This is a genomic window from Prevotella sp. HUN102, from assembly GCF_000688375.1.
Classification (GTDB): domain Bacteria; phylum Bacteroidota; class Bacteroidia; order Bacteroidales; family Bacteroidaceae; genus Prevotella.
In genome coordinates this window covers 115,343-173,013 of the sequence record NZ_JIAF01000003.1, presented here as the reverse complement: position 1 = coordinate 173,013, position 57,671 = coordinate 115,343, and the positions used below count along the sequence as shown (strand labels likewise).

Here is a 57,671-nt window from a genome sequence, read left to right as displayed (position 1 = left end):
AAGAGCCTGAAGGGCTGGAAGGAAATAGAGTACGAGGTGGTGCGCGACCGTTATGACAACTGCATCACCGTCTGCAATATGGAAAACTTCGACCCTCTCGGCATCCACACCGGCGAGTCTATCGTCATTGCGCCGTCGCAGACTCTCTCCAACAGCGAGTACCACAAGCTCCGCGATCTGGCCATCCGTATCGTGCGCCACATCGGCATCGTGGGCGAATGCAACGTGCAGTATGCCTTCGACCCTCAGAGCGAGGACTACCGCGTAATCGAAGTAAACGCACGCCTTTCCCGTTCCTCAGCCCTCGCAAGCAAGGCCACGGGCTATCCTCTGGCTTTCGTTGCCGCCAAACTGGGTATGGGCTACGGCCTCTTCGAGCTGAACAACTCCGTAACCAAGACCACATCGGCTTTCTTCGAGCCGGCTCTGGACTACGTTGTCTGCAAGATTCCACGCTGGGACTTGAGCAAGTTCCGAGGTGTAGACAAGGAATTGGGCTCAAGTATGAAGTCCGTCGGCGAGGTAATGGCCATCGGACGCAACTTCGAGGAAGCCATTCAGAAGGGACTCCGTATGATCGGGCAGGGAATGCACGGCTACGTTGAGAACAAGGAACTCGAGATTGCCGACATCGACGCTGCCCTCAGAGAACCCACCGACAAGCGCATCTTCGTCATTTCAAAGGCGATGCACAGGGGCTACACCGTGGACCAGATTCACGAACTGACGAAAATAGACAAGTGGTTCCTCAACAAGCTGAAGCACATCATCGACATCGACGAGGAACTGAAGCAGAAAAACATCAACACGCTCGACAGGGAACTGCTCCGTTCGGCAAAGGTCTACGGATTCACCGACTTCCAGATTGCGCGCGCCGTAGGGCTTGAGGGCGAGAAGAGCAATATGCACAAGGCGATGCTCGTGGTGCGCAAGCTGCGCAAGAACTACGGCATTCTCCCTGTTGTGAAGCAGATTGACACGCTCGCTGCCGAATATCCCGCACAGACCAACTATCTCTACGTAACCTATGCGGGCGTAAAGTCGGACGTGAGTTTCGCAAACGACCGCAACAGCGTCATCGTTCTCGGCTCGGGAGCCTACCGTATCGGCAGTTCCGTAGAGTTCGACTGGTGCGGCGTTCAGGCTCTGAACACGATTCGCAAGCAGGGCTACCGTTCCATTATGATCAACTACAACCCCGAAACCGTGTCCACCGACTACGATATGTGCGACCGTCTCTACTTCGACGAACTCACCTTCGAGCGCGTTATGGACATCATCGACCTCGAGTGTCCTCACGGCGTGGTTGTTTCCACCGGCGGGCAGATTCCGAACAACCTCGCAATGCACCTCGATGCTGAGAACGTGCCCATCCTCGGCACGCAGGCAAAGGACATCGACAATGCCGAAGACCGCGCCAAATTCTCGTCGATGCTCACCGAAAACAACATCAATCAGCCCGAATGGCAGGCTCTGACGAGTATGGACGACATTGAGGAATTTGTAGGACGTGTGGGATTCCCCGTCCTCGTCCGCCCGTCCTATGTACTCTCCGGTGCTGCAATGAACGTATGTTCAAACAAGGACGAGCTTACACGCTTCCTCCAACTGGCAGCCAACGTCAGCGTGGACCATCCGGTTGTAGTGAGCAAGTTCATCGAGAATGCCAAGGAAATAGAGATGGACGCCGTGGCGCGCGACGGCGAAATACTCGCCTATGCCATTTCAGAGCACATAGAGTTTGCCGGAGTACACTCGGGCGACGCCACCATACAGTTCCCTCCGCAGAAACTCTACGTGGAGACGGTTCGCCGCGTGAAGCGCATCAGCCGTCAGATAGCAAAGGAACTCCACATCAACGGGCCGTTCAACATCCAGTTTATGGCGCGCGACAACGACATCCTCGTCATAGAGTGCAACCTCCGTGCGAGCCGTTCGTTCCCCTTCGTGAGCAAGGTGCTGAAGCTCAACCTCATCGACCTCGCCACAAAGGTAATGCTCGGAATCCCTGTTGAGAAGCCGAATAAGAACCTCTTCGACCTCGACTATGTAGGCATCAAGGCGAGCCAGTTCTCCTTCAACCGATTGCAGAAGGCCGATCCGGTGCTCGGCGTGGATATGAGTTCCACAGGCGAGGTGGGCTGCCTCGGCGATGACTCCTCAACAGCCCTGCTCAAGAGTATGCTTTCCGTGGGACACCGCATCCCGAAGAAGAACATTCTCCTTTCAACCGGCGGAGCAAAGCAGAAAGCCGAGATGCTCGATGCTGCCAAAACGCTCAAGGCGCACGGCTACGACATCTTTGCAACGGGCGGCACTTCAAGGTTTCTCACAGACAACGGCATTGAGAACACGCTGGTGTACTGGCCGTCCGACGAGGGCAAGCAGCCGCAGGCACTCGACCTTCTTCACGAAAAGAAGATTGATATGGTGGTGAACATTCCGAAAGACCTCAGTCCGCGCGAGCTGACCAACGGCTACAAGATTCGCCGTGCGACCATCGACCTCAATGTTCCGCTGATTACCAACAGCCGTCTGGCCAGTGCCTTCATCACAGCTTTCTGCAACGTGAAGCTCGAAGACATCGACATCAAGGCTTGGGGCGAATACTAACCGGCAAAGCCCATCGGCTGAAAAGAATCCATAAACACGCAAAACGGAAACAGCATACGCCCTGCCGGCTCTCCTTGGACTGCTCTTCAGGGCTGTGCTGCGCTCCCGATGCTATACATCTGTAAGTGGCTGAAAGTCAGCCGACAATCTTCTATCTTTCAATCTTGCGAAGAATGCAGCCCATTCTTCGCAGGAATACATTGCAAACGTGCGAAGATTGTTTTCCATTCTTCGGTCAGTTGCAAATCCGCAAATAATCCCTCCAATTAAATACATTTGAGAAATCAAAACAGATTTCAGCAAAAAACAGCAAAAAATTGGAAATATTGAAATAATATACTATCTTTGCTGCCAACAGCAAGAAGAATCTATCAAAGTCAGAAGATAATTATGAAACATTCACTTTATATGTTATTTGCTCTCTTGCTTTTTGCCTCGTGCAGTAAAGAACCAAGACTCATAGAAAAAGAAAAAGATGAAAATTCTCAGGAAACTTTCCGTTTGAGGGAAATGTATAATGAGAAAATCAAGGGTGTATGGGAAACTGAACAGACAAAAGGAAAATTCATAATCAGGCATTGGTATCATTTTGAGGAAAATCAGAAGATAAATGGAAAATTTATGATCTTATTCAAATCAAATAATTTCAGTCAGCCAGATACGGTGGTAAATACAAAGATATCGGGAAACTGGTCGCTGGTATACAATTCGGCAGAATCTTTTCCAACTTTGTGGCTTGACCTGATGAAAAATGAATTTCTCCCTTCCTGCCGCCCCAAAATCTATGGCGTAAGCGATTCCATACTGGAAATAGAATCTCCTACGCAATATATTCAGGGAATTATCAAAATGCGCAGAAGCAACAAACAGGCAGATGCCTGCAACTGACAAACATAACGCGGCACCTTCTGTCTGTTTATTTATAGCCTTGACAAGATAGGTTATCTGAATAAAAAATACTGAAAAGACCCGCGAGACTATTCTCACGGGTCTTTCCCATAAACAACTGCAAAATGAAATCATTACCTTATATATTTATGGCTCTCTTCCTCGGCGTGCTTATTTCGTGCACCTCCAATTCAAACCGGGGAGACTCACACTACGACACATCACAGGTAGACACGATGCTCGCCATCAACCTCGACAGCGGCGAGACGGAAAGCGACGACGTGGTGTCCGTCTGGAGCTACAATTCCGACAGCACGGAGGCCACCATCGTGAGTGCGCCGAACGGAAAATCGCAGTTGAGCAAGAACAACCGTATGACCATCAAAATTTTCGGGCTCGGCACTTCCAAGGCAAAAGCCTGTCTGGTGTTGGGCAACGGCGAACGGTTCGCCGGCAACAGTTTCGACACCACCAACATCGTGAGAGTCTATGCCCAAAACAAGGAACTGGCTTCCTACCAGTATTTCCCCGGCATAACCAAACAGCTAGATTCTGCCTACATCTCCTCCTCCCGCTCGCTGATTTCCAATCTCCAGACACAGAAATCCTTCAAAATCGAAACCTCCACCTTCACGAGTGGCTCCCTCGTCTACGACTTCGATGCCATCGGAACGCTGATAAAGTGAGCAGAGGATGAGGAACAAGGGGACGAGTTTACAGGGAAAAGAAATAGAATCGGCGTGAGCTATTCTCTCGCAGATTACGCAAATCTCGCAAATCAACGAGAATAGAATCGGCGAAATCTGCGCAATCTGCGAGAGACTCCCCCCATCAGAGTATATCAAATTCCGCAAAGGCTTTCGTGGCTATCTGCTCGTATTCGTCGCCGAGGTCGCAGAACTTCATTATGCAACTGTAAACGGCGTGCTTCACGGCAATCTCATCGCTCTGGAAACTCGTCTTCGCCTGATCCACAAACTCGTTGATGCCGCGCTCGTTCGGGGCTTTTCCGTCGGAGAAGAGACAGGCCAAGAGCTGATAGCCGCACACCTGTTTCATCGTGTTGTCGGAGGCTATGAACTGATAGGCCAGTATCGGGGCAAAGTCCACGTGGCGGAGCAGGTTGAAAGCCAGCACTTCGGCAATTTCCTGATTACTCACCTGCTCCATCCAGATGTCCACAAGGTCGGCTTCCATCTCTTCGGCAGGCATAATCAGCGTGGCGAGCACCTTGCATTCACGGATGTTCTCCTTCCACAGTTCGATTGCGAGGGAATAGTCCTTGCCGTATTCCGAGGCCATTTCCTTCAGCCGCGGCAGGGGAATCCCCCAGTTTATCTTGTAGTCCACACCCTTCTTGCGCATAGAAGTGGAAGTGATTCCGTCCATAAACAAACGGAACGACTGCTTTATTTTCTTCAGTTTCTCGTGCGTTTCTTCTGTCATAGCGTACCGTATTCTTTTGAATAGCGCAGCATCTGTTCGGCATACCCTTCGGTATAGTCCACTTCGATGTCTGCGATTTCGTTTTCTTCATTATATACTGGTTTCAGCACCGGGTTCAGGAATCCCTTGTAAGGGGCGATATTCAGGTGCGCATAGCGGTCGAGTATCTCATTGTGCAGACTTTCGTCAATCTTTATTGCATACTTTTCTACAAGACTGCGTGCCGCCTCGTAGTCGCCCTCACTTTTTATTCGTTGGATTTCAGCCAGTTGAATGGCAAAGATGTTGCGCAATGCTGCATAATCGTTGATGAGCACAAACGACTTTTCCGCCTTGCCGTCAGCCGTCTTCCGCCTGACGACTTCTATCACGTTGCTTTCCGTGCCCAGTTCCACAGCCCATCGGGCAATCAATGCACGGTTCTGCATGTGCGATTCCTCAATCTGTTTTCCGGGATTGATGCGCACCAACTGCGTCATCAGCCCGTTCATCATATAGGTGTAGTATTGAGCTTTGTAGGCTTCGTTGGACTCTAAAAGCCCGAGTTCCAAGAGCTTTTCGTCGGCCATATAGTACAGACCGAAGAGATCGGCGCGCGCTTCCTCAACCGTATTACCGTAGTTCTTCAGAGCATCGGAGTCCGTTCCCGGCAGAAGTTTGCCGCTTCCGTGCCCGAGACATTCGTGAAGGTCGGTGTGCAGGTTGTCGGTCTGGTCGCCGTACTGCTCTATCATTGCCAGCGTGGCGGCGTCAATGACAAATTCCGACAGGAATCCGTTGCCCTTCGCCGCCATATTGTAAGCGTGGGTGAGATTGGAAATCGTAACGCTCTTCGAGCCGTATTCGGCTCTAATCCAGTCGGCATTGGGCAGATTGATGCCGATAGCCGTAGAGGGGTATTCGTCGCCGCCGAGCATTGCCGCACAGACAACGTTCGCCGTTACGCCCTTTACCTTCTCTTTCTTGAACTGCTGTGCCACCGGCGAATGGTCTTCAAACCACTGTGCATTCTGCGATATGGTCTGCGTGCGCTTCGTTGCCTCCATATCCTTGAAGTGTACGATGCCTTCCCACGACGCTTTCAGTCCGAGAGGGTCGCCGTAGACCTCGATGAAGCCGTTGATGAAGTCGATACGGCCTTCGTGTTCGCCCACCCAAGCAATGGAATATTCATCGAAAACGGACAGGTCGCCGGTCTTGTAGTATTCCGTCAGCAGACCGATGATGCGCTTCTGCTCGCCGTTCTCGCAATATTGAGTGGCCTTCTCCAACCAATATACGATTTTCTCTATCGCCCTGCCATATTTCCCACCGAGTCTCCATACCACTTCCTTCAGCTCTCCACCGTCTTTCACGAGTGTGGAATTGAGTCCGTGGGATATGGGGTGCACCGTGTCGGCAGCATTCTTCGCCTTCTGATAGAACTGCTCCACTTCTTCTTGCGACACGCCCTCGTAGTAATTGCACGCCGAGGTCTCGATGATGTCCACTCCGTCAGCCTTGTTTACCTTCTTCGGCAACACCTCCGGATCGAAGATTACGGGAAAGATGGAATTGATGAAGGTTGAAACGGATTCATTTTCATCCATTCCCAGCAGCCCGCTGTCCACGTTCAGGAGTGCATCGCGGAAGTAAGACTGCGAGAATCCGGGGACAAACTTCTCCGAACCGTAGTGGTGGTAGATGCCGTTAGAGAACCATACCCTCTTCAGATAGAGTTCCAAAGCCTTGAAATTCTCGCTCTCGCGGTCGGTTTCCGACACGTACACGGCCTCGAGCGCACGACGGATTCGAAGATTGTACTTTCCGAACTGGTCGAATGTGATGTCTCTTCCGTAGAGCGTGGCCTCTGAAAGGTAGTATATGTATTGTTTCTGTCGCAACGACAATGCTTCGAAACCATCTAAATGATACCGAAGCATTTGCAGGTCTCCGAAGCGTTCGTCCGAAAACCTGAATGTTTCTTCTCTCATATTCTTATATAAATAATGTATAGGTAGGTGTTCAACATAAAAACCTACATCGCATTGCTGCCTATGCTCGTCTTTCCTCTCTCAGCAATCCGTCTTGGGCACTTGGCTACTTGCCCTTCCTTCCGGCCTTCTTTTCCTCTTTCTGGTCGGCAGGCAGCTCCTTGTAGTGAGCCAGTTTATACTCTCTCGGCGTCATTCCGTTCACTTTATAGAACGACGCGTAGAACGACTGCCTGTTGGCGAAGCCCACCATATCGCTGATATCCTCCATATTCAGTTCCTGATAGCGTTTGTCCGTGAGCAGAGCCATCGCCTCCTCGATTCTGAATTTGTTTACGAAGGAAGTATAGTTCGTATGGAAACGAACGTTCACCACAGCCGAAATGTATCTCGTATTCGTGCCAAGGTCTTCCGCCAGTTTCTTGGCAGAATAGTTCTTGTCCTTATATTTCTGCTGAATAAGTACAATGTTGAGGATTTTCTCTTTGAGTTCATCCATCAATTCAGGACTGACGAGATTTCTGTAAACAGCCGCCTTTTCCTTTTTCGGGGTAATGTTATACTTAGTCATAAGGATAGTAAGATTTAAACGATAAAAATGCTACATATTGCAAATGTAAACTTTTTATTTTACATTATCAAGTTTTGTAAGCATTTTTTTGAATAAAGATGGATTCCCGAAGCCAAAACACCGGTTACGGTTGATGGCTCCCACAGATGGCAGGCTCCCGCAAATGGCTTGAATACCGCAGATTTAGTTCTGCGATTCTTTCTGTCTTTGAGTATTCGGCTCTCGCAGATTTATATTTCCGAGAGTCGTACCATTCGCAAAAAGTGTTCTGTTTTTGCTCACAGATTTTTACAGACACACAGATATTGCCTTCTCTGTGGGCACACATTATTAAAATGAAATCTGTGCGTCTGTGCCATCTGTGAGAGATTCCTGATTTGCGAGATCTGCGCTATCTGCGAGAAAAAAAGTTCTTGCAGATGGCGCAGATTTTTTGAATTGGAGAATAAATCGTACAAAGCGAACAAGCTAATTTGAGACCTTTGCAAAACTCCGTGTGCTCAAAAATATCAATCTTGATTATCAACAGGTTATATATTTCAAGGTTTTCTGCAAGAGGATTTTTGCAGAGATCTCAATTTGATTTTCAGGAAATCCTTTTATCCGTTTTCCTTTCTGGCGTCTATATTCCGCTTCAGCCCTTCAAATTTTGCGCGCTTCACGGCTGAACCCTTGAAAAGTTGGCGGTACTCTTCTACGGTAAGGTTGTGCCAATCCTCCTTTTTCATCTGAAGGAGTTCGGGCTTGGGCTGGAATGCCGGTTCGGTGTTGGGTGTGGCAAAACGATTCCAAGGGCAGGCAGTCTGACAACGGTCGCAGCCGTAGATGGTGTTTCCCATTGTTCTCTTCGCCTGTTCGGATAGTTCGCCACGGTTTTCGATGAGCTGATAGGAGAGGCATTTCTCTGCATCGAAACCCGGAGTGTCCTTGATGGCACACGTGGGACAGGCTTCTATGCAACGGTGGCAGTTGCCGCAACGGCTCTCCATCGGCGAATCGTAGTCGTCGAGTGCGAAAGGGAGGAAAATCTCGCCGAGGAAAAACATCGTGCCGGCGCGGGGAATGATGAGCTGATGACTCTTTCCTATCCAGCCCAGTCCGGCTTTCCACGCCCAATAACGTTCGAGAACGGGGGCTGTGTCGCAGAAAATGCGGATCTGCGCATCGGAATCTGTGCTTCGAGAATCGGAAGATTGTTTTTGAGCGTGCGAAGACGAAGGAGGGTGGGGCAGGGAATGCTGTGGAAAGAGAGTGGCGACGAGTTCGCGCATCCGTTCTTTCATCACTTCGTGATAGTCCTGACCGTAGGCGTATGCGGCAAACTGGTATTCATTTTCGGGCATTGGCTGCGAGGGTGCGTAGTTCATAGCCAGTGAGAGGATGGTTTCAGTGCCGGGAACGAGCAGGCGTGGGTCGAGACGCTTGTCGGTGTGGTTGGCCATATAAGCCATATCTGCCTGACTTCCGGTGTCTATCCAGCCGTGAACCAAGTCTGCCGTGGCTTTGTCTACGGCTTCGGCTTTGGCTGCGCCACAGGCGAAAAAGCCGAGACGGAGTGCCTCGGCTTTGATGTGTGATAAGGAATGAGGAGATGCGAGGCTGGGTTGTTCCGAGCCTGAAGACCTTTCAGAGCTTCGCCAAATGCGGGAATGAGGTTCCTCGCCGACGTTGTGGGTTGAGGAATCGACGTTGCCGATGAATGTATCTTGTCTGTTCTCCTTATTCATTAGTTGTTTCAGTTCCTATCTTCTTCAGGGGAAATCTAAAAATTAATCGCCTTCCTTGAACACCTTGAACTCATAGCCCTGTTCCTTGAGCCATTTCAGAGCTTCGGGCAGAGCGTAGCGCAGCTTTTCTATGCTCTTGAGCGAGTCGTGGAAAGTGATGATGGAGCCGTTTCGGGCATATTTCTTCACGTTGTTCAGCACGTCTTCGCCTGTGAGCCATTTGGAGTAATCGCGTGTTACGAGGTCCCACATCACTACTCTGTATTTCTGCTTCACCCACCAGTAGACCGTATGGCGCAGCCAACCGTGGGGTGGGCGGAAGAACCGGGAATGAATCAGGCCATCTGCTTCGGTTACGTCCACGGCATAGGTAAGCGTCCAATGTCTGAACGAGCCGAGATGGTGGTAGGTGTGATTGCCCACGAGATGCCCTCGGCGCAGCACCTCCTCATAGATTTCGGGATGCTTGCGCACGTTGTCGCCCACCATAAAGAAGGTGGCCTTTGCCCCGAACTGGTCCAAGGTGTCGAGGATGAAGGGCGTAGCCTCGGGAATGGGACCATCGTCGAAGGTGAGATACACGGAACGGTCGTCCGGATCCATTCGCCACAGTGCGTGGGGATAGAGCCACCGCACCCATCTTGCCGGTTGTTCTATGAGCATAAATTGCCGTTTTTGAGTGGGATTATATGAAAATCAGGCTGTTTCTGAGCAATCAGAAACAGCCTGATTTTTTTTATTCTGAAAATTCAAGGAATCGCAACTGACCGCCTTTGGCAGTATGTGCCTTCATCAGCTTCTCCAATTCAGCCGCTTTCTGGGCGCGCCATTGCCCGTTGCCCTCATTGTACATAATGAGTCTTGACATTTCCTGCAACTTGCTTTCAGCCGATTCAGACACTCTGTTGTAGCGTTCGCCTTGGAATGAATCGTAGAAAGCGATGTACTGCTGCGCCGTTTTCCACAACTTGTTGAAGATGGCATCGGCCTTCTTCTGCTGCCCGAGTGCTGCGTAAGCCCGTGCCATTTCGCCCGAACCGCTGTAAATGGTAACCGGAACGTTGTAGTCGGGGATTTCCTTTTCCACCTTTGCCAACACTTTGAGAGCCTTGTCTTTCTTGCCCTCTGCAAGCAGGTGCTGGGCGAGCATAACCATTTCTATGCGGTGTCTGTAACACATCTTCATCACGGTTTCGTCGAGATAGATGCCCTTGGTGGACACACCGCCCCACTTGAACTTGTTCATCATCACGTCGTAGGTCTTCTCCGTGTCGTAATTCTTGCCGTCCTTGGTGTAGAATGGCGTGATACGGTTCACAAGACCTTCCTGAATGAAGTTGTCGCCGAGGTTCATAAAGTTCTCTCTGCCAACGGTTACAGCCACGTACAACGGACGGGTCCAGTTCGTGTTTGCTATCATTTCGAGCATCATAAGGTCCGACTTTGACAGCGCATTGCGGCCACCGAGCGCAATTGCCATACGGTCGGGGATACTGTCGCCCGGCTGCATCATTCCACTCTTGCGGACGGCATCCTTGTCGATCGTTACGTAAACGGTATCCGTCGGGATGACACGGTTGCGGGGATCGCTTGCACGGACGAAGTATTTGAGTACATTCTTCAGCTCGAACGGATCGTCGCCGAAGGTCTGGCGTGCGCTCTCCGGATCCTGTGCATAGAGTGCGAGCACGTCCTGTTTCATATCAGGCCTGATATGTACGAAATCGTTTGTGCCTTCTACGTAATCCAGACGCGGCCAACTGATAGGAACACTTGGAGAATCGTAGGCAGGGCGGAGCATCTGGTCGATATACCAGTCGGTCTGCAAGTAGGAAAGGTTGCAGACACGTGCATCCGTGCGCACGCCTTCAACATCCTGACTGTACCAGAGTGGGAAGGTATCGTTGTCGCCGTTGGTAAATACGATAGGATTTCCTTCCGTCTGTAGGGAGTTGAGATAGTTCTGTCCGAAGTCGCGTGCCGTGTATCTGCCCGAACGGTCGTGGTCGTCCCAGTTCTGGGAAGCCATTTGCAGAGGCACTATGAGACCTGCAACCGATGCGATAGCCGCTGCGACCGTGCCCGAAACCTTGAATTTCTTGAGCCAGTCGTAGATAGCTGCGATACCCAGACCACACCAGATGGCGAAGGCATAGAACGACCCTGCATAGGCATAGTCGCGCTCACGTGGCTGACCCGGTGTCTGATTCAGGTAAATCACAATCGCCAAGCCTGTCATAAAGAAGAGGAAGAACACCACCCAAAACTGCTGGATGCCGCGTTTTCCGCGCCAAGCCTGCCAGAAGAGTCCGATGAGTCCGAGCAGGAGCGGCAGACAGTAGTAGACGTTGTGTCCCTTGTTTTCCTTCAGCTCGTCGGGCAGCAGAGACTGGTCGCCATACATTATATTATCTATGAAGCCGATACCTGTAATCCAGTTTCCGTGCTCAATGGTTTCATCGCTCTGAATGTCGTTCTGACGGCCTGCGAAGTTCCACATAAAGTATCGCCAGTACATATGGTTGCACTGATAGCCGAGGAAGAACCGGAGGTTCTCCCACTGTGTAGGCATCTTAACACCGTCAGCATCGCGGCCTTCCACGCCGCCCATTACCATTTCGTATTGCTGAGCGTGTCCCTTGTCGTACATACGTGGGAAGAGCATCGTGTGATCGTAGACGGCTCTGCCCTTGCGGCGCACGATGAAATAAGAGTCCTTCTCAGCTGCTGAGGCTTTCTCCTTGCGCTGATAGACCGGCTTTCCGTCTTCCACGTAATCAACCACATTGCTTGTGTATGCCTGACCGCTGAACAAAGGACGGTCGCCATACTGCTCACGGCTGAGATAGCTGCCCAGTGTGAAGATGTCTTCCGGAGAGTTCTGGTCCATCGGCGGGTTGGCTGTAGAACGGATTACGATCATTGCGTAGGTGGAATAACCGATAATCATCATAAACATACAGAGCAACGCCGTATTCTTCATACGTGATGTTACGTAGTATGCGCTCGGCTCTTTCTTGCCTGCTTTCTTCTTGAGGAGGAGTACACGGAAGAGGGCGAAGAGAATGATGACACCAATGATGAATGCGCTCCAGCCGTAGCCGTAGAACGGAATACCGATGAGGGCAAACGCTATGATGAAAGCAAGATTCTCGCGCTTGATGTTGTTGCTCTTGTAGGTTTCGCTGATAGCCCAGACGAATGAACCGATGAGCAGGAAGAGATAGACGATTGTACCCGTGTTGAAAGACATTCCGAGCGTGTTGGTAAAGAAAAGTTCAAACCAACCGCCGACGGTGATGATGCCCGGTACAACGCCATAGAGCACGGCTGCAACGAGCATGCCGGATACGCCAAGTGCCAAGAGCGAACCCTTGAGATTTGCCTCGGGCACACGCTTGTAATAGTAGACCAATACGATTGCAGGGATGCAGAGCAGGTTCAGAAGGTGGACACCGATTGAAAGACCTGTCATATAGGCAATGAGAACGAGCCAACGGTCGGCGTGCGGCTTGTCGGCATTGTCTTCCCACTTGAGAATCAGCCAGAATACAACGGCCGTGAATGCAGATGAATAAGCATAGACCTCGCCTTCAACGGCTGAATACCAGAACGTGTCGCTGAACGTGTAGATGAGCGCACCCACGAGTGCCGAACCCTCGATGGCGATGAGCTTGCCGAGAGAAATCTCCTCGCCGTCGCGGACGATGAGCTTGCGCGTGAGGTGGGAAATGGTCCAGAAGAGGAACATAATACACGTTGCCGAGAGCAAGGCACTCATCGTGTTCACCATTCGTGCCACCTGTGTAGGGTCGCTCACGAACTGTGTGAAGATGTTTGCAGTCAGGGCAAAGAAAGGTGCCCCGGGAGGATGGCCAACTTCGAGTCGGTAGCCTGTGGTAATGAATTCAGGACAGTCCCAGAAACTGGCTGTCGGTTCGATGGTAGAGCAATATACCACGGCTGCAATCAGAAAGGCGAGCCATCCGAGCGTATTGTCTACTATTCTAAACTTTTTCATTTATAGAACTATTTTTTGTCCGTCCTGTGTTTCGGCGGAGTTTGTTATTTCAAGATAATCAGCTGCAAAGATAATAATATAAATTTATATTTACATCTTATAATGTAAGTTTTTAATCATCTTTTAAATTTAAGCGTATGCCTGTAACTGTTCTTCTTCCTTTATTCCCTGCCCGAACTCGGAATAAATGTGGATTCGGAAATATCAGGATTCTTCTGATAGTTCTTTAATTATCTTGTGGTTTTCTTGTTCCCTTGTCTCCTCATCTCCTTGTCCTCTTATAAACTTACTTCCTTGTAAACTCGTCCCCTTGTTCCCTTGTCCCCTTAAGTTCGGGATTCTCCCGAACTACTTCACAGCCTGTCTGCCCATATATGCTTTGATGATTTTGGCAGCAATCGGGGCAGCTACGTCGGCTCCGAAGCCGCCATTTTCAATAAAAACGGAAATTGCTATCTTTGGGCTGTACATCGGTGCGAAGCCTATAAAAACCGAATGGTCTTTACCTCTATTCTCAACCGTTCCCGTCTTGCCGCATATCGAATAGGCAGGCGTGTTGATTCCGGCTGCCGTTCCGCACTGAACTGCCGCCCTCATTCCGTTTACCACGGACGAATATGCAGCCGGTGCAACCTTCGTTTCCTTTCGTGTGGTGTATCTTGGCTGGAGCGGCTGTTCGGCTGTGCCGCGATGAATGTGGGGAGGATAGTACCAACCACGGTTGGCAACCGTTGCAGCAAGATTGCAGAGTTGGAGCGGTGTGGCCGTGATGTCGCCCTGTCCCATACCTGCCCAGATGATGGTTCTCGGCGTCCAACCCGATGGGTATCTGCGGCTTAGGTAGGAAGAATTGGCCACAAGACCACCTTTTTCGCCCGGGAGGTCGATGCCTGTCGGTCCGCCCAGCCCCATACTTACCATATAGTCGCGCCAAACGTCGATGGCGTTTTCCTTGCTGCCGTATTTCTTGGTGTTGGAAATCATCAGCGTGAAGGCTTTCAGAAACCACGTGTTGCACGAGAAGGCGAGCGCATTGGGAATTTGGAGGGGCGAACCGTGCTTGTGGCAACCCACTTTCAGCGTTCCGTCATTGTATGCTCCCAAACAGCCAATCTTCGACTTGGTGGTTACGATGCCTTCTGAAAGGAGCGTGAGAGCCTGTGCCACCTTGAATGTAGAGCCGGGCGCATAGGCCGTAGCGATGGCGAGATTGTCGTCAGGCCCTGAAGGAGAATTGGTTACGAGGCAGAGGATTTCGCCCGTTGCAGGATCTTCGGTAACGATGCTGCCGGTCTTCCCCTTCAGCAGTTCCGTACCCAACTGTTGAAGGTAGGGTAGGAGCGTGGAAGGATTTTCCCCGATAGGTATCTGGTTCTGTTTATTTGTCTTGAGTGCAGCCGTTGTGGTCGGCTTCTTCTCCGTCGTGGGTTGATTGGGATAGATTCTCTCCATCTCCCCGTGGTATTCCTGTGCCGTGATCGATGCTGCCATTAGCGACAGGGCAGCAATCAGCGTGATTTTTAATCTGTTCATTTAGTTTTTCCTTATGTTGTTTTTGTTATTTTTGTTGTTATTCTTGTTTTATTTAATGTATCTTCCTTGTCTCCTCGTCCTCTCGTAAACTCGTTCCCTTGTAAACTTGTCTCCTTGTAAACTTGTCCTCTCGTCCCTTCGTGAACTTGGCTCCTCGTTCCCTCGTCCCCTCTTTTTCAACGTGGCTGCAAAAATACAAAATATTCTTTTAAAAACCACTCAACTTGCACATTCCTTTACTTATTTCTTTTTATATTTGTAAGTTGCTGATAATCAGATGGTATTTTCTTGCTTTCAGATGTGCGAAGATTGCGTTCCATTCTTCGCACATTTGGTGTGTGTTTTTGCGAAGACTGGAATGTAATCTTCGGATACTTGAAATGTGTATGAATTTGACGTGAAATCTGCCTCAATGCTGTATGGTGGCAGGGCAGCGGCAGTAAGATGGGAAAGTTGGGCGAAGAACAGCTTTTTCATAGCGTATCTGCCTCCGAATATCGGGAAAATTTGCCTGAATTTGTGGAATAATGAATAGCTGAAATACACTTATCAGTTTATTTATATTTAGATATTATCCGTTATTATCCATTTTTATTTTTTAATTAACTAATTGAAAAACAGATGTTTATTAATTTTATACGCTTAGAATATATTTAGATTTAATTTAGATTGATTAGGTGGTATGGATTCTTTTTCATACCTTTGCATCGTAATTAAGTTACTATATGCAGTTATACTTTTTAGTAGATAGAATAAGTAATAATTAGATAATTATGCCGAACACATTTTACCAAGCGTGGTAAGTTTGAGTAATGATAATTTCGGATAAATTAGGTTAACATTTTCTCAATCAACAGTAAGCTAAACTCAAAGTACACTTAGACGTGAGTCTGAGTGTGCTTTTTCTTTTATACCTTGCTTCCCTCGATTTTTTTCTGTAATTTTGCTCTGATTCTCTGTTCAGAGAAAATACTGACTATAAATATGAACATCGCTATGCACAGAATACTCCTTATTATATTGTGCTTTATGCTCGGAACGTCGGCCTACGCCGATGGAGAGTACGATAAACTTGATGCGCTCATAGAGCAGAGCGACAAGATTACCACCGAGCGCATCAACTACATAAAGACCATCCGGCAGCAACTGCTTACCCCTGGGCTTACCGGCAGGCAGTGCTATGAAATCTGCAGCCGTCTTTATACGGAGTATGCCTCCTTTAAGTTCGATTCTGCCCTTGTGTATTCGGATAGGTTGCTTCGGTATGCCGAGCGGACGAACGACAGGGATTGCAGGAACGAGGCATTGATAAAGAAGGCGCACATACACAGTCTGGCCGGGCTTTTCACCGAGGCGAAGGAGATTCTGGAGCATATAAAGGAGGAGGAACTGGATAGAGATTTGCTCGTGAGCTACTACGAGGCTTGGAACTTGCAGCTAACGCTGATGTCGGAGTTTTCAAGCCACACGGTCATCCACGAGCGATACAGTGCCGAGGCATTGGAATACAAGAAGAAGATTCTGAAAATAGCATCGCCCGATTCCTATCTCTACAAGTCCACGCAGGCGGCCGTGATGAGCAGTGCCAACAAGAATCGGGAGGCATTGAACTTTTTTGAGCCTTATCTCTCGGAGTGGGAGACGAACGAGCACGAATATGCTATGATTGCCAGCAATATAGCGTCGTACTACGAGCAGATAGGCGACAGGGAAAATTGCAAAAAGTATCTGATAATGAGCGCAATGGCAGATATAGAGTCTGCCACGAAGGAGACGCAGGCGTTGCGCAAACTGGCTTCGCTGCTCTTTGAGGAAGGCGACGTGGAGCGTGCTTACAGGTATCTGAATATCTCCATCGACGAGGCAAATTTCTATGGCACGCGCCTTAGAAACAGTCAGGCGTCGGAGCTGATACCCGAGATCCAGAAGGTTTACGCCGCCAACAAGGAGGCGCAGAGCCGGCATATCCGAATACAGATGGCTGTCTTGACCGTCATTGCCTTGCTGCTGATAGTGGGAGTTGTCATAATCGGCAAGTTGTTAAGGCGTTACAGGGACATGAACAAGCAGGTGTATAAGATGAGCCAGAAGCTGAACGATGCCGTGGAAGACCTCCAGCAGGCGAACGGACAGATGCGCGAGGGCAACAAGCTGAAGGACGAGTACATCAGCCGTTTCCTCGAACTCTCTTCAACCATCATCGACAGGGCGGACGTTCAGCACAAGTTCCAGAACCGGCTGGCACGTGAAAAGAAGATGGATGAACTCTATTCGGAGCTGAAATCGAATGCCTTCATAGCCGAATGCACAAAAATCTTCTATGAAAACTTCGACGGAGCGTTCCTGAACATCTATCCGAACTTCGTAAGCGACGTGAACGAACTTCTTGTTTCAGATGGGAAGATAATACCGAAACAGGGTGAGCGATTGACCACCGAACTTAGAATCCTTGCCCTTATTCGCTTGGGCATTCAGGATAATTCTAAAATTTCCTCCATTCTTCGCTCGAGCATCACTACCATCTATACTTATCGCTCCAAACTGAAGGCTCGGGCGAAGGACAGAGAGAATTTTGAGGAGCTTGTAAAGATGATTGGAGTGTATGAGTAGAGGAGAGACGAGGAAACAAGTGAGCAAGTGGATGAGAGGACAAGTTTACGAGCGTACAGGTATATTACCTTATTAATATAAAGGGATGAAGGAAAGTGATCCGGGAATGGCAGTAGGCAAAGCAAGTTTTCTCGTCCTCCTGTCCTCCTGTAAGCTCGTCGCCTGAAAAAATATTAGATATGATTCGCAAAACACGGAAAGAAGAGATTGATATTGTGCTTCGTCTGATAGATGAAGGAAGGAAAAAGATGGTGGCGGAAGGCAATGTGAGCCAATGGGTAAACGGCTATCCTTCGCGCGAAACGATAGAGGAGGATATTCGTCTGGGCAATAGCTACGTGGTGGAAGAGGACGGAAAGCCTGTTGCCACCTTTGTGCTTATGCAGGGACCCGACCCTACCTATGCGGCGATTTACGAAGGTGCGTGGCTGAACAATAATCCCTATTGCGTGATTCATCGCATTGCTTCGGGCGAAAACGTTCGTGGCGTGATGCGCAGAGTGCTGGAATATGCTTTCCGGCAGACCGATACTGTCCGAATTGACACCCACGAGGACAACCGGACGATGCAGATACTGCTGACGAAATACGGCTTCACGCGCTGCGGCATTATCTATCTTGCGAATGGAGACCCACGAGTGGCTTTCCAAAAGAAAGTCTGACGGATTTCCGTAGCAGAGAGTTTCCACGAAATCCGGCGCAAACTGCCCTCGCAAGGACAAAAATAACAATCGGCATAACCCGATAATTCTCTGTTGGGCTAAACCAAACCGGACATTGAAATTTTGCGTATTACTTTGTTATTCTTACGGATAATTCGTATCTTTGCACCGACAATAAAATGATAAAACACGCTTTGGGATTATGATTGAGTACAAAGATGAATGGATTATCAGAGTAGACGACCTGAGTCTGCTCGATGATTCGAGGACTGCCGATATGGTTTTGCACGCATTGTGTGTCGAGGGTTCGTGTTCGTTTAGTTTCAATGGCGAGCAGAAGGAGCTTAAACCGGGAAGCCTTGTCATTACGAGCAAAACCCGTCTTCTCAAGCAGGTGTGTCCAAGCGGGGACTTCAGGGTGGAAGGCTTGTTTTTCTCGCCCAAATTCCTCGAACTTGCCGCACAGAGGTCCAGTTACACCATCCGCCACATTCTGCTTCTGAATGCCGATCCGGTGCTGGAACTTAACGAAATTGAGCGTGAACGGTGGAACAGGGACTATGAAAACATATTCTATCAGTTGAGCCGAACCGACAACAAATTCCGGTTCGAGATGATGATGGCCGTTTGCTGGCAGTTCTTCCTCGACTGTTTCGACTTCTCGAGCCGTGTTTATGGGCACAGGGACATCTCTATGCAGTCGTCTTCGCTCGTTACGGAATTTTTCGCAATGCTCGAGGCGGGCGAATACCGTGCGCACCGCAACATTCCTTTCTATGCCGACAAGCTCTTCGTTACGGCAAAGCATCTTTCGGAAGTGGTGAAGAGGGTGAGCGGGCACAGTGCCAACTACTGGATAACGCACTTTACCGTTGCCGACCTTCAGCGCACGCTGCGCACCACAAAAATGCCGATGAGCGAGATTTCCGACCTCTTCAATTTCTCGTCCGTGGCCTACTTCACGCGCTATATGCAGATACATCTTGGCGTGAATCCGTCGCAGCTGAGGGAGTAGAGAGGCGTTGGCTGTTCAGCTGACCTCGGATTGGAAGGTAAATGTTAGTTCAACGAATTTAATCAACTGTAAATTCTATGATTATTAGAGGTAATGGTTGATTTATGCTATTGAAGCCGTTATTGGCGGGCTTAAGTGCATTTGCGAAAGTAGAGCATTCAGAGCTAAGTCTTTGACAACTTTATCATACACTTATTAGGTGCCATTTTAGTATTGTATGTTTCAAAAAAAGCTGTGTATTAATGTACAAAAAACATTAATGCACAGCTTTTTCTATTTTAGGTTCGTAAAACCCACGTTAAATCATATTCAATCTTCTTGTTGTAAAGAATCAGAATAGAACTCTTCATCCCATACATCTTCAGAAGGATGGTATTCCTTGCTATCTGTTTCTTCTGGAGTAGTTCCTCCACTCACTGGTATGTTAAAATCCATAACCTCTCCTGTCGTGCCTATCTTTACGATGCTGGATTGTGGACTATTATATATCTTTTTCATATCCTTTTCTATTTTATGATTATTTTCTTTCCACGTTGGATATAAATTCCACGCTGTGGATGATTTACTTGCTCGCCCTTAATGTTGTACCAAGGCCGGTTATTATCAGTTTCAGTACCTTGAGTCGCCTTATTCTCCGTAGCAGGAACGCCATCAATACCCGTTGTGGCACTTGTATTCTCAAATTGGAATATGAATTGCTTGGCAGGGGCTGCTGCATTGTAGGAACCTATTATGCTTGTAGGCATAGACAGGTAGCTGCGATTGTAAGGCACAGTGCCGGTGCTTATGGCATAGCGGAATTTACCATCTTTGAGCAGAAGATTGGTATATTCTTCGCCTCCCACATTCTTTGATGGGGCGATTACTGTTGCATCAGTTACAGCCAAGAGATAATTCTTAGCCGAAGTCTCTACTTTGGCGTCGTCGCTTTCGCCGATGGTATAGGTAAATGTGCTGCCTGCCGTACCTTTGAGCAATGCACCTGTGTATGTTTCATAAGCTATGCCATTGTGCTCGTATTCACCTGTACGTGAGGGAATGTACTTTCCCGGAGTTTTTCCTCCCACAGATACTTCGCGCATAGTAACATATACATTGTTTCCGGCAGTTGATGCCGACTCGGCAAGGTATGCTGTTACTTCCGCTTCTGACAAGTCCACATCAAAGTCTCTGCCTAATGTAGATACTCCGTTCTCGTTCATCTTGGCCGGTATCTTATAGGCATAGTTTTGATACTTGTTCCATCCATCGGCAGCTTGATATATTCCGCTTTCATAAGCTGCTTTCTTCACATAGATTTTCATTTTTTCCACACCAGAATAATCAGGTTTTGGATATTGGTAATTGGGATTTACAATAACTGGTGGTGTAGTTGGGTTAAGCAGATAGATACTTCTAATATTTGTTCCCAAAATGATATTCTCGGAATACATTCCATAGTTTTTTTGAGATACACGAGCTATTTCTGTTACCGAAGCAGGAATCGTGAGTTCGGTAAGATTACCATTGTATGCAAAAGCACCATTATATATGGTTTTCAGCGAAGACGGCAACGTGATGTGAGTGAGGGTTGCATCTGAAAATGCTCCCTCGTGTATGGTCTCCACACGAGCCGGAATTGTATAACTCACATTTCGTGTGGAGGCAGCCGGATAAGCCATAAGGGTTTTGGCATCTTTGGTAAAAAGGATTCCCTCTATAACTTTGTAGGCAGTATTGGCTTCATCCACCGTAAAGGCTGTGAGTTTTTGGTTTCGGGCAAATGCAGCACCACCAATAGAAGTTACATTGGCAGGAATATTAACAGCAGTAGCATTTGTGCGCATAAACGCACCAACACCTATTGTTTTGAGTGATACTGGGAAAGTATAGTCCTCTAAAACAGAAGACCAGGCGAAAGCATCGTGTCCTATGAGTTCAAGTTCATTTTTGAAATCTACTTTTTTCAGTCCTCGACAATATTCAAAAGCACTTTCACGAATTTCCTTCAGATGTTCAGGCATTTTGACTTCTGTTAAGGAATTGCAACTTGTAAAAGCACCACTATGAATGATGGTAATATTATCTGATATCTGCAAGTCTTTGAGCTTATAATTATAAGCAAAGCAATGGAAAGAAATCTCCCTAAGAGGGCATTCATCGGGAATGACCACCTTGGTAATGTTGTCGCAAACATTAAATGCCTCGCTGCCCAACTCTTTCATTGTTACTGGAAAAACAATTTCTGTGAGTGCATCGCAGTCTTGGAAGCCACATCGTCCTATCTTTTCAAGATACTTGGGTAAAGGACCACGAAACTTTGTACAATCATTCATTCCGTAGTAGGCTACCTCTGTAATGGTTTCGGGGAAATTAACAGTTTCGAGCGAATAACATTTGGAAAAACAAAAATTACTTATTCGCTTAATGGTACTGCCTGCAGCAAAAGTTACAGTTTTAAGATTCTCGCAAGCATAAAACGGTCCATAAACACCTATACCAGCATCGCCGCCACCGTTTTCAATATTTGTTATGGTTACAGGAATTTTAAATGAAGTCATCGATTTATTGCGCGAGAAAGCGCTTCCACCAAGTGTGGTTACAGTCGATGGTAGTGTATAACCATCCACGTTTTTAGCCGCAGGGTAATAAATGAGTGTGGTCTTATTCTTATTGTAAAGTATTCCATCTTCTACTGTAAAATTAGGATTGTCGCCGTCGAACTTTATTTCCTCCAATTTGTCCGATACTCCTAATGAAGAGGCAGGTATGTTCCTGATACTTACTGGCAATGTAAGTGAAGTTATGTTACTTCCTCTGAAGATAAAACCATTTAAGGATTTTACCTCAAACGTTTTACCACCTAACTCTACTGTTTTGGGTATGACAACTGCGCCAGAAACCGACTGGTCAATTTTCGTAACTGAAGCTCCGTTTGAAAGCTGAGCATCATCTCCACTATAAGTAATACCACCGATAATTGCACTTTGCGGAGCTGCATATCCTGCCATACATAAAACTGATAGGAATGCGAGTAAAACATATGTTTTTTCTTTTATGTACATTTTCATCAAAATAATTAATTAACTTTAGAAAAATGGCTAAGTATATTGGAAGATTATTGTAAATTACACTTCAATGTCTTACCAATATCTTTAATTTTATTACTCTCTGTTTTTTTTCAATGTCTTACCAATATCTTTAATTTTATTACTCTACTGTTTTTTTTGCGATGCAAAGATAGATTATTTTTTAACACCCCCCCCGTTTTTACAATGTTTAACGTGTTTTTATTTATATTAAATCTTTCTGTGCTTTATCTTTGATGATGATTTTTGTCAAATCATCTATCTATGTTTTGTTTATGATTTGTTGATATATCAAAGTTATAAATTCATCGCTTGTTTATTTAGTATATTTGTCCTTAATTCGAGTGTTATTTGAGTTTAGAAGATAACTAAATTATCGGTTGATTTATTTTCCTTCCCAGTTACAGTTCAATGACGCTTCTAATCTCTTGTTCCTTGTTCAATTTGGTAAGTTGTTGCTAATCAACATTATTTCCTCTGTTTTTCATTCTTGCGAAAAATGGAGGCTATTTTTGCGAAGATTATGCTGCGTTTGTGCGAAGAATAGAACGCATTTATCCGAAGATTGTAAAACACATTTGAGACGAATATTTTTTAAAATAGTAAGTGAGTAGTTTTTTAGGAAAATATTTGTTTACAGGAAATCCCCACTTCTTTGTCTAAGATGAGACGTTCTATGCCTTGCATTGTCTTTTATCTTTCTTCTTGCTATTGCGAATAGATTATTTCGTGTGTCTGATTTTTGATTCCAACATCATATTGATAAACCTGTTGTCTGGGCATATATTATGATAGCTCTTGAATATATCGTGTTCTTTCGGAATGAGAGACAGAGAGAAATCTTTTACGAATATGCCAGACATATTGATACTCCGGCACTGAAGTCGAAATTCTGGAGTGCAAAGATGTTCAACTTCGGCTTACTTACTGTTGGCATACTGTTGCTTATTGCAATGAACATAAATGACAGGAGAATGATGTTTTGAATTATTTCATTCCTAATATAAATAGCGAGGGTTTGAGGAATTTAGAATAAAGCATATCTTCTTCATTCTGAATATAAACAAAAAGCCTGTTGGCAGAGTTAGGTATTTGCTGACTAAACTCCACCAACAGGCTGTGTTTTGTTTTATGGAAAGTGTTGTTTCCGATGGTTTCAGGCTTTGAAACGGAGTGGGGGAGGAATAGAATAATTTCTGTTTGAACTTAATTTCTATTCTTGCCCTAACTTCTATTCCTGCCTGAGTTTTCCTGTTTGTACCCGATTTTCTATCTAAACCAGAGTTTTTATTCCTGTCTGAACTTCTCAACTCCGATTTTGTACATATCATTGCCTTCTGAGTCTATGGCAACGATTACGGGAAGTTCTTCCACGCGGAGCTTGCGGATGGCTTCAGTGCCGAGGTCGTCGAAGGCGATAACTTCAGCTTCCTTCACGGCTTTCGCCATCAGTGCCGCGGCACCTCCGATGGCTGCGAAGTAGACGCCGGTGTGTTGCTTCAGAGCATCGATAACTTCTTCAGAACGAGAGCCTTTGCCAATCATACAACGAAGTCCGAGACTGATGAGCGTCGGGGAATAGGCGTCCATTCGGCCGCCGGTGGTGGGGCCTACCGAACCGATTGGCTGACCGGGCTTGGCAGGGCAGGGGCCTGCATAGTAGACAACTTGTCCTTCAAAATCGAAAGGCATTGGCTCGCCTGCGTCTATCATTTCGCACAGACGCTTGTGGGCTGCGTCGCGCGCTGTGTATATTGTGCCCGAGATGTAGACCATATCGCCGGCTTTGAGCGATTTTATCTTTTCGTCTGTGAACGGGGCGGATAAGATGCGTTTTGTTTCCATATATATAAGATGTAGCTTTGCCTCCCTTTATCCTCTTTGGAGAGAGGGCACAGACTTCACCTTGTTCTTCAGCTTGCGTCTGCACGGTGGAGGTAGTTGTGTTAAATGTGTGATACGAAAGATGAGAATTTCCCGCGACGGCTGCTGATTGGCAACTGCTTCTTTTGGAGAAGATGCGGGAAAGGAGGTTAGAGTTCGCCTTCGGAGTGTCTCGTAGCGTGGCAGCCAATGTTTACCGATACAGGAAGACCGGCAATGTGGGTGGCGTTTACGAGAATGTTTACGGCGAGTGCCGTGGTGCTGCCACCGAATCCACAAGGACCGATGCCGAGCTTGTTGATTTCCTCGAAGAGTTCTTTCTCCAGCTGAGCCACCTGTGGGTTGTCGCTCACGCTGCCGACAGGGCGGAGGAGGGCTTTCTTGCTGAGGTAGGCAGCTCGCTCCATCGTGCCGCCGATGCCGATGCCGACGATGATTGGAGGACAGGGATTGCCGCCTGCGTGGAAGATGGTGTCGATGACGAATTTCTTTATGCCCGGGATGCCGGCACTCGGTGTGAGCATCTTGAGGCCGCTCTTGTTTTCAGAGCCGAAGCCTTTGGGCGAAACGGTGATATGAAATTCGTCGCCCGGTACCATTTCGTAGTGGATGATGGCAGGTGTGTTGTCGGTTGTGTTCACACGGTCGAGTGGGTCTTTCACTACCGATTTGCGCAGATAGCCCTTGCTGTAACCTTGGCGAACGCCTTGATTAACGGCGTCTTCGATGAATCCGCCCGTGATGTGTACGTCCTGTCCCCACCGGATGAAAACAACGGTCATACCTGTGTCCTGACACATTGGGCAATGTTCGTTGCGGGCAATGTCTGCGTTCTGCACGATGGTGCCGATGATTTCCTTTGCCAATGGCGACTTTTCTGTTTTCCGGCGTGTGTTGAGTGCTGAATAGATGTCGTCGGACAGCACGTAGCACGCTTCTATGCAGAGTTTTTCTACCAACTCTGTTATCTTGCTTGCTTGTATTTCTCTCATAAGTGTTGTTTGTGTTTTGGAGTGGACGAGGTTACGAGTGGACAAGTGGACGAGTTAATGAGTGGACAAGTAAACGGGTGGACGAGCGAACAAGGAGGTTTCCAGTTGTAATCTGCTTGTCCCCTTGTTCTCTTGTAAACTTGTCTCCTTGTTTCCTCGTAAACTCGTTCCCTCGTCTCTTAAATATTCCTTGCTAAGAAATAGTGAGTGTTTCTGTTTGGGATATCCGTGCAGTTGTTGTCTACGATTCCGATAAGACAGTGGGTCTTCGTATGGTCGTCGTAGATGAGTTCCTTTACGAGTCCGAAATTCTGGATTTCAGAAGTGTTGTTCACCTGCAGGCGGGGGCCGTCGCAATCCACAATCCGGTCGCCAATCTTGATGTGTTCCTCATCGTAATAAGCTACCGGCAGCGACTTTGCAATCACTTCCTTGATGCAGGTCTCGAAGACCTCGAGGTCTATTTCCACCTTGTGGCTGAACTTCATCACGAAGCCGTTTCTGATGTCGGAGAAGTAATACGAGCTCGGATCGATCCCGTAGTTATCCTCCAACAGATAGCGTGTGATTTCTTCTGCCGTGTGCGCCATACGACGGTACTTCAATGATTGATGAACGATGTCGTAGATGCTTTCGGGAATGGGACCGAACATAGTCGGACGCGTTACGATGATTTCCTCGCCGATGCCCACGATGAGGTCGGCATTGCGCCCGAGTGCTTGGTGCAGGAGGTTGAAGTGTTCCACCACCACGCGCTTCTTATGCTCTATGAGTGTCCTGACGAACTCGGCAATCTCCCACATCTGGAGGAATCCTGAAAGGAAACGGATGTCGAGATGGAAGGACGACGTCTCCTTTATTTCGCCCATAGCAATCATATCCCTCGCCTGCATAATCTTGCGCGGATTGATGATGTCGTCGTCGTTGGCGAGTTCCAGTCCTGGGAACATACCCTTGATGAGCGATGATTTGCCCGATCCCGCATCGCCGATAATGCCGATGAGGTGGTCGTGATAGGAAAGATGCCGTTGTGAGATATGGTTTCCGAGGAAAATGAGACGCTCTTTGCCGCGGGGAGCAAAGTATTGAGTCGCGATGTGATATTCTTGTGCAGGGTTCAGCATAGTGCAGGGTGTTTGAGTGTGATGGTGTTCTTTTCAACGAAAATAACGAGTTGCCGCAGTCGCTGCCGCGGCACTCGTTATCATTATCAACTATATTTACAATTCAAATGAACTCTTCATCAGCGGAACGTGCTGCTGTGCACCGTAAACGTCGGTTTCGCCCAGCGAGCCTGAAGGAATAGGACGGACGATTGTAATCTTGATGGCCTTTGCAGGGTCGAAGTGTACAATGTTGATGATGTCTTCTTCCTTGATGTGATAGAGTGCGCAGAACATCTTTTCGTTGAATATCTTTGCATCCTTCACCTTATAGTACATATCGAAGTCCTTGAAAATGACGTCGAATGTGAGTTCGTAGGGTCCTGAATTCTTGCTGCGAATTACTGAAGCCACGTCTACCAAATTATATTTTGCCATAATCGTAATTTCATTTAATAGGGTTGATTACTTTGCTTCGCCTCTCTCGAAGTTTACGTACTCTATCGGGAAGAGACTTGTCGGGTCGTCTACCTCCAGCAGGTGGTAGATGTTGAACTCGAAAACTTCGCCCATCTTGCAGTCCGACGGGGAGAATGGGAATGCGAGGTTGCCTGATGTAGAGTAGCGGCCTTCGTAGCCGTAGTGCAGCATAGTGCTTCGGGCAAAGCTGCAAATGGTGTTGGCTGTTTCCTGTGTGTCTGCCACAGCCTCGATGATGATGAGCAATTCGTCTGAATGTGCTTCTTCAGCACCCTCGAACATAGCCATAACGCCACGCTTTCCGTAAATCTTGAAGTCGAGGAAGAAGTCCTTCAGGCCGTATTTCTCGAAGTTGTTCTCCACACGCTCGCGGACATTCTTGATGATATCGTCAATCTTTGATATCATAATAGGGTCCTTCACGGCTGCCGGCGACATTGTACGGTAGCCTACACGGCGCACGCCCTCGAGCTTAACGTAGTACTTGTCTGTCGGAACGAACTTACTGCCTGATACACGCACCTTGTTGTCGTCTACCTGCTCGAACTTGCATTCGTGCAGATTGATGGCACCACCGGGACCGGGCAGTATGTATGGATTGGTCTTTTCGTAGAGCGTATGACCTGCGATAGAGAAGGTCGTGCACTTACGGAGCGGCGACAATGGTTCGAGAACGAAGTCGTCCTTGTGCAGATAGCCGAACATACAGTCGCTGCCGCTGCCCGGGAGGGCGCAGATTGCAGCGCACTCGAGAATCTTGCCCAAGTGGATAGCCAATCCCTTCGGGAAACCTTCCTTGATAGGGAGGGCTGCAAACACGGAAGGGTCGTAGGAGCGGCCTGCGATAATCACGTCTGCACCTTCTTCCAAAGCCTTGATGTATGGTTCTTCGCCGATCTGTGCCACGATGTGTACTGCATCGTCGATGTCCTTTTCCTGAATAGGCTTTGCCGGAGCGAGTGGATTTACCTTGCCGTTGCGGAGTTCTTCCTTGATGAAGTCCTTCTCAAATTCAGACTGGATAACGGCCATCTTGAACGAAAGTGCCTTTTCCTTGGCAATTTCGCGGATGATATCGAGCACGAACTCTACGTGAGGACGCGCGCCGCTGCCGCCGGCTGTGCCGACGATAACAGGAACTTTGGCTTCGATACCGGCAGGAATCATAATCTCCAAGTCGCGCTTTACGGAGTTACGGTCTGTAAACGACTTGCCTGCACCGAGATAATAGGGACCCGGGTCTGACGAACCGGCGTCTACTGCAATCACGTGTGGATTGCGCTTCATTCCTTCTACGAATGATTCCATCGGAAAACCATAGCCGAGGATGGCAGTAGTGGAAAGTATTCTTATTTCTTCCATAGCATATTTGAGTTTTGAATGTTGAATCAGGAAACTTTTTCTTGCGTTTGTTTTACGAAGGAATGCTGAACGATGAGGCTTTGCGCCAGTTCAGCATTCCCCTGAAATCCTAATTACTTTGTGAGAGCCAAGATGCGGCTCATTTCGTTGAACACGATCATATAGCCCTCATCAACGCCCATACCCGGCTTAGCGAGATACTGAACAGGCTTTGTGGCCATTGCGATGTTGGCGCATACTTCAGCCGAACGGTTTGTCTCGTTGCAGGTACCGCCGAGGTAAGCACCCATATTGTTCTCCTTGCAGTAGAGCACGGCTTCGATAGTGTTGTTGATACCACCGAGGTCCGGAGTCTTGATCTGTGCCATGTGGCCTGCCTTCTTCTCTGTGAAAGCGATGATGTCTTCCAATGTGTTGCACCATTCGTCGGCTACGATTTCAGCGTCGATGCCGTCGCGGTCCATCGCTGCACGGATTGCTGCCAAGGCGTCAATCTGAGCTTCGCGCTCGCCCATATCAACAGGACCTTCCACACGCAGGTGGAACGGCTTAGCAAGTTCGGCAAGTTCGCCCACGTACTTAGCGATAGCCTCGAAATCGTTGTTGAACACGATGCCGAGCGTACCGTAAACGTCGATGTGGATAGTCGGGTTGTAGCTTTCCACCGGACGGAGCTTGATGATACGGTTGCGGAGCCATTCGATGTATTCCTTGATTTTCTCGCCCTTGAGACCCACCTTTGTCTCAACGTGGTTGAAGAGTGCGTGAGGCAAAACGTCGGCACCCTTCATAATCATCTTGTCGGCGTTCATATAACGGTCGTCGCCAGACTGTGAGAAGATAGGGATGATGTTCTTTGAAATCTCCGTGCCGTATTCTTCGGCAACAACCTCTGCCATCAGCTTTGACTGGCTCTTTGCAACTGCATCGAGACAAGCCTGAGTAACGCCGTAACGGATAGCCGTGTGGTATTTCTTGCCTTCGGCATCCACCTTCTTATCAACGAGGTCTGCCATTTCGCGGAAAGTCGTGATGTCCTTGCCCTCATAGAGAGGAGCGATTTCCTTCTCGATGACAGGAATAAAGTCAGCAGCGAGGAACAATGGGTCGCGGCCGCCTGCGCCTGAATACTGTACTGCCGCACAATCGCCGTGTGCGATGGCACCGTTCTCAAGAACAAACATCACGCTGATAGACTCACCTGCCTGACGAACTGCCGTGAAGCCCGGTGTTACTGGCTTTCCTTCATAGAAAGCACCATCGTTCTTTGCACCGGCCTTGATAGCCTTCTGATCGTCGAAGAAGAAACCTGTCTTACCGGGTGCGCATACTACTTTTTTAATTTTCATAATACAAGGTATTTTATTGAACGTCTCTACGGCTCAGTTCTTCCGATTTCTTTTCTGCACGGAAGCAAGTTTCCGGATGCCGCAGTTAGTCTTTTTGTTAATAAACTGTTTTTGTAAATTCTATGTTTTCAGTCTCTGGAACTGCGATGCTGCCCTGCATTTTCCCTGTCAGGGCATTATCTGCAACACCCCTCTCGGAGGGAGAGGGGGATGCTGTGAGAGGTTTATTTATCCTTCGGACGGCCAACGAGCGCACCCTTACCGATAGCGTAAACGTCGTCGATAACCATCTGGAAACTTACCGGACGGCCTTCTGCCTTGGCACGCTCCTCGAGTTTCTGGCGGTGGAAGATTACGAGGTCGTCGGACAGCGGCATATTGCCCATATTGAGCAAACGGATAGCACCCTGATTGTCGCGTGCAGGGAGCACCTTGCCTGCATTATACTTGCTCGGAGCGAACGGAATGTCGATAACGCCGGCTTCGATGGCAGCGCAAGTACCTATTGCCCAGTCGCCCTTGCCCAGTTCCTCAACCTTGTTGAGAATGCACTCCATTTCCTGCATAATGATTTCGCTTTCCTCCACAACGGCAGGGATTTCGCGGAAGTTCTGGTCCTTCAGCATATTGATGACCTGCTTAGTGGCACGCAGACCGGCAGCGTTGGCCTCCTTCGTAGGGATACCCATCGCTTCGTGAGGAGTCTTCACGATAACCTTCGTAGCCTTTGCTAACGCACCTGCGGCAGCCCCCCAAGAGATAACGCCGAAAGCCTTTGCCTCGTCCTGTGGAAAACCACCCATCCACTGGTGGAACACGGTGGTTACGCGTGCATCCTTGTAGCCGAACTTGTCAAGATACTTGCGTGTCATAATGTCGAGGGAACGGATAGCGGCAACGTCCTGAATGAGATTACCGCACTGACCGTAGCCCACCGTGAGGTCCTTAACGCCCTGTGTGGCGGCGAGAACAGCCTCGATAACGGCCACCGTGTTTGAGATACAGGGAGGAATGAGCGTACCTGTAAGCGGACCGAACGGCTCACGGTTGATGCTCACGCCCGCTTCTTCGTAGAGACCGCAGAGACGGTCGGTGTACTGCCAGTGGCGGATTACCTTGTCGATAGGATGGTTCTTGGCGTAAGGAATGTTGTAGGAGATACCGCCGCCTTCGTAGGAAGTGAAGCCCCCCGCGATGGTAATTTCTGTGAGAAGACGGGCATCAGGAGTTCCGTGGCGCACCTGCACCGGACTCTTTACAGCCGATGTAACCTTGCGGCAGATGTCCACACCGTAGTTTACAGCCGGAAAACCATTGAGCATAGAACGTCCCGTCTCGAAACTCTTGTCGATACCAATCTGACATTCGTTATAACGGTTCAAACGGGTGTAACTGTCGATGGTTGAAGGCAGCAGGTCGGCACCGCCTTCCTCCTCAAGGAACTGAAGCAGCTTGATGTGCTCGTCGTAGAGTGCCACACCGGCACGGGGCTGGATGAGCGTGTCGCCGCTTTCAACGGCTTTCTGCAACTTTGCGCCGAAGCGTTTTTCGGGCGCAATGCTCTTCTGATACTCTACTGCCTCTTCAAAGTCCACGCCCTTTCCGGTTTCCCAGTGGGTCAATACGTCAGCTCTTTCCTTGAAGAACTCGTCGTTTGAAAGTTTTTGATTCTTTATTTCCATAGCAAATGTGAAAAGCCCCGGAAGCTGACGCTTCCCCGCTGCGCTCCTGTGGAGGAGCGTTTTCGTCAAGGGCCGGTTTTTGTTATTTTATTCTTTAATTCTTCTTTAATTCTTTCTTGTTCGTAGGAGGTCTGCCACGGGTCTGTTCTCAGGCGGCAGACCCTCTTGAACCCTTCGGTGCATCGTGTTGGATTTCCCTTCGTTTATATATTTATATCTATATATAAATTTACTATTTCCCCTTAAATATATATTTATATCAATATGTGTGGAACGGAATCCCGTACCGTTTCTTTCTCAACTGCCTGCAATATGCTGTTCTCGGAGCGTCGGCACAATGGGCGGCTCTTAGATGGCCGTAATCTCCTTCTTCATAATTGCCAGAGCCACCTTCGGCTCGAAGCTGCTGAGCAATCCCATAGAAGCGAAGATATACTTCTTGTCGAGCATATACTTCGGAGCTTTCGGCTTTGCAAACATCGGATCGCGCGAAGCCTTCTTCTCGGCACCGTTCAGGATGCGTTCGGGATGGGCGTTGTTGATGATGGAACCACCGATTCCCACCACGTAGGGCACTTCAGAGAGGTCTTTTCCGGTGAGCGTGAACACCTGTCCCATAGGCGTGTAGGCTGGCTCGAAATAGCCGCAGTGGCGTTCTACTGCCACCTTCACGGCGTTGCGTGCCAGTCCTTCCTCGATGCGTGCCTCCTCGTCGTTGCTCGGAAGCGTTGCCGGAGCCGCCGCACAGGTTTCTATCCATTTCTCGATTTTCTCCTGTGGGATGCCTATTTCGTCGGAGAAAAGCTCCATACTGATTTCGTCCGCCATCGCCGTGAGGCTGTAACGCATACCGAGGTCGCCCTCCACCGTGCGCTTGCTGTATGGTTCGGGCAGTCCCTTCGTTACCACTTCGGCAATGGTGGGTTCGCCTTTCGCCATAGAGTAGATGTCGGTAGTGGCACCACCGAGGTCTACTGCCATCAGGTCGCCTATGCCCTCGTCCCTGCCGTGTCCCTTGCTCAGGAGTTCGCAGCCCGTGAGCACGGCAAGTGGCGTGGGAATGATGTCGAAACCGCTCATCTCCTGCACCTTGGTGAGTCCCTTGGCCTCTATGATTCGGCTGATGAATAGCTCCTTGATGTTCTTCTTTGCAGGCTCAATGTTGATGATGTTGAACTGCGGCATCACGTTTTCCGTGATTACACACTTCTTTCCACAATCCTTGAAAATCTCCTCCAGTTCGTCGGAGGCAGTCTTGTTGCCTGCCGCTATGATGGAGAAATTGCGGTCTATCTGGCAGAGTCTCCTTGCATTGGCGAGGATTACGTCCTTGTTGCCGCCGTCCGTGCCGCCGCAGAGCAGCACGAGGTCGGGATTGATGTTGTAGATTTCCTCCTGTTCGGCCTTTGAAATCTCGAACGAATAGGTCTTTACCACCTTTGCACCGGCACTCGACGCAGCCATCTTGGCAGCCTTTGCCGTGAGTTCGGGAACGAGTCCCAGTGCCACCATCTTCAGGCCGCCTGCCGCGCTGCTGCAGCAGAGCATACGGTCGTAGGCAAACGTGCCGATTTTCGCCTCGAGCTTTGCAAGTCCGTTGCGGAATCCCTCCATCACATCCGTCTCAATGGTTGTGAAAGCAGACGCTGTGCCAAGCACTTCTCCCTGTTCAGCGTCGATGGCTGTCAGTTTGGTGTACGTGCTGCCAAAGTCTACTGTAAGGTACTTCATTTAGTATTCCTTTCCTAACGTTAAATGGGAAATGTTAAATGGGATAATGTGAAATGTTAAATAGGAAATGGGAAATATGACAATGTGAGAAAACTGTCAGGTATTTCCTTTTAGTCTTCCTTTCCCAGTACTTTGTCGAGGTCCTTGATAGAGATTTCAATGTCTGTTCCGGGAGGATATACCTTTGTGAATCCCATATCGAGGAAACGCTTCTCCACGTCCTCAAAGTTCTGCTTTCCCACCACGAGGTTGCCGCCCACGAAGATTGGAATGCCCTGAAGGCCTGCCTCGTCGCACTTCTGGCGGAAGCCCTGACAGTCTATTTCGCCGTGTCCGTACATTGACGACACGAGGATGGCGTCGGCATTGGTCTCGATGGCGGCAGCGATGTATTCTTCCTGTGCCACCATCACACCGAGGTTCACTACGTTGTAATTGTGCTGTTCAAGTGCAAAAGCGATGATTTTGTTGCCCACGGCGTGTGCGTCGGCACCAATCACACCAGTTACGATTGTCTTTTTTTCCATAGCAATATGTATTTTTTGTAATGTTTTTGTATTGTAGGTATTCTTCAATTCAATGCAAACTTACAATCTTAATTTCTTAAAAACAAAGATAAGCCGAAGAAAATAAAAAATATAACATAAATTCACATTAAGAAAGAAACAATAACCAACTTTTACAAACTTATGCCCGAATAGCCCTGTTACAGGCATTTCCGTGCTGATAGGGAGTGCTTACAAATTGCTATCTTTTCTCTTGATTTCCCACAGACAATATCCTGTGCCGCGCTTTGTTCGTTATCACTCATTGATAATTTTGCTGACGGATGCCGATTCTTCTGTGAATTAATTTTACAGATTGGCTGCAGACATTTCTCCTTTCCGTGCAATGGAATGCTCCGTTAGAAAAACTCCGTTTTTTCATCGTTTTCATAAAATCCTCTGTCTTAATGCTTTGCCCTTCCTTCCTTTTTCTCGCTGTGGAAACCTCTCTTCATTCTTCGCACGAATGGGTCGGTTTTGTGCCTCTTTCCGTCATTTCTTTTCTTTTATTATCCTCTGTTTGTCTTCCGTTTAGGATGGATAGGCGTTCCGTTCTTCGCACAAACGCATTCCATTCTTCGCATAGTTGCCTTCCGTTTCTCGTACAGTCGCTGCGCATTCTTCGCACGCTTGCCGGGTGTCATCGGCTTTTCGGTCTTCCCAGCGTATATTTCTTCCTCATTTTTTTCTGTTTCATTGCTCTGCGTTTGTGTGATATTTAGAAAATTATTTTACATTGAGTATCTTCTTTCTGCTTTTCTGTTTCTCTTCTAAAAGTCCGAACTTGTTCCATATCTTACCCTCTCTCAACCTGTTGTTTTATCATCTATGCTTCGCCTGCAACTTTCATTCTGTAACCTCTCATCGTCCTTTCCTTTTGTCTTTGTTGCTTTCCGAATCGAGGTTTCAGGTAATAGAAAATTTCTCTTATAACTAATTTTAACAGAGTCTGCGGATGCTTGTCTATGTAGGGGGCATAATGTTGAATCATTTCCGAGAATGGAAAATATAAAAGAAGAGAGCAAGTCTTCCGACCTGCTCTCCTTTGCATTCACGATACAGATGTACTATCTTGCTTGTCAGCTTGTTCACTCGTAAACTCGTCGCCTTGTGAACTCGTCCACTCGTTTCCTCGTTCCCTTTTAATAATTCGCATTCACGGGATCGAACTCTGTCCAGTTGCTTGCCCAAGCGTCGTTTGCGCCGAAAGCACCCACATAAGCCACCTGACTGAACCAGTTGCCGAGGCCGTTCCAAGCTGCGCCTGTGAGCAATGGGCTGCCTGTGAGCGGCGTATAGCCGTTGCTTGCCACGAGCGTAGACCACGAATCGAAGGTCTTGTTGCCAGTCTGTGCGAGGAAGAACGTGCTTGCGAACGACTTTTTGGAAGCATCGGTAGTCTTGCTGCCGTAGTTGTAAAGCTCGTCCTTGTACACCTTATTATAATCGGAGCCTGTGATGTCCATTCCTGCAAACCAGATGTTCTGCAATTTGAGGCTGCCAGCCGACGCAGCACCCTGCGTGTTGCCCTTCTCGTTGTCGAGAATCAGGCCGATAGGATAGCCCACTGCGAGCGAGTTCACGCAGTTCAGGCGTGTGTTTCTGCGGATGTGCATTGCGCTCTGGTGCTTGCCGAGAGCCGAACCGTTGTTCGGGTTCATCGTGCCGCCGTTGATATAGTCGGTGTTGTTCTGAAAACCTGCATCGAGCTTAGGCCCTACGAAAGTGATGTTTGAGAATGTTGCCGAGGTGTAGGGCGTAACGTCAGAGCCTGAAGCATTGGTAGTCGTTGCGCATATTCATCTGTTCGAGCAGGTAGAGACGGTCTGTGCCGAAGTTCCCGCCGTTGCTCAGCAGCGCAGGGATGTCCATATATCTGAAGTTCTCCGGCATCGTGTTGCTGGAAGCGTTCCAGTTGTAGATGAAGTTGCGTGTGTTGTATTCACGTGTACGGTACTCGCCGTATGCACCCACCTTGAGCGATGGCTCGAAAGAGCCGAAACGGAACTTGTGGAGGTCGTTCACGCCTGCCGAAACGATGTGCTCGTCGAGACGGATTCACTCTCGTGACATGTCGTTTCCTGTGGTCAGGGCGAGCTGCCCGGTCTCGGTGGCGTCGTCGATGAGGTAGCGTCGTCGGTCGGGGATGAGACGGTTGGCGTAGGCGTAGTCCACGTTCCAGTCGAGTTCGTCGTTCGGCAGGGTGTGCTTGCCCGTGATCTGGCCGTTGTAGGTGGTACGGCTGCGGTAGTAGTATTCGGCGGAATGCTCCATATTCGACTGTGCGCTCACGCCCTCACGCCAAGTATAGCGGCTGCTTCCAATCTGGTTTACGATGTTCTTGAACTGGAATTTGTTGAGTCCGTTCGCAGTGAGGAGGGGCAGGTTGAGCATTGCGCCGAGACGCACGTTGTGGTTGTACTGGTCGTCTACGGAGTGCCGGAGATAGTTCTCGCGGTCGTTCTGCGCGTCGTATATGCCGAAGAGATTGTTCTGCATATCCTCGTAGGTACGGTATTCGTTGCTGTAATTTACCATTGCGATCATACCGAGCCGGTGTTCGCCCACGTTCCAGCGGCGGTTCCAGTTTAGCGAGAGCTTCAGGTCGGCTAAAGGAGTGTGCTTCTTCGTTGTCCAGTCGTTGTTCAGCCCGTTTCCGAGCAGGTCGGTTCCGCCGTTCGGGAGGAGGTTCATTCGGGTGCTGATGCCGTTGCCGAGCGAGCGTTTGCCGCCGTCGAAGCCAAGGAAGTCTGTGCCCGAGCCTTTGTAGGAATTGAAATCCTGAAAGGCAGTCTGCGTGTTCCAGTTTCCTCCGAGCATAAGCGACAGTGAGTTCTCGGAAGGAATCTCCTTCGTGTTCACGATGATGAATCCGCCGCTGTAATCGGCAGGGTATTCGGGCGACGGCATCTTGACAATCGTGAGGTTGTCTATCTGCGAACTGGGAATGATGTCGAACGAGAAAGCGCGCGAGTCAGCCTCGGAGCTTGGCACGGCTCCTCCGTTGATCCACACATTGTTATATCGCTGAGAAAGACCGCGCACCATAACGAACTTGTCTTCGATGAGGCTGACGCCCGGCACACGGCGGATTACCTCGCCTGCATTGGAGTCCTGCGTCTTGCTTATCTCCTGTGCCGAGATGTTGCTCACGATGGCGTCGCTGTTCTTCGTTATCTGGATCATTGCCTGTTCGGTGTTGCGCCGTGCAACTGCCGTAACCTGCACTTCCTGAAGCTGTTGGTCGTCCACCTCCATAGCTATCTTCACCACATTGTCAGCTCCTGAAGGTTGCGCCTTTACGCCGTCTATTCTCTTTGTCTTGTAGCCTATGTATCTCACCACGATGGAGTAGGTCTGATTCTCCAGTCCCGTGATGACGAAATCGCCGTCGATGTCGGTAACTGCCAGCGGCTTTCCGTCAGCCGACTCGATGGTGGCTCCGATTACGGGTGCGTTTGTCTTAGCCTCGTAAACGTTGCCTGCAATTTCCTGTGCGTTTGCCTGAATGCTCATCAGCAGTAGCAAGATGATGGCAATAAATCCCCTTTTTTTCTTTTTCATTTTTCTGAGAACTATGTTTGTTTTTACGTCTGCAAAATTAGTGCAGCGTTGTTACAGGAGAGTTGCGAGTGCGTGAAGAAGCATTTACGAATCTGTTGCTTTTCGGTTACAGATTTTATAAAAATGTTACCGTGGTGCTTGGAATCGTTTGCCGTAAGATTTTATTTATTATTGTAAGTGTCATATTATTAGTATTTTACAATGAGTTTGCGTTTGTGCGAAGAATGCGCTGCAATCTTCGCACACTTGCATTGCATTCTTGCGAAGATTGGCGTGCGTTCTTCGCACGTTTGGAAAACGGGAGTGCGGTGGGTGGTGTCGGACGGACTTCAGATTCTGGTTCAGAATGTTAAACGGAAGATTCTCTTGCTGCACGATGTTGCTGTCATAATTGGCTGAAACATATACATATATAAGGTGAGGAAGGAAGAGAGAGCTTTTTTAGGAATGTTAAATAAATGTTTATTCTCCGTGGTTTTAGTACAAAAATTTGGTGGAATGAGAAAAAATGGCTACCTTTGCACTCGCAATTCAGGAATGGGTTTACAACTTGTTTTAGAATTGAATGGTTAATATCGCGGGTTGGAGCAGTTGGTAGCTCGCCAGGCTCATAACCTGGAGGTCGCATGTTCGAGTCTTGCACCCGCAACTAAGGCGTCTGAAACTTCAAAAAGGTTTCAGACGCTGTTTTTTTGTGCTGTTTGGTTTTCTGTTTCTTGTGAGAATGAGTATTGCAGACCGAATATCCAATCGTTTTCATCGGACATCTGTGCCATCCTTGAAGGCTTTGCCTTCTCTGTGTTCGGGAAGGTAGGTGTAAATCTGTGAATCCGAGGAATCTGTGAGAGAGACTTACTATTTTATTCTGAACTCAGGTAGGGAGATAAAAGGGCTTTCGGCAGATAGGCTGCTGCGTCGTTGAATTGTTGGGAATGCTTGTGCGGAAGGCGGAAAACCTTGCTTGGGGAGATAAAAAAATAGGACACCTCAATGAGATGTCCTATTGTGATTCCGGAGGGATTCAAACCCGCAACCTCTTGATCCGTAGTCAAGTGCTCTATTCAGTTGAGCTACGGAACCATTTGAAATGGTCGCAACAGCGAATTACAAGTGATGTATTTCTTAATTGCGAGTGCAAAGGTAATGCTTTTTGGTGTATTGACCAAACATTTCAGCAGTTTTTTTCATCATTTTTTTCTTCCTCGTCGTGCAGAATGGGGAGGGTAATGTGATAATATACTGCAATAAAGCGTGTTAGACAGATTACGAGGAAGGTGGATATGGCGACGGTGGGCAGGCTGAAACCGAGCACGTAGAGTGCCCAATAGATGAATCCGCCTGCGATGCTCGCTATTGCATAGATTTCCTTGTGGAAGATGACGGGCACATTATTTAATATTACGTCGCGGATGACGCCTCCTGCCACACCGGTCATACAGCCCATAACGATCGCCAGCCAGAAGGGATGCCCCAGTTCGAGCGTCTTCTGCATTCCGGCAATGGTGAAGAAGGCAAGGCCGAGCGTGTCGAAGACGAACCAAGCGTTGTCGAGCTGTTTCATTGCCTTGCGGAATGCAACGGTGAGGATGAGTGCGAGGCCGGTAAAGAGGAGGTATCTGATGTCGGTTGTCCAGAAAGGAGCTACGCCGAGAATGAGATCGCGGATGGTTCCGCCGCCGATTGCGACGGCCACGCCGCATACGTATCCTCCGAACCAGTCGAAATGCTTTGCAGCAGCGTGTCTTATTCCTGAGATTGCAAAGGCGAATGTGCCTAAAACTTCCAATACCTGTTGCAGCGTGTGCACAAGTTCCGGGTCGTTGTATATCATCTGTGATTTGTGTTGTGTGTGATTTGACGGGGATACGCACAACAAGGGCGCAGGAGTGCAGACTGGTCTGCGCTTGCAGGACGGATTGCCTGACGGCCGTTCTCCTTGCAGTTCTGTTCTCCCTCGCCTTGTCTGCCTGTATTCAGCTTCTCCTTCAGTCTGTCAGCCGGGTTCTCCGGGGTTGGGTTGAGGCCGAAATCAGTTTACCACGTTCTGTGGATTGCCCTCGATGAATGCCCTGATGTTGTCGGCGCATATACGCATCAGACGCTGACGGGCCTCTACCGTAGCCCAAGCAATGTGCGGCGTGATGTAGGCGTGGGGGTGTTGGAGCAGAGGTGTGTCGGGCTTGGGCGGCTCTTCGGTCATTACGTCGGCGCAGTAGGCGAGCAGATGGCCCGACTCCAAGGCACGGAGCACGGCATCCTCGTCGATGAGCGCACCGCGTCCGGTGTTGATGAGTATGGTGCCGTCGCGCATTTCGGCGAGTGTCTCGTCGTTGATCATCCTGTTGGTCTCGGCCGTCAGCGGGCAGTGGAGCGAAATCACGTCGGAAGTGTTGAAGAGTCCGTTGAGCGTTGTCTTTCTAACCCATTCAGGCAGCGTGCTGCTGCTCTTGCTTGTGAATGCCGAAATGTCCATTCCGAGCGTATGTCCCACGTGTGCCACCTTTGCTCCGATGTTTCCCAGTCCGACGATTCCGAGCGTCTTGCCCGAGAGTTCCATCAGAGGCTCGTCCCAATAGCAGAACGAACGCTGCTTGCTCCATACGCCGCGGCGCGTCTCGTTGGCGTAATAGTCCACACGGTTGGCCACGTTGAGCAGATGGGCGAACACGCTCTGCGCCACGCTGTCGGTGCTGTAAGCAGGGATATTCGTAACGATGATGCCCTTTTCGCGTGCGGCCACGGTGTCGATGTTGTTGTAGCCCGTGGCAAGTTCGCCGATATACTTCAGTTTCGGCAGTTGGCTGATGATTTCGCGTGTGATGTTTATCTTGTTGATGAGCAGAATTTCAGCATCCTTCGCTCTTTCAATGATTTCGTCTTCCGACGAGAAGTCGTAGAGCTTGAACTCTCCGAGTGCTTCTACTTCTTCCCAAGAGATGTCTCCGGGATTGGCTGCATAGCCGTCTAAATCTACTATTTTCATTGTTCTTCATTTTTAAAACGCTCTCCCCAGCACTGCACCATCCACTGGTAGTGCCTTTCCTCCTGCGGAGAATGCTGGGCAAACCAGAAACGGCCGTCGGCGAGGGCGTCAGGTAAGTATTGTTGTTCGGTGAAGTGCCCGGGATAGTCGTGGGGATATTTGTATCCGTCGCTGTATCCGAGGGACGACATCAGTTGGGTGGGTGCGTTGCGAAGGTGCAGTGGAACGGGAAGGTTGCCGCTCCGGCGCACTTCCTGCAAGGCTGCGTCGATGCCCAGATAGGCAGAATTGCTCTTGGGCGACACGGCAAGGTAAACGGCAGCTTCGGCGAGTGGGATGCGTCCTTCGGGCCAGCCTATCTTGGTTACGGCATCGAAGGCAGCGTTGGCAAGCAGAAGGGCGTTGGGATTGGCCAGGCCGATGTCCTCGGCCGCGCTGATCACGAGCCGTCGGGCAATGAATTTCGGATCTTCGCCGCCCTCTATCATCCGTGCCATCCAGTAGAGTGCCGCATCGGGGTCGCTCCCCCGGATGGATTTGATGAATGCCGATATGATGTCGTAGTGCATCTCGCCGTCCTTGTCGTAGGCAAGGGGATTCTGCTGAAGGTGGTTTTCCACCAGTTCGTCGGTTATCGCGAGGGGCGTGTCGGTGGTTGAGCTGACGAGCAGCTCCAGAATGTTGAGCAGTTTGCGCGCGTCGCCGCCGCTGTAGCGCAGTATCGCGCCGGTTTCCTTCAGCTCGATGCGGCGTTCTTTCAGGTAGGAATCGTTCCCGATCGCCGAGTGCAGCAGGTCGAGCAGCTCGTCTTTCTCCAGACTGTTGAGCACGTAGACCTGACAGCGCGACAGCAACGGGCGTATTACCTCGAAGGAAGGGTTCTCCGTCGTTGCTCCGATGAGCGTAACCGTCCCTTTCTCCACGGCTCCGAGGAGCGAGTCCTGCTGCGATTTGGAGAACCGGTGGATTTCGTCGATGAAGAGAATGGGCGAGTTGGCACTGAAGAACCGGTTGCTCCGGGCACGTTCTATCACGTCGCGCACGTCCTTCACGCCGCTCGTTATCGCCGAGAGCGTGTAGAAAGGAGTCTCCAGCTTGTTGGCGATAATCTGTGCCAGCGTGGTCTTGCCCACACCCGGAGGCCCCCAGAGAATGAAGGACGAGATGCGGCCGGAGTCCACCATATTCCTCAGCACGGCACCCTTGCCGACCAGATGCTTCTGGCCGACATACTCATCGAGCGTGCGGGGTCTCATTCTCTCTGCGAGTGGTTCCATCTGTACTGCTTGTAAATTAGTAATCTGTACGTATTGCCTGAGTTCGGGAATCGGTAAAGGCACATCCTCAAAACTTCACTTCAATCTTTAAGAACCTGCCTGAACGTTACGTAATGCAAAGATACTAAAACTATTCCGTAAAAGAAGGTAATGCGTTTGTTTTTTTCCGACGATGCTTTTTTTCTGTAAAATGTTTGGAAGTTAAGACAATTGTACTTAATTTTGCATCGTTTTCCGAATCAGAATTTCGGCAGACGACATAAAAAGTTAGAACTGGAAAGTATATGAAGAAGCAAGGACAAGGACTATCTTTGAAGAATTTGACAAAGAGCAATGTATGGGAAGTGCAGGAAAATGATATTTTCCGTTTGTGGGCGCAGGCCGAGCGCGATGCCGACCTCAGGGATAACGAACGCAGATATATCGAAATCATAAAGAGTGCCTTTACCATTGAGGAAGTGAAGATAGACAAGCCCGAGGTAATAAAGAAATACGAAGACAGAGGTTGCAAGGTGGGTCAGGTGCGCCTGAACGACAGCACCGTTACGAAATGGGCGATCAAGAAGAAGCCCATCGTGCGCATTACCGACCTCACGAAAGACAATATCCACCACATTTCGGCCCAGAAGCTCGTGGAAGTGCTGGAACGCAACTTCGGAGGTGGCTGGGAGAGTCTGCCACGCAATGTTCAGGATATTATTCAGAGTGCTTTCGATGTGTCCACTACCACGCTGCCTACTGAACGCCTGAAGAAGTCCGGCGGCTTGTACGACAAGAAAACGGCAGACGGATACGAGGTGCTCGAAATCGTAAAGGGCACTTGGACAGAGGCTATCTTCGTGAAGGAGAAGCCACAGATAGACCATTCAGCATTCGACGACGAGCCTGACGATGAGGAACTGATGAAGATTCAGAAGGTGCTGCTCGACGACGACGGCGAACTTGACGACCTCCCGGACGACGACGAACGCGACCGTGATGACGATGACGACGACGATTTCGATGAGGACAAACTCACGGAAGAAAGTTACAGAACCACATTCGACACCAATCCTGACGACCTCGACATACAGCCAGGGGATGTATCGGATGAAGATGATTTCTAAAATCTGGATCAAGACGATAAGTCTGAAATAATAAAAAAAGGCAGAATGCCCTCAAAGCGAAACAGCTTTGAGGGCATTTTTGATATGATTTGTTAGTGTTTGATAATTTACTGATAATCAAATATTTAAGAATTAATTTCCATTCTTGCGAAGAATGCAGTCCAATCTTCGCAAGAATGCGCTGCAAGTGTGCGAAGAATGTTTTGCATTTATCGGACATTTGAAAATCGTCGTTGTTTGCCTGCGTGAAAAGGTGGTTTTTCTGCTGAACGGAGAGGGTGGATTTCTATCGAAACGGAGGCTTTAACCAACATTAACTACCTGTGAGTAACAAATGTTACCTTCCGCGGAAACGCAAAGAAATATCTTTGCACCCATAAAAATATTACAAGCATTAAAATACAAAGATATTATGGCAGAAAACAAAATGTTTTGTTTCCAGTGTCAGGAAACAGCTAAGGGCACAGGATGCACCATTCAGGGAGTTTGCGGAAAGAAGGCGGACACGAGCCGATGGCAGGACTTGCTGCTCGGAGTAACCCGTGGAATCGGTGCGATTGCCGACGCATTGCGCAGCGCAGGCGTGGCTACGGACCGGAAAGTGGGCGACTACATAGTGGAATCTCTCTTCATCACGATTACCAATGCAAACTTTGACGATCAGGCTATACTGAACAAGGTGGACGAAGGCGTTGCCCTGAAGAAGGAACTGCTCGCACTCGCTGCCGCAAACGGTGTGGCATTGCCTGATTATCAGGAAGTAAAATGGAGTGGGGAAAAGGCTGACTACGAGGCTGAAGGCTATCGCACGGGCGTTATGCGCACCGAGAACGAAGACCTCCGTTCGCTGAAGGAACTCACCGTGCTCGGTCTGAAGGGTATGGCTGCCTACTATGAGCACGCCGCACGTCTCGATAAGCGAAACGACGAAATCATTGCATTCATAGAGAAGGCACTCTCCGTTGTGTCCGATCCCGACGCCGATATGGACACGCTGCTGAACACCGTTCTCGAAACCGGCAAGTATGGCGTTGATGTGATGGCCCTGCTCGACGGCGCAAACACGTCGGCCTACGGCAATCCGGAGCTTACAAAGGTGAACATCGGCGTGGGCAGGAATCCGGGCATCCTGATTTCGGGCCACGACCTCCGCGACATTGAGCAGCTTCTGGAGCAGACCGAGGGCACCGGCGTGGACGTATATACGCACGGCGAAATGCTTCCGGCTCACTACTATCCACAGTTGAAGAAGTACAAGCACCTCGTAGGCAACTACGGCAACGCTTGGTGGAAGCAGAAGGAAGAATTCGCAACGTTCAACGGTCCGATTGTTTTCACCACGAACTGCATCGTTCCTCCGGCTCCAAATGCCAACTATGCCGACCGTGTATATACCACCAACGCCGCAGGTTTCCCGGGATGGAAGCACGTAAAGGCCGATGCCGACGGCCGGAAGGACTTCTCTGCCATCATAGAACAGGCTAAAACCTGTCAGCCTCCTACTGCCATTGAGCAGGGAGAAATCGTTGGAGGATTTGCCCACGCACAGGTATTTGCCCTTGCCGACAAGGTGGTTGAGGCCGTGAAGACCGGTGCCATCCGTAAGTTCATCGTGATGAGTGGCTGCGACGGTCGTCAGAAGAGCCGCAACTACTACACGGAGTTTGCAGAACAGTTGCCGAAGGACACCGTAATCCTCACGAGCGGCTGTGCGAAATTCAAGTACAACAAGCTGAATCTCGGCGACATCAACGGCATTCCACGCGTGCTCGATGCCGGACAGTGCAACGACTCATACTCTTGGGCGGTAGTTGCGCTGAAGCTGAAGGAAATCTTCGGCGCAAACGACATCAACGAACTTCCTATTGAGTTCAATATTGCTTGGTACGAGCAGAAGGCTGTCATCGTTCTTCTCGCCCTGCTGCATCTCGGCATCAAGAATATCCATATCGGTCCCACGCTCCCTGCCTTCGTTTCTCCCGGCGTGCTGAACGTACTGGTAGAGAACTTCGGTCTCGGCGGCATCACAACTGTTGAGGAAGACCTCAAGAAGATGGTGGGATAAAGCCAACGCTCAAGAATGGGAAACGGAAGATGGGAGATGGGAAATGTGAAAAGGAAAATGTGAAAAGGAAAATGTGAGAAGAGAGATAGTCTCTCAAGCTGTTGTCTTAACTCCCTCTAACTCCTTTCACTTCTTTAACTCCATAAAAATGGAAAGCCCTGAAAATCGAGCCGTTGTCCTCACTCCCTTTAACTTCCTTAACTCCTGAAAACCTCTTCCCCTCTTCTCTCCTTAACTCCTGAATCCCCCGATTTTTTGAAACGGAAAAGGTCTTTGCAGCAATGCAAAGACCTTTATATATATGTATAGATGAAAGATTAATGTATTTCCTATTGCGAAATAAATATAAGATTTATGCAGTAAAATAAATTCTTTTTTTCTTTTAGTGCAATATCCGTAAAAAGCAAACGCTCCATACATCAGAATGAATGTATGGAGCGTTGTGATATTTTTGTGTCGTTGCCGTGCTTTTGGCAAAATTATTTTCTTTGTTTAGTTGGATAGAATAAACAGCAAGCCAGTCCCTTAGTTGTATCTTTCCAAGTAGTCTTTTAGCCGTAAAGCCTGTGATTTTGTAATCTTGACGAACTGGATATGCTTTTTTAAAGTTTCAATTCCGTATTCATCGATTATCTTTCCTAATGATACATTAAGAAATATTGAAGGCAGGGAACTCACTTCTTCCATATTTGCCGTTACTTTTTCACCTTTGTTGATGGCTTTTATAAGCATTTCGTAAAGCACCTTTCCGGCATCAGGCAGGTTGCCTTTGGTGTTTAACACCTCGTTAATATTAATAGTACACATAATATAATGTATTAATGCTATATTTAAGTTTCATTTTTTCGTATAATTCTCAATATTATACTTAAAGTTCAAATTCTTCAAGGATTTCCTCTTCCTCCATTTTTGACAGGTCTACCTCGAAATAAACCAGTGTTCCCGGAAAACAGGCATCTGTTTCATACGCTTTTCTGCTTTCTTCATTTGCATAAAGCAATGCATTCCCGCTATAAATTCTTGCGGTATCCGCACAGGAGAGTATGTTGTCCAGCCCTTTCCCCTTGTTTCTGTCGGTGGATCCTACTGTGAAGTTGTTTTCAATGGCTTTCAGCAAGGCATCAGTGTCTTTTACTATCGTTGCATCGAAATTCCTCACAGATTTTGTAATGCCTATTCCAAAGTCTGCAATAGCAGCTCGCAGTGTCTTATTTTCTTTGTCATACATAATGAGCGAAAAGGCATTGTTGTTTGCTGAAGCGTGGTCGAAGACGTTATAGAAAGCCTCTACCAGACTCAGGTGTACGGCACTCAAGTCCTTATCTCGGAAGTAAGTGTTCTTAAAGTACTTTTCTATGTTTATTGCGTATGAATCCTTTTCAGAATCAATTATTCTCCAGAGGTTAAATACATTGTCAGACTCTTGTGCTTCAACGTGCTGCTGCCCTCCTTTCCAATAGGCTGAGAAGTTTAAATCATTGTAGATGTAATTGTCTACACTATGATTATTATAGTATAAATGCGCTTGCCAACCTTTGTCGGTAAGATGTTGTATCAGACACGCCAATGTAACGAGGTGCATTGGAGTCAGTTTTGATTTTACAACAGAATTATTAAATGAAATATATACTTTTCTTTTATTTCCCGAAGTATTATATTTCAAATGCGATTCCACAATCAATTTTAGCCATTGTGCCCTGTCTGTGGTATCAAATTCTATGATATTCTGTTTTATCATAAGAAAATTTTATTAACCACAAAGTTAGTAATAAATATTTATTACCATTCTATTTTTCTATCATTTTTAACTTTTATGCTGATTAGACGGGTAATATTCGCAAAAGCAAACGCTCCATACATTCGTATTGATGTATGGAGCGTTGTGGTGTTTGCGTGTCGCTGCCGTGCCTGTGCCGGCAGTCGGGCGTTAGTTCTTTTTCAGAATGCGCTTTGCACAGTCGGCAAGCGTTACTACCGCACCTGCCAGAATACAGGTGTCCTTGATGACGAGTCGGCCTGCACCGGAGAGCAACGGGAATCCGTGCTCGCCGCTTCCTAAGTCGGGCACCCAGCATTCGGGCGTCGTTACGAGGAAGGAGAGCGTCCCGAGCGTCATAATGAACACCAGTCCGGAGCCTACGAAACCTACCTTCGGCCACCAGATGCCCAAGAAGGCAAGCACACCGAAAGTAACGATGGCTGCACCCAAGCCCTTTGAGAATACGTATGTGTTGTTGTCCTCGTGCCATTCGTGCTTCTTCACGTCAAACTCGCCTTCCTTCAGCTTATAGTCCTTATATTCAGGAGCTTCCTTGCTGTAAAAGAAACTCATAAACGGACTGTTGGCAACGAAGGGAACGATGCCTTCGGCCTCATAGTTGAAAACTTTCAGACCGCCAATCCATACGAAAATCACGAGGATGGCTACACGGATGAGGTGGACGCCGATACCGGAGAGAGAAGCCGAAAAACGCAGCACCCAGTCTACTAAAGCTGATAATTGTTTGATCATAATTCTTGTTCTATTTTTGTTTATATTATGCAAGAGGGTTATCCTTAATGTTCCTCTTTTAGTTTCCACGTGCAAATATAATGTAATAATTACAATTACCAATCGTCAGCCTCCTGAATTTAACATTTTGAAGTGTTTTTTCTAATCAATATGCAAAAAACAGTTGGAGAATGGGTAAGCAAGAGCTTGCAAGACATAAGGCGACAGGTAAAGCTGCTTAATAGGTAAATAGTCGTCCTTTAAGAAATCCACTTCATCGAGAAGTTAGATGAGAATAACTTTTTGTGATTAAACTGTCATTTCAGGCTTCCAAAGCACGATTTGCAACTGACCGAAGAATGGCGCACAATCTTCGCAAGATTGCAATGCGTTTTTGCGAAGAATGGATTGCATTCTTCGCAAAATTGAAAACGGATATAATAACGATTGATTTTCAGATATTTACAAATCATAAAATACTTATCTGTCAGTCGATTTGTAATGATTATTCAGGATTATCCAAAACGCAGAACAATATTGCTCTTTTTGCGCTTTTCACTTTCCCGAACGACTAAAGGGAAACATTTGTTACCACTTTTAGGCCCGTCTGCCCAATGGCACTGAATTTGCACATTGCATTGTGATCAACAACAATTATAACACAATAATTATATATATGGAAAAGTTTGAGAAAGGAAAAGTTTTTAATATGAGCAACGTGATTGACTATGCCGAAGACGGAGTAATCAGCAAGGAAATCATCCACAACAATGCAGGCAGCGTAACGCTCTTCAGTTTCGATGCAGGTCAGGGACTTTCAGAGCATTTCGCTCCGTTCGATGCGCTCCTGTCCGTGTTCGACGGCGAAATGGAACTTACCGTAGAAGGCATTGTTTACAACATTAAACAAGGCGAAAGCTATGTTATTCCCAGTGGTGCACGCCATTCCGTCAAGGCCAATCAGCCCTTCAAGATGACGATTACAATGATTCGGGGCAACGAATAGGTATCAGACTTCGGATTATCTCCAAGTTCAGAGATGAAAGTTCACAGACGGACAGACTGCAGGGGGTACAGGGAATTTGTAAAGACTGAGAAACAGGAAAAGCGCAATGCCAAATATGGTATGACATTGCGCTTCTCTGTGCGTCGTTCCGTCTTCTGTATTCCGAGTTCGTACTTATCCGAACTCGGTTTTCTGTCTTTTCCGCTTTTTTATTTCCTACTCTTCCTTCGTAGGATAAATAAGGTTCTCGTCCGTGATTCGGTTCAGCACTTCGTCGAGATACTTTCTCGCCTCCCATTTTGCCATCGGGAGGTCGTGGAGCAGATAGTTTCCGCAGTCCTTCGGCTGTGCACCGGGTATCTCGCCCTCGAAGTCGGCAACAAACTCAAAGGTCTTTCGCATCAGGCTCACGATGTCCGACGACTGCAAATCGCCGCGGAGGATAAGGTAATTGCCCGTCAGGCAGCCCATCGGTCCCCAGTAGATCACGCTGTCTTTCCATTCCCCGTCGTTGCGGAGATAGGTGGCAGCCAGATGCTCTATGGCGTGCAGCGCACCGATGTGCAGCGCAGGCTCACGGTTCGGCTCTTTCATACGAATGTCGAAAGTGGTTATCACTTCGCCGCCCACGCTGTCTTGCCGGCTCACATAGATGCCACGCTTCAGCTTGAGGTGGTCGATGGTAAACGAAGGTATCTTGTCCATATCTTAAAAAATCTTTGTCTGTATGTTTAAATCTCAAAATCGGGGTGCGGCTCTCCTTTCAATTCGGAGGAGGGATGTTATAAGGACTGAATGAAGTGCCTTGTAACCTCGAAACTTCCTTCTGCCGCGCGGCTCCAGAAGTCGTAATACTGGCTGGCATTGGTGTCTTTCAGGGGCACGTCGCTGATGACACGGAACGACACGAAAGGCACATTGTAGATGTGGCAGACCTGCGCAATGGAGCAGCTTTCCATATCAACGGCCGTGGCGTCGGGGAATTTGTCCATAATAGACTGCATCTTTTCCTTGCGGTTCACGAACCATTCGCCGCTGACGGTAAGTCCGGCCCTCACATTCATCTTTATATCTGCCTCGCTATTATTCAGCAAGAGTGCCTTTTCTATGAGTTCCCGGGAGGCTTTGTAGCGTGCCGGCATTCCCATAATCTGTCCGAACTGCTGCTCGTCGCCACAGTAAGCGTCGTGGTAGACACACTCTTCCGCCACCACCACGTCGAGCATTTCGAGACTTGTGTCGGCACCTCCGGCACAACCGCTCGAAATAATCAGGTCGGGCTGATAATTATTGATCATTTCCACCGCGCCGACGGCAGAATTTACCTTGCCGATGCCGCACTTCTGCAATACGATTTCCTTCCCGCCGATCTGTCCAAGCACGAAGTCCTTGTGGTTGCGGTGCTCCGCAACGGCGTTGTCAAGAATGGACCTGAGTTGTGCGAACTCCTTGTCCATCGCTACGATGATTCCTATTTTCATAATGCAAAGGTACGAAAAAGTTGATATTACTAAGTTGTAAGTTGCGAGTTTTTTGTAACTTTGCACACATATTTAATATAAATAAAACAAACAGAAATGAATGCTTTCAAGAAATGTCTGCCTGACGTACTAGTCATTGTACTCTTTGCAGCAATCTCCTTTGCCTATTTCTTCAAGCCCGTTACCGAAGGGAAGATTCTCTTCCGACACGATTCCGAGGCTGCCGTGGGACTGGGACAGGAACAGAAGGAGTATAGCGAACGCACGGGCGAAACCACCCGATGGACAAACGCCGTGTTCGGAGGTATGCCCACCTATCAGCTTGCCCCTTCCTACGATTCTACGGACGGGCTGTCGGGCGTGATGACGGCCTACCACCTTTGGCTGCCCACCAACGTCTGGTTCGTCTTTGCCTATCTGTTGGGCTTCTACATCCTGCTGCGCGCCTTCGATTTCCGTGCCTCGCTGGCAGCTCTGGGCAGTATTATATGGGCATTCTCGTCCTATTTCCTGATAATCATCGCCGCCGGACACATCTGGAAGGTTATGGCTCTCGCCTATCTGCCCCCGATGATAGCCGGAGTGGTGCTTGCCTATCGGGGGAAATACCTTTGGGGATTCGTGGTAACGGCTATTTTCACGGCTTTTGAAGTGAAGGCGAACCACGTGCAGATGACTTATTACTATCTGTTCATCGTGCTCTTTATGGTTGTTGCCTATCTCGTGCAGGCTGTCCGTGAGAAGCAGCTTCCCCATTTCCTCAAGGCTTCGGGCGTGCTGCTCGTGGCGGGAGCCATAGGTGTGGGCATCAACATTTCCAATCTCTACCATACTTGGGAATATCAGAAGGAAAGTATGCGCGGGAAGAGCGAGCTGAAGAAGGCAGACAGTGCCAACCAGACTTCCTCGGGACTGGAGCGCGACTACATAACACAATGGAGCTACGGCGTGGACGAGACGCTGACGCTGCTCGTGCCCAATGCAAAGGGTGGCGCAAGCATGCCGCTGAGTATGAACTCGTCGGCAATGGACAAGGCAAACAGCGACGTGATGAACGCCCTGCCGCAGATATATGAAAGTCTGCCACAGTATTTCGGCTCGCAGCCGGGCACCAGCGGTCCCGTATATGTAGGTGCTTTCGTGCTCTTCCTCTTCGTTCTGGGCATCTTCATCGTGAAGAGTCCGCTCAAATGGGCATTGCTGGCAGCCACGCTGCTTTCCGTTCTGCTCTCTTGGGGACGCAACTTTATGGGATTCACAGACTTCTTCCTCGACTACGTGCCGATGTATGCCAAGTTCCGAACCGTGGCAAGCATCCTCGTCATCGCCGAATTTACGATACCGCTGCTTGCAATGCTCGCATTGAAAGAGATTGTGGACAACCGTGAAGTGCTCACGAGGAAGATTCGATACGTCTACGTGAGCCTTGCGCTTACTGCCGGCGTGGCACTGATAATGGCTTTGATTCCGAATATGATGGGTCCGTTCGTGAGCAACGAGGAAATACAGACCATTTCCGGCATTCCGGGAATGACGGCAGAGTTTCAGAACACGCTGACAACCAGTCTCTCCACGATGCGTGCGGCAATGGTGAGCGCGGATGCTTGGCGTTCGTTCGTCATCATCATCATCGGAGTGGGAATGCTGCTATTCTTCAAGGCGCAGAAATTCAGACCGGTGTATCTCGTTGCAGGCCTCAGCGTCCTCTGTCTCATCGACCTCTGGCAGGTGGACAAGCGTTATCTGAACGATGATATGTTTGTGCCGAAGAGCGTCCGCGACGAGGGTTTTCAGGCTTCTCAGACCGACCAGATGATTCTTCAGGACAAATCGCTGAACTATCGTGTGCTGAATTTCTCGTCGGGAGCGTTCAATGAGAACAACACTTCCTACTTCCACAAGAGCATAGGCGGCTATCATCCGGCAAAACTGCGCCGCTATCAGGAAATGATAGACAAGTACATCGCTCCCGAAATGAATGCCGCGATGCAGGAAATATCTGCAAAGGGCGGAAATATGGCGGAAGTGGACGGCGACAAGGCGTTCCCGGTGCTCAATATGCTGAACGCTAAATACTTCATCGTGCCACTTCAGGGTGGTCAGACGATGCCTGTTACCAATATTTACGCACAGGGCAACGGATGGTTTGTAGACAGAATCACCTACGTGGACGATGCAAACGCAGAATACGATCAGGTTGGAAAAATCAGCGTGCGCCACGAAGCCGTGGCAGACAAGCAATTTGAAGCCGTTCTCGGACAGACGCAGACCAACGATTCTTCGGCAATCGTGAAGCTCGACAAGTATGAACCGAACCGTCTTGAATACACCGTAAGCTCCGCAAAGGGCGGCATCGTGGTGTTCTCTGAAATATACTATCCGGGTTGGACGGCCACCATAGACGGTCAGCCGGCGGAATTGGGAAGGGCAAACTACATTCTGCGTGCGCTGAACGTGAAGCCGGGACAGCACAAGGTGGTGCTCGACTTCCACCCAACAAGTATCGACAAGACCGAAACCGTGGCATACGCAGCCATTGCCATCCTCATTCTGGCTGTTCTCGCAATAGTCTTTATGGAATGGAAGAAGCGCAGACAGAAGAGCGAATAGCTTGACCGGAAAACGAGCGAACGAGAAAACGCACCGGTCGGAATCTACCGACAGCCAGCAACGCACGTCTCCCTGTTCGCTCGTTTCCTCCTATTCAGCTCTCATATCCCTTTATCCAACCAACACACCAATCAAAGAATATGAAGAATTTTCTTGACCTCTGCAACGAACGCTTCGCAGCACGCAAGTTTACCGACGAGCCTGTGAGCGACGAGGATTTGCACTATCTGATGGAATCCATCCGTCTCGCGCCGTCGGCAGCCAATCGTCAGCCGTGGCGTTTTCTTATCGTAAGGTCCGAAGAGGCAAAACGGAAACTGCGCGAGTGCTATGCCGGGCAGTGGTTTCAGTCGGTACCTATATATATAATAGGTATGAAGAACGAATCAACGTGCTGGGTGCGCAAGGAAGACGGCAAGCCACACGCCGACATCGACCTTGCCATTGCCACCGAACATTTCTGTCTGGCAGCCGCTGAACGTGGTCTGGGCACTTGCTGGGTGTGCCATTACGACCCTGTTAAGCTCCGCGAGCATTTCTCCGAAGAAGGGTTCGAGGCCGTAGTCATCGTTCCTTTCGGACATCTTGCAGCCGACTGCCCACGAAAGGAAAAGGAACGCAAGGCGAGCGAAGAGATTTTTAAGGAAATGTGAAACGTGAGATGGGAGATGGGAAATGGAAAATGTGAAAACTTTCTGCCATCCGAACCATTGTCTTAACTCCCTTTTACTCCCTTCACTCCTTAAACTCCCAGATGTTTTTATGATTTTTACGCTGAAATTTTACATTACTGACAAGAAAACGGGGTTGTTACAAAATTTAACGCTATAAGTTTGAAATTTTTTCAGATTAAGTCTATCTTTGTAGCGTTAAATAAGAATTAATAAAATTATATACAAGAACATTATGAAAAAGTATGAATGCGAGACTTGTGGATACGTTTACGATCCAGAAGTAGGAGATCCAGACGGAGGTGTCGCTCCGGGTACAGCTTTTGAAGATATTCCAGATGATTGGGTATGCCCACTTTGCGGTGTTGGCAAGGACGACTTCGTGGTTGTTGAAGAATAATCATCGGCGTGAGGATAATCGAGGATATGGGCGACCATATCCTTTTTTGTTTTATTGAAGATGCGTCGGATACGGACGGCAGCGCAGGCGGAGAGTTTGGGTTCGAGGAACAATTATGGGGAATTGCAGCGTTGCGCACCGTCTTTTTTGCAATAGGTTGAGCCATTGTCGATAAAAACAATTATCTTTGCAATTTAAAAGCTATTATATTTTACGGAATGTTGGAAGTAAAGATTAAGGATTCAGCCTTGCGGGCTGCTGCCGAAACAGGCGAAGACGCATTTGTGCAGGTTTTTGTTGATGCCATCAGCGATGCCGTCGGTGGTGTGCTGACGCAGGAGAATATGCAGCAGCTCAGTCCCGACCAGATAACGCTGCTCGGTTGGAGCTATCTGCACGAGGAAGTGATGGACGGCGGATATATCCAGTTGATTCATAACGGCTTCGGTGCATTCATCTTCAGGAATCCGTTTGCCGCTGCGATGCGCAACTGGGGGCTGACGGAGTTGTATTTTCACATTCGCCGTGCCAAGAAGGCATACGACAGGTATCACGAAAGGATAGAGGAGGAAATGTCGGATGACGACTTTATGGCTCTCTACGAGCAGATGCCCGAGTTCGACAATTCGGACGACGAATTCATCGTGAACGAGGAGGAATGGACGGGTATGGTGGCTGAGTACATCGACAATCATATCGAAGACTTTGTAATTGTTGAAAATGAATAAGGAAGAACAGGAAATAAGAAAGAAGTCGCCGGTGCAGATACGCAACAAGAAGGCTTCCTTTGAATATTATTTTATAGATACGTTCACTGCCGGCATCGTGCTCACGGGTACGGAAATCAAGTCCATCCGTGCCGGCAAGGCTTCGTTGGTGGATACGTTTTGCATCATCAACAAGGGCGAGATATGGGTGCAGGGAATGAACATCTCTCCCTATTTCTACGGTTCGTATTCCAATCACGAGGCAAAGCGTATGCGCAAGCTCCTCCTGAGCAAGCGCGAGATACGCCGTCTGGAGGAAGACGCGAAGACGCCGGGCTACACCATCGTGCCGACGCTCGTGTTCATAGACGGCAACGGAAGGGCGAAGGTGGACATTGCGCTGTGCCGTGGTAAGAAGGAATACGACAAGCGGCAGACGCTGAAGGAAAAGGAGGACAGAAGAGAGATGGACAGGGCGATGAAGAGGTACTGATGTGTGCTTCGGATTATCGCAGAATGCGCTCTTGAAATTATTTTAAGAGGGAGGATGAAGCCGATGTTTCGCAGCGAGTGCTGTTGATGAGAACGGTGGATTCTTGCTCCTTTCGGTTTTCGTGGCACACGGAGGAGGACGGCTCTAAAATAGCGTTAATTCCTTTGCCGTGAACAGAATAAATATTACTTTTGCATAAAAGTTAATCAAGTAACAGATGATATTGAAGAAAAAGAGGTGGCACTGTCTTTCTGGACAAGAGCCTACCGAAATGGATTTGAAGATAATGGCCTTCGAGAAGAAAGGCAAGTTGGTTCCGACACGCAACCTTATCAAGACTCCTGAACAGATAGAGGGAATCCGTAGGGCAGGTGTTGTGAATACAGGCTGCCTTGATGCTGTTGCCAACGCAATACACGTGGGGATGAACACACAGGAGATTGACGATATCTGTATGCAGTACTGCAAGGACCACAATGCCACTCCGGCGTGCCTTAACTACGAGGGCTATCCCAAGAGTGTGTGTACGAGCATCAACGAGGTGGTGTGCCACGGTATTCCGAAGAAGGAAGATGTGCTTCAGGAGGGCGACATCATCAACGTGGATATGACCTGCATCGTGGACGGCTACTATGCCGATGCAAGCCGAATGTTCATCATCGGGAAGACTTCTCCCGAGAAGGAAAAGCTCGTTCGTGTGGCGAAGGAGTGTCTGGAGATAGGTGCCGAGGCGGCGAAGCCGTATTCTTTCGTAGGCGACATCGGACACGCTGTGCAGAAGCACGCCGAAAAGCACGGCTACGGCGTTGTGCGCGACCTGTGCGGGCACGGAGTGGGGCTGGATTTCCACGAAGAACCCGAGGTAACCCACTTTGGCTACCGGGGCACGGGTATGCTGCTCGTGCCGGGAATGGTGTTCACCATCGAGCCGATGATCAATCAGGGCACGTGGAAAGTGTTTCTCGATGCCGACGACCCATACGGTTGGGAAATCATCACGGGCGACGAACTTCCCTCCGCGCAGTGGGAGCATACGTTCGTGATGACCGAGCACGGTGTGGAGATTCTTACATATTAGGAACGAGGAAAGCGATCAGATGGAAAATCAGGATATATATATATTAGGTATAGAAAGCAGTTGCGACGACACGAGTGCGGCTGTCTTGAGGAATGGTGTCATCCTGAGCAATGTTACGGCGTCGCAGGATGTGCACAAGGCATACGGAGGAGTGGTTCCCGAACTGGCATCGCGTGCGCATCAGCAGAACGTCGTGCCGGTGGTGGATCAGGCCATCAAGCGTGCGGGCATCACTAAGGAACAGTTGTCGGCCGTAGCCTTCACACGCGGTCCGGGCCTGATGGGCAGCCTGTTGGTGGGCGTGAGCTTTGCAAAGGGCTTTGCGCGTTCGCTCGGTATTCCCCTGATCGACGTGAACCACTTGCAGGGACACGTGTTGGCACACTTCATAAAGGAGAGCGACGACGACAGCAGTATGCCTCCGTTCCCGTTCATCTGCCTGCTGGTGTCGGGAGGCAACTCGCAGATTGTCAAGGTAAATGCCTACAACGATATGGAAGTGATGGGACAGACCATCGACGACGCTGCCGGAGAGGCCATCGACAAGTGCTCCAAAGTGATGGGACTGGGCTATCCGGGCGGCCCCATCATCGACAGACTGGCACGTCAGGGAAACCCCAAGGCCTATAAGTTTGCCGAACCGAATGTGCCGGGTTACGACTATTCTTTCTCGGGGTTGAAGACCTCTTTCCTCTACAATCTGCGTGAATGGATCAAGGATGAGCCGGATTTCATCGAGAACCATAAGGAGGATTTGGCGGCAAGTCTTGAGTTCACGATAGTGGACATTCTTATGAAGAAGCTCCGTAAGGCCGTGAAAGACACCGGCATCAGGCACGTTGCCGTGGCAGGCGGCGTTTCTGCCAACAATGGTTTGCGCAACTCCTTCCAAGAGCACGCAGCCAAGTACGGCTGGACTATCTACATTCCGAAGTTCAGCTATACCACGGACAATGCGGCAATGATTGCGAGTGTGGGCACATTCAAGTATCGGGACAGGAAGTTTGGCTCGATAGATATGCCCGCATTCAGCAAGGTAACATTTGAATAATCTGCCGAAAGGCTAAAAACAATTACAGATGGAATTTGAAAGCAAGATTATTTCCCGCCAGATCGGCGACTTATTATACGCATCAGGCTTTACACTCGGTACGGCTGAAAGCTGCACCGGAGGCCGGATCAGTCAGGCTGTCATCGCCATTCCCGGCTCTTCCAACTATTTCAAGGGAGGCGTAGTGGCTTATACCGATGAGGCTAAGGAGCAGATTCTGGGCGTCTCTGCACAGACCTTGGCGGAGAAAACGGCTGTCAGCGAGGAAACTGCACGCGAGATGGTGGAGGGAGCGTTGAAAACCCTGAACGTTGATTTCGCCATTTCGGCAACAGGCATCGCGGGGCCGGGCGGCGGAACACCGGAAACTCCGGTGGGAATGATATGGATTGGCTACGGCAACAGGGACGAAGTGCGAACTTTCAAGCTCACGGAAAACTTCGGACGCGACATCAACCTCGCCATTGCCACCAACAAGGCAATGCGCTTAATGCTTGATTTTCTGACAGAAAAGCTGCCCAAGGACGTATAAAATCACAAAAAAGATTAATTGCACTGATTATCTTGCAGATTCTTTTGCTTGTTTAGATTTTTTTTGTAATTTTGCACCCTGTTTGGAATAGGAATCAATTAACGAATTACAAAACTTAACGATAGAGATGTCTAAGATTTGTCAAATCACAGGAAAGAAGGCACAGCGAGGTAATAATGTGTCTCACTCAAAGCATCGCACAAAGCGCAGCTTTGACGTAAACCTCTTCAGCAAGAAGTTCTACTATGTAGAAGAGTCTTGTTGGATTTCTTTGAAGATTAGTGCTGCTGGTCTTCGTCTCATTAATAAGGTTGGCTTGGATCAGGCTTTGAAGCAGGCAGTTTCAAAGGGCTATGTCGACTGGAAGGATATTAAAGTTATAGGAGAGTAATATAATGGCAAAGAAAGCTAAAGGAAATAGAGTTCAGGTTATTCTTGAATGCACTGAAATGAAGAGTAGCGGTCTGCCAGGTACAAGCCGTTATATAACAACAAAGAATCGCAAGAATACTGCTGAGCGTCTTGAGCTCAAGAAGTACAATCCGATTCTGAAGAAGATGACTCTTCACAAGGAGATTAAGTAAGCACGTTTATAACAAGTTAATAGTTAAAAACAATTAGACTATGGCAAAGAAAGCGGTCGCTACCCTTCGTGAAGGTTCTACGGATGGTCGCGCATACACAAAGGTAATCAAGATGGTTAAGAGCCCTAAGACGGGTGCTTACGTCTTTGATGAGCAGATGGTTCCTAACGAGGCTGTTAAGGACTTCTTTAAGGATTAATATTCTTATTACAAGATAGAATAAGGGTTGCAGGTTTCTGCAACCCTTGTTTGGTTTATGGGCGTTATATGTACTGTTTCCAATATTTTTCTTCGCTTTTTCGCTATATGTAATGCTA

At 48.7% G+C, this 57,671-nt stretch carries 51 protein-coding genes and 2 tRNA genes (1 of these 53 cut by a window edge); 22 read left to right on the top strand and 31 right to left on the bottom strand.

The annotated features are described in order from the left end of the window. From carB to P150_RS0103775, 3 genes are all read left to right on the top strand, one after another. Nucleotides 1-2,613: the 3' portion of a carbamoyl-phosphate synthase (glutamine-hydrolyzing) large subunit gene (gene carB, locus P150_RS0103790; protein ID WP_028896547.1), read on the top strand. 612 nt of this gene lie to the left of the window's left edge; only the last 2,613 of its 3,225 coding nucleotides appear in the window; the start codon falls outside the window, past its left edge; the stop codon is at nt 2,611-2,613. A 621-nt stretch (nt 2,614-3,234) separates the two neighbouring features. After that, nucleotides 3,235-3,501: a hypothetical protein gene (locus P150_RS17785; protein ID WP_197018038.1), complete on the top strand. Its 267-nt coding sequence runs from the start codon at nt 3,235-3,237 to the stop codon at nt 3,499-3,501. Between the two features lie 125 nt (nt 3,502-3,626). Then, a complete protein-coding gene (locus tag P150_RS0103775) occupies nt 3,627-4,187 on the top strand; it encodes a hypothetical protein (protein ID WP_028896545.1) in 561 nt (186 codons plus the stop codon). Nucleotides 4,188-4,332: 145 nt separating this feature from the next. Here the strand turns inward: P150_RS0103775 and P150_RS0103770 are convergent, their stop codons facing one another. The 7 genes from P150_RS0103770 to P150_RS0103740 all read right to left on the bottom strand — a co-directional run bounded on the left by P150_RS0103770 (nt 4,333) and on the right by P150_RS0103740 (nt 14,772). Further along, entirely contained in the window at nt 4,333-4,947 is a 615-nt protein-coding gene (locus tag P150_RS0103770; protein WP_028896544.1) for a DNA alkylation repair protein, read from the bottom strand. After that, nucleotides 4,944-6,920, bottom strand: a complete 1,977-nt coding sequence (locus tag P150_RS0103765) for a dihydrofolate reductase (RefSeq protein ID WP_028896543.1) — start codon at nt 6,918-6,920, stop codon at nt 4,944-4,946. The genes P150_RS0103770 and P150_RS0103765 overlap by 4 nt, the downstream gene beginning before the upstream one ends. Before the next feature lie 106 nt (nt 6,921-7,026). Next, nucleotides 7,027-7,491 (bottom strand): AraC family transcriptional regulator, encoded by a 465-nt coding sequence (locus tag P150_RS0103760; RefSeq protein WP_028896542.1) that lies wholly within the window; start codon nt 7,489-7,491, stop codon nt 7,027-7,029. Between the two features lie 599 nt (nt 7,492-8,090). After that, nucleotides 8,091-9,218 (bottom strand): tRNA epoxyqueuosine(34) reductase QueG, encoded by a 1,128-nt coding sequence (gene queG / locus P150_RS0103755; protein ID WP_081819273.1) that lies wholly within the window; start codon nt 9,216-9,218, stop codon nt 8,091-8,093. A 42-nt stretch (nt 9,219-9,260) separates the two neighbouring features. Continuing rightward, a complete protein-coding gene (locus tag P150_RS0103750; protein ID WP_028896540.1) occupies nt 9,261-9,881 on the bottom strand; it encodes a polysaccharide deacetylase family protein in 621 nt (206 codons plus the stop codon). 73 nt (nt 9,882-9,954) lie between these two features. Continuing rightward, entirely contained in the window at nt 9,955-13,239 is a 3,285-nt protein-coding gene (locus P150_RS0103745; RefSeq protein ID WP_028896539.1) for a DUF2723 domain-containing protein, read from the bottom strand. A 348-nt stretch (nt 13,240-13,587) separates the two neighbouring features. Then, entirely contained in the window at nt 13,588-14,772 is a 1,185-nt protein-coding gene (locus tag P150_RS0103740) for a penicillin-binding transpeptidase domain-containing protein (protein ID WP_051617531.1), read from the bottom strand. Nucleotides 14,773-15,756: 984 nt separating this feature from the next. Here P150_RS0103740 and P150_RS0103735 point away from each other — a divergent pair. From P150_RS0103735 to P150_RS0103725, 3 genes are all read left to right on the top strand, one after another. Then, nucleotides 15,757-17,382 carry a DUF6377 domain-containing protein gene (locus P150_RS0103735; protein ID WP_036932036.1) on the top strand — a complete coding sequence of 542 codons (1,626 nt, stop codon included), beginning with the start codon at nt 15,757-15,759 and terminating at the stop codon, nt 17,380-17,382. Nucleotides 17,383-17,561: 179 nt separating this feature from the next. Beyond that, nucleotides 17,562-18,044, top strand: coding sequence for an N-acetyltransferase (locus P150_RS0103730; RefSeq protein WP_036932035.1), 483 nt, complete (start codon nt 17,562-17,564; stop codon nt 18,042-18,044). A 202-nt stretch (nt 18,045-18,246) separates the two neighbouring features. Next, nucleotides 18,247-19,059, top strand: a complete 813-nt coding sequence (locus P150_RS0103725) for a helix-turn-helix domain-containing protein (protein ID WP_028896535.1) — start codon at nt 18,247-18,249, stop codon at nt 19,057-19,059. Between the two features lie 309 nt (nt 19,060-19,368). Here P150_RS0103725 and P150_RS17405 read toward each other — a convergent pair whose 3' ends face one another. The 15 genes from P150_RS17405 to P150_RS15855 form a co-directional block, all read right to left on the bottom strand. Next, a complete protein-coding gene (locus P150_RS17405) occupies nt 19,369-19,557 on the bottom strand; it encodes a hypothetical protein (RefSeq protein WP_155952916.1) in 189 nt (62 codons plus the stop codon). An 8-nt stretch (nt 19,558-19,565) separates the two neighbouring features. Further along, nucleotides 19,566-22,049 (bottom strand): leucine-rich repeat domain-containing protein, encoded by a 2,484-nt coding sequence (locus tag P150_RS0103720; protein WP_028896534.1) that lies wholly within the window; start codon nt 22,047-22,049, stop codon nt 19,566-19,568. Nucleotides 22,050-23,414: 1,365 nt separating this feature from the next. After that, nucleotides 23,415-23,972: a Fe-S-containing hydro-lyase gene (locus P150_RS0103710; protein WP_028896533.1), complete on the bottom strand. Its 558-nt coding sequence runs from the start codon at nt 23,970-23,972 to the stop codon at nt 23,415-23,417. A 188-nt stretch (nt 23,973-24,160) separates the two neighbouring features. Beyond that, the gene (locus tag P150_RS0103705; protein WP_028896532.1) at nt 24,161-25,003 is read right to left on the bottom strand and encodes a fumarate hydratase; all 843 of its coding nucleotides are present in this window, start codon (nt 25,001-25,003) and stop codon (nt 24,161-24,163) included. 179 nt (nt 25,004-25,182) lie between these two features. After that, on the bottom strand, nt 25,183-26,127 hold the full coding sequence (locus P150_RS0103700; protein ID WP_028896531.1) for a hypothetical protein: 945 nt from the start codon (nt 26,125-26,127) through the stop codon (nt 25,183-25,185). 96 nt (nt 26,128-26,223) lie between these two features. Further along, nucleotides 26,224-26,544: a DUF4387 domain-containing protein gene (locus P150_RS0103695; RefSeq protein WP_028896530.1), complete on the bottom strand. Its 321-nt coding sequence runs from the start codon at nt 26,542-26,544 to the stop codon at nt 26,224-26,226. A gap of 27 nt (nt 26,545-26,571) precedes the next feature. Further along, nucleotides 26,572-27,948, bottom strand: coding sequence for an acyclic terpene utilization AtuA family protein (locus tag P150_RS0103690; protein ID WP_028896529.1), 1,377 nt, complete (start codon nt 27,946-27,948; stop codon nt 26,572-26,574). A 113-nt stretch (nt 27,949-28,061) separates the two neighbouring features. Then, on the bottom strand, nt 28,062-29,297 hold the full coding sequence (locus P150_RS0103685; RefSeq protein WP_028896528.1) for a methylaspartate ammonia-lyase: 1,236 nt from the start codon (nt 29,295-29,297) through the stop codon (nt 28,062-28,064). A gap of 224 nt (nt 29,298-29,521) precedes the next feature. Further along, nucleotides 29,522-30,979, bottom strand: a complete 1,458-nt coding sequence (locus tag P150_RS0103680; protein ID WP_028896527.1) for a methylaspartate mutase subunit E — start codon at nt 30,977-30,979, stop codon at nt 29,522-29,524. A 348-nt stretch (nt 30,980-31,327) separates the two neighbouring features. After that, the gene (gene glmL / locus P150_RS0103675) at nt 31,328-32,710 is read right to left on the bottom strand and encodes a methylaspartate mutase accessory protein GlmL (protein WP_028896526.1); all 1,383 of its coding nucleotides are present in this window, start codon (nt 32,708-32,710) and stop codon (nt 31,328-31,330) included. Nucleotides 32,711-32,820: 110 nt separating this feature from the next. Further along, complete coding sequence (gene glmS / locus P150_RS0103670) at nt 32,821-33,237, bottom strand: methylaspartate mutase subunit S (protein ID WP_028896525.1); 417 nt, start codon at nt 33,235-33,237, stop codon at nt 32,821-32,823. Nucleotides 33,238-33,764: 527 nt separating this feature from the next. Continuing rightward, nucleotides 33,765-33,899 (bottom strand): hypothetical protein, encoded by a 135-nt coding sequence (locus P150_RS18105; protein WP_255327167.1) that lies wholly within the window; start codon nt 33,897-33,899, stop codon nt 33,765-33,767. Nucleotides 33,900-34,397: 498 nt separating this feature from the next. Further along, nucleotides 34,398-34,916 carry a hypothetical protein gene (locus P150_RS15860; RefSeq protein ID WP_051617527.1) on the bottom strand — a complete coding sequence of 173 codons (519 nt, stop codon included), beginning with the start codon at nt 34,914-34,916 and terminating at the stop codon, nt 34,398-34,400. 103 nt (nt 34,917-35,019) lie between these two features. Next, nucleotides 35,020-35,280 (bottom strand): hypothetical protein, encoded by a 261-nt coding sequence (locus P150_RS17915; RefSeq protein ID WP_051617525.1) that lies wholly within the window; start codon nt 35,278-35,280, stop codon nt 35,020-35,022. 33 nt (nt 35,281-35,313) lie between these two features. Continuing rightward, entirely contained in the window at nt 35,314-36,819 is a 1,506-nt protein-coding gene (locus P150_RS15855; protein WP_051617524.1) for a TonB-dependent receptor, read from the bottom strand. Between the two features lie 576 nt (nt 36,820-37,395). Here P150_RS15855 and P150_RS0103645 point away from each other — a divergent pair. Then, nucleotides 37,396-37,468, top strand: a tRNA-Met gene (locus P150_RS0103645). Nucleotides 37,469-37,825: 357 nt separating this feature from the next. On the opposite strand, the gene P150_RS0103640 is transcribed toward P150_RS0103645, so the two are convergent. The 4 genes from P150_RS0103640 to P150_RS0103625 all read right to left on the bottom strand — a co-directional run bounded on the left by P150_RS0103640 (nt 37,826) and on the right by P150_RS0103625 (nt 41,079). Continuing rightward, nucleotides 37,826-37,899 (bottom strand) — tRNA-Arg (locus P150_RS0103640). A 91-nt stretch (nt 37,900-37,990) separates the two neighbouring features. Beyond that, on the bottom strand, nt 37,991-38,650 hold the full coding sequence (locus tag P150_RS0103635) for a trimeric intracellular cation channel family protein (protein WP_028896522.1): 660 nt from the start codon (nt 38,648-38,650) through the stop codon (nt 37,991-37,993). A 198-nt stretch (nt 38,651-38,848) separates the two neighbouring features. Further along, entirely contained in the window at nt 38,849-39,802 is a 954-nt protein-coding gene (locus P150_RS0103630) for a D-2-hydroxyacid dehydrogenase (protein ID WP_028896521.1), read from the bottom strand. Then, the gene (locus P150_RS0103625; protein WP_028896520.1) at nt 39,799-41,079 is read right to left on the bottom strand and encodes a replication-associated recombination protein A; all 1,281 of its coding nucleotides are present in this window, start codon (nt 41,077-41,079) and stop codon (nt 39,799-39,801) included. Before P150_RS0103625 ends, P150_RS0103630 begins: the two co-directional genes overlap by 4 nt. A gap of 284 nt (nt 41,080-41,363) precedes the next feature. Here P150_RS0103625 and P150_RS0103620 point away from each other — a divergent pair, with 284 nt between their 5' ends. Together P150_RS0103620 and hcp are read left to right on the top strand one after the other, a co-directional pair. Then, a complete protein-coding gene (locus tag P150_RS0103620) occupies nt 41,364-42,185 on the top strand; it encodes a hypothetical protein (protein ID WP_028896519.1) in 822 nt (273 codons plus the stop codon). Between the two features lie 412 nt (nt 42,186-42,597). Next, a complete protein-coding gene (gene hcp / locus P150_RS0103615; RefSeq protein WP_028896518.1) occupies nt 42,598-44,250 on the top strand; it encodes a hydroxylamine reductase in 1,653 nt (550 codons plus the stop codon). A 525-nt stretch (nt 44,251-44,775) separates the two neighbouring features. Here the strand turns inward: hcp and P150_RS0103610 are convergent. The 3 genes from P150_RS0103610 to P150_RS0103600 all read right to left on the bottom strand — a co-directional run bounded on the left by P150_RS0103610 (nt 44,776) and on the right by P150_RS0103600 (nt 46,762). Then, nucleotides 44,776-45,057 carry an STAS-like domain-containing protein gene (locus P150_RS0103610; protein WP_028896517.1) on the bottom strand — a complete coding sequence of 94 codons (282 nt, stop codon included), beginning with the start codon at nt 45,055-45,057 and terminating at the stop codon, nt 44,776-44,778. A 61-nt stretch (nt 45,058-45,118) separates the two neighbouring features. Beyond that, nucleotides 45,119-45,988, bottom strand: a complete 870-nt coding sequence (locus P150_RS0103605; protein ID WP_028896516.1) for a hypothetical protein — start codon at nt 45,986-45,988, stop codon at nt 45,119-45,121. Between the two features lie 189 nt (nt 45,989-46,177). Then, nucleotides 46,178-46,762 (bottom strand): DUF417 family protein, encoded by a 585-nt coding sequence (locus P150_RS0103600; RefSeq protein ID WP_036932033.1) that lies wholly within the window; start codon nt 46,760-46,762, stop codon nt 46,178-46,180. Nucleotides 46,763-47,417: 655 nt separating this feature from the next. Between P150_RS0103600 and P150_RS0103590 the strand changes: the two genes are divergently transcribed. Then, nucleotides 47,418-47,747: a cupin domain-containing protein gene (locus tag P150_RS0103590; protein WP_028896513.1), complete on the top strand. Its 330-nt coding sequence runs from the start codon at nt 47,418-47,420 to the stop codon at nt 47,745-47,747. 216 nt (nt 47,748-47,963) lie between these two features. On the opposite strand, the gene P150_RS0103585 is transcribed toward P150_RS0103590, so the two are convergent. Then, nucleotides 47,964-48,452 (bottom strand): S-ribosylhomocysteine lyase, encoded by a 489-nt coding sequence (locus P150_RS0103585; RefSeq protein ID WP_028896512.1) that lies wholly within the window; start codon nt 48,450-48,452, stop codon nt 47,964-47,966. Nucleotides 48,453-48,529: 77 nt separating this feature from the next. Then, on the bottom strand, nt 48,530-49,228 hold the full coding sequence (locus P150_RS0103580; RefSeq protein WP_028896511.1) for a 5'-methylthioadenosine/adenosylhomocysteine nucleosidase: 699 nt from the start codon (nt 49,226-49,228) through the stop codon (nt 48,530-48,532). Nucleotides 49,229-49,324: 96 nt separating this feature from the next. Here P150_RS0103580 and P150_RS0103575 point away from each other — a divergent pair, with 96 nt between their 5' ends. The 12 genes from P150_RS0103575 (at nt 49,325) to P150_RS17040 (ending at nt 57,553) form a co-directional block, all read left to right on the top strand. Continuing rightward, the gene (locus P150_RS0103575; RefSeq protein ID WP_028896510.1) at nt 49,325-51,838 is read left to right on the top strand and encodes a YfhO family protein; all 2,514 of its coding nucleotides are present in this window, start codon (nt 49,325-49,327) and stop codon (nt 51,836-51,838) included. 140 nt (nt 51,839-51,978) lie between these two features. Then, the gene (locus P150_RS0103570; protein ID WP_036932031.1) at nt 51,979-52,491 is read left to right on the top strand and encodes a nitroreductase family protein; all 513 of its coding nucleotides are present in this window, start codon (nt 51,979-51,981) and stop codon (nt 52,489-52,491) included. Between the two features lie 253 nt (nt 52,492-52,744). Further along, nucleotides 52,745-52,909, top strand: a complete 165-nt coding sequence (gene rd, locus P150_RS17045; RefSeq protein WP_081819271.1) for a rubredoxin — start codon at nt 52,745-52,747, stop codon at nt 52,907-52,909. Between the two features lie 8 nt (nt 52,910-52,917). Continuing rightward, entirely contained in the window at nt 52,918-53,070 is a 153-nt protein-coding gene (locus P150_RS17780) for a hypothetical protein (protein WP_197018036.1), read from the top strand. Nucleotides 53,071-53,127: 57 nt separating this feature from the next. Continuing rightward, nucleotides 53,128-53,637: a DMP19 family protein gene (locus P150_RS0103555; protein WP_028896508.1), complete on the top strand. Its 510-nt coding sequence runs from the start codon at nt 53,128-53,130 to the stop codon at nt 53,635-53,637. Next, nucleotides 53,630-54,109, top strand: coding sequence for an SsrA-binding protein SmpB (gene smpB / locus P150_RS0103550; protein WP_028896507.1), 480 nt, complete (start codon nt 53,630-53,632; stop codon nt 54,107-54,109). The genes P150_RS0103555 and smpB overlap by 8 nt, the downstream gene beginning before the upstream one ends. A 217-nt stretch (nt 54,110-54,326) precedes the next feature. Beyond that, complete coding sequence (gene map / locus P150_RS0103545; protein WP_028896506.1) at nt 54,327-55,187, top strand: type I methionyl aminopeptidase; 861 nt, start codon at nt 54,327-54,329, stop codon at nt 55,185-55,187. 19 nt (nt 55,188-55,206) lie between these two features. Beyond that, complete coding sequence (gene tsaD / locus P150_RS0103540; protein ID WP_028896505.1) at nt 55,207-56,238, top strand: tRNA (adenosine(37)-N6)-threonylcarbamoyltransferase complex transferase subunit TsaD; 1,032 nt, start codon at nt 55,207-55,209, stop codon at nt 56,236-56,238. 28 nt (nt 56,239-56,266) lie between these two features. Continuing rightward, the gene (locus P150_RS0103535; protein WP_028896504.1) at nt 56,267-56,770 is read left to right on the top strand and encodes a CinA family protein; all 504 of its coding nucleotides are present in this window, start codon (nt 56,267-56,269) and stop codon (nt 56,768-56,770) included. Between the two features lie 127 nt (nt 56,771-56,897). Beyond that, nucleotides 56,898-57,161, top strand: coding sequence for a 50S ribosomal protein L28 (gene rpmB / locus P150_RS0103530; protein ID WP_028896503.1), 264 nt, complete (start codon nt 56,898-56,900; stop codon nt 57,159-57,161). 4 nt (nt 57,162-57,165) lie between these two features. Beyond that, nucleotides 57,166-57,354 (top strand): 50S ribosomal protein L33, encoded by a 189-nt coding sequence (gene rpmG / locus P150_RS0103525; protein ID WP_004364424.1) that lies wholly within the window; start codon nt 57,166-57,168, stop codon nt 57,352-57,354. Between the two features lie 40 nt (nt 57,355-57,394). Then, complete coding sequence (locus tag P150_RS17040) at nt 57,395-57,553, top strand: DUF4295 domain-containing protein (RefSeq protein ID WP_081819270.1); 159 nt, start codon at nt 57,395-57,397, stop codon at nt 57,551-57,553. Nucleotides 57,554-57,671 lie beyond the last annotated feature (118 nt).

Bases quoted from the DNA above. Each gene is read 5' to 3' on its own strand.
- P150_RS17040 (WP_081819270.1), top strand. From the start codon at position 57,395: ATGGCAAAGAAAGCGGTCGCTACCCTTCGTGAAGGTTCTACGGATGGT.
- P150_RS17785 (WP_197018038.1), top strand. From the start codon at position 3,235: ATGATCTTATTCAAATCAAATAATTTCAGTCAGCCAGATACGGTGGTA.
- hcp (WP_028896518.1), top strand. From the start codon at position 42,598: ATGGCAGAAAACAAAATGTTTTGTTTCCAGTGTCAGGAAACAGCTAAG.
- glmL (WP_028896526.1), bottom strand. From the start codon at position 32,710: ATGAAGTACCTTACAGTAGACTTTGGCAGCACGTACACCAAACTGACA.
- P150_RS0103760 (WP_028896542.1), bottom strand. From the start codon at position 7,491: ATGACTAAGTATAACATTACCCCGAAAAAGGAAAAGGCGGCTGTTTAC.
- P150_RS0103730 (WP_036932035.1), top strand. From the start codon at position 17,562: ATGATTCGCAAAACACGGAAAGAAGAGATTGATATTGTGCTTCGTCTG.
- P150_RS0103745 (WP_028896539.1), bottom strand. From the start codon at position 13,239: ATGAAAAAGTTTAGAATAGTAGACAATACGCTCGGATGGCTCGCCTTT.
- P150_RS15855 (WP_051617524.1), bottom strand. From the start codon at position 36,819: ATGAAAAAGAAAAAAAGGGGATTTATTGCCATCATCTTGCTACTGCTG.
- P150_RS0103635 (WP_028896522.1), bottom strand. From the start codon at position 38,650: ATGATATACAACGACCCGGAACTTGTGCACACGCTGCAACAGGTATTG.
- P150_RS0103690 (WP_028896529.1), bottom strand. From the start codon at position 27,948: ATGGAAGAAATAAGAATACTTTCCACTACTGCCATCCTCGGCTATGGT.
- rpmG (WP_004364424.1), top strand. From the start codon at position 57,166: ATGGCAAAGAAAGCTAAAGGAAATAGAGTTCAGGTTATTCTTGAATGC.
- P150_RS0103720 (WP_028896534.1), bottom strand. From the start codon at position 22,049: ATGGCAGGATATGCAGCTCCGCAAAGTGCAATTATCGGTGGTATTACT.
- P150_RS0103740 (WP_051617531.1), bottom strand. From the start codon at position 14,772: ATGAACAGATTAAAAATCACGCTGATTGCTGCCCTGTCGCTAATGGCA.
- P150_RS0103765 (WP_028896543.1), bottom strand. From the start codon at position 6,920: ATGAGAGAAGAAACATTCAGGTTTTCGGACGAACGCTTCGGAGACCTG.
- P150_RS0103575 (WP_028896510.1), top strand. From the start codon at position 49,325: ATGAATGCTTTCAAGAAATGTCTGCCTGACGTACTAGTCATTGTACTC.
- P150_RS0103700 (WP_028896531.1), bottom strand. From the start codon at position 26,127: ATGCTGAACCCTGCACAAGAATATCACATCGCGACTCAATACTTTGCT.
- queG (WP_081819273.1), bottom strand. From the start codon at position 9,218: ATGAATAAGGAGAACAGACAAGATACATTCATCGGCAACGTCGATTCC.
- P150_RS0103625 (WP_028896520.1), bottom strand. From the start codon at position 41,079: ATGGAACCACTCGCAGAGAGAATGAGACCCCGCACGCTCGATGAGTAT.
- P150_RS0103620 (WP_028896519.1), top strand. From the start codon at position 41,364: ATGAAGAAGCAAGGACAAGGACTATCTTTGAAGAATTTGACAAAGAGC.
- P150_RS0103685 (WP_028896528.1), bottom strand. From the start codon at position 29,297: ATGAAAATTAAAAAAGTAGTATGCGCACCCGGTAAGACAGGTTTCTTC.
- P150_RS0103580 (WP_028896511.1), bottom strand. From the start codon at position 49,228: ATGAAAATAGGAATCATCGTAGCGATGGACAAGGAGTTCGCACAACTC.
- P150_RS0103535 (WP_028896504.1), top strand. From the start codon at position 56,267: ATGGAATTTGAAAGCAAGATTATTTCCCGCCAGATCGGCGACTTATTA.
- P150_RS0103605 (WP_028896516.1), bottom strand. From the start codon at position 45,988: ATGATAAAACAGAATATCATAGAATTTGATACCACAGACAGGGCACAA.
- P150_RS0103725 (WP_028896535.1), top strand. From the start codon at position 18,247: ATGATTGAGTACAAAGATGAATGGATTATCAGAGTAGACGACCTGAGT.
- P150_RS0103610 (WP_028896517.1), bottom strand. From the start codon at position 45,057: ATGTGTACTATTAATATTAACGAGGTGTTAAACACCAAAGGCAACCTG.
- P150_RS0103705 (WP_028896532.1), bottom strand. From the start codon at position 25,003: ATGAGAGAAATACAAGCAAGCAAGATAACAGAGTTGGTAGAAAAACTC.
- smpB (WP_028896507.1), top strand. From the start codon at position 53,630: ATGAATAAGGAAGAACAGGAAATAAGAAAGAAGTCGCCGGTGCAGATA.
- P150_RS0103585 (WP_028896512.1), bottom strand. From the start codon at position 48,452: ATGGACAAGATACCTTCGTTTACCATCGACCACCTCAAGCTGAAGCGT.
- P150_RS0103750 (WP_028896540.1), bottom strand. From the start codon at position 9,881: ATGCTCATAGAACAACCGGCAAGATGGGTGCGGTGGCTCTATCCCCAC.
- map (WP_028896506.1), top strand. From the start codon at position 54,327: ATGATATTGAAGAAAAAGAGGTGGCACTGTCTTTCTGGACAAGAGCCT.
- rd (WP_081819271.1), top strand. From the start codon at position 52,745: ATGAAAAAGTATGAATGCGAGACTTGTGGATACGTTTACGATCCAGAA.
- P150_RS0103735 (WP_036932036.1), top strand. From the start codon at position 15,757: ATGAACATCGCTATGCACAGAATACTCCTTATTATATTGTGCTTTATG.
- P150_RS15860 (WP_051617527.1), bottom strand. From the start codon at position 34,916: ATGAACCCGAACAACGGTTCGGCTCTCGGCAAGCACCAGAGCGCAATG.
- P150_RS0103695 (WP_028896530.1), bottom strand. From the start codon at position 26,544: ATGGCAAAATATAATTTGGTAGACGTGGCTTCAGTAATTCGCAGCAAG.
- P150_RS0103630 (WP_028896521.1), bottom strand. From the start codon at position 39,802: ATGAAAATAGTAGATTTAGACGGCTATGCAGCCAATCCCGGAGACATC.
- tsaD (WP_028896505.1), top strand. From the start codon at position 55,207: ATGGAAAATCAGGATATATATATATTAGGTATAGAAAGCAGTTGCGAC.
- P150_RS0103710 (WP_028896533.1), bottom strand. From the start codon at position 23,972: ATGGAAACAAAACGCATCTTATCCGCCCCGTTCACAGACGAAAAGATA.
- P150_RS0103770 (WP_028896544.1), bottom strand. From the start codon at position 4,947: ATGACAGAAGAAACGCACGAGAAACTGAAGAAAATAAAGCAGTCGTTC.
- P150_RS0103600 (WP_036932033.1), bottom strand. From the start codon at position 46,762: ATGATCAAACAATTATCAGCTTTAGTAGACTGGGTGCTGCGTTTTTCG.
- glmS (WP_028896525.1), bottom strand. From the start codon at position 33,237: ATGGAAAAAAAGACAATCGTAACTGGTGTGATTGGTGCCGACGCACAC.
- P150_RS0103680 (WP_028896527.1), bottom strand. From the start codon at position 30,979: ATGGAAATAAAGAATCAAAAACTTTCAAACGACGAGTTCTTCAAGGAA.
- P150_RS0103570 (WP_036932031.1), top strand. From the start codon at position 51,979: ATGAAGAATTTTCTTGACCTCTGCAACGAACGCTTCGCAGCACGCAAG.
- P150_RS0103775 (WP_028896545.1), top strand. From the start codon at position 3,627: ATGAAATCATTACCTTATATATTTATGGCTCTCTTCCTCGGCGTGCTT.
- rpmB (WP_028896503.1), top strand. From the start codon at position 56,898: ATGTCTAAGATTTGTCAAATCACAGGAAAGAAGGCACAGCGAGGTAAT.
- P150_RS0103555 (WP_028896508.1), top strand. From the start codon at position 53,128: ATGTTGGAAGTAAAGATTAAGGATTCAGCCTTGCGGGCTGCTGCCGAA.
- P150_RS17405 (WP_155952916.1), bottom strand. From the start codon at position 19,557: ATGAAAAAGATATATAATAGTCCACAATCCAGCATCGTAAAGATAGGC.
- P150_RS0103590 (WP_028896513.1), top strand. From the start codon at position 47,418: ATGGAAAAGTTTGAGAAAGGAAAAGTTTTTAATATGAGCAACGTGATT.
- P150_RS18105 (WP_255327167.1), bottom strand. From the start codon at position 33,899: ATGACACCCGGCAAGCGTGCGAAGAATGCGCAGCGACTGTACGAGAAA.